48 protein-coding genes, 1 tRNA gene and 1 pseudogene (1 of these 50 cut by a window edge) are annotated in these 57,671 nt (G+C 75.1%); 36 read left to right on the forward strand and 14 right to left on the reverse strand.

The window, feature by feature from the left end:
* Positions 1-91: 91 nt before the first annotated feature.
* On the reverse strand, positions 92-1,210 hold the full coding sequence (rsgA, locus tag IE170_RS11990) for a ribosome small subunit-dependent GTPase A (RefSeq protein ID WP_373298979.1): 1,119 nt from the start codon (positions 1,208-1,210) through the stop codon (positions 92-94).
* A 608-nt stretch (positions 1,211-1,818) separates the two neighbouring features.
* Complete coding sequence (locus tag IE170_RS11995) at positions 1,819-3,045, reverse strand: MFS transporter (protein ID WP_189809320.1); 1,227 nt, start codon at positions 3,043-3,045, stop codon at positions 1,819-1,821.
* A gap of 311 nt (positions 3,046-3,356) precedes the next feature.
* Between IE170_RS11995 and IE170_RS12000 the strand changes: the two genes are divergently transcribed.
* From IE170_RS12000 to IE170_RS12025, 6 genes are read left to right on the forward strand one after another with little or no spacing between them, the layout of a single operon-like run.
* Entirely contained in the window at positions 3,357-4,439 is a 1,083-nt protein-coding gene (locus tag IE170_RS12000) for a threonine aldolase family protein (protein ID WP_189809321.1), read from the forward strand.
* Entirely contained in the window at positions 4,436-5,899 is a 1,464-nt protein-coding gene (locus IE170_RS12005) for a condensation domain-containing protein (protein WP_189809322.1), read from the forward strand. Before IE170_RS12000 ends, IE170_RS12005 begins: the two co-directional genes overlap by 4 nt.
* Complete coding sequence (locus IE170_RS12010; RefSeq protein ID WP_223857149.1) at positions 5,896-6,834, forward strand: diiron oxygenase; 939 nt, start codon at positions 5,896-5,898, stop codon at positions 6,832-6,834. Before IE170_RS12005 ends, IE170_RS12010 begins: the two co-directional genes overlap by 4 nt.
* A complete protein-coding gene (locus IE170_RS12015; RefSeq protein ID WP_223857148.1) occupies positions 6,821-7,111 on the forward strand; it encodes an acyl carrier protein in 291 nt (96 codons plus the stop codon). Before IE170_RS12010 ends, IE170_RS12015 begins: the two co-directional genes overlap by 14 nt.
* A complete protein-coding gene (locus IE170_RS12020; RefSeq protein ID WP_229884691.1) occupies positions 7,098-7,973 on the forward strand; it encodes an aminoacyl--tRNA ligase-related protein in 876 nt (291 codons plus the stop codon). Before IE170_RS12015 ends, IE170_RS12020 begins: the two co-directional genes overlap by 14 nt.
* Entirely contained in the window at positions 7,970-8,974 is a 1,005-nt protein-coding gene (locus IE170_RS12025) for an agmatine deiminase family protein (protein ID WP_189809323.1), read from the forward strand. The genes IE170_RS12020 and IE170_RS12025 overlap by 4 nt, the downstream gene beginning before the upstream one ends.
* A gap of 330 nt (positions 8,975-9,304) precedes the next feature.
* Here the strand turns inward: IE170_RS12025 and IE170_RS12030 are convergent, their stop codons facing one another.
* Positions 9,305-10,444 carry a YihY/virulence factor BrkB family protein gene (locus tag IE170_RS12030; RefSeq protein WP_189809324.1) on the reverse strand — a complete coding sequence of 380 codons (1,140 nt, stop codon included), beginning with the start codon at positions 10,442-10,444 and terminating at the stop codon, positions 9,305-9,307.
* A 726-nt stretch (positions 10,445-11,170) separates the two neighbouring features.
* On the opposite strand from IE170_RS12030, the gene IE170_RS12035 reads away from it, so the two are divergent.
* From IE170_RS12035 to IE170_RS12090, 13 genes are all read left to right on the forward strand, one after another.
* A complete protein-coding gene (locus tag IE170_RS12035) occupies positions 11,171-12,436 on the forward strand; it encodes a GAF domain-containing protein (protein WP_189809470.1) in 1,266 nt (421 codons plus the stop codon).
* A 5-nt stretch (positions 12,437-12,441) separates the two neighbouring features.
* The gene (locus IE170_RS12040) at positions 12,442-13,005 is read left to right on the forward strand and encodes a GNAT family N-acetyltransferase (protein WP_189809325.1); all 564 of its coding nucleotides are present in this window, start codon (positions 12,442-12,444) and stop codon (positions 13,003-13,005) included.
* A gap of 172 nt (positions 13,006-13,177) precedes the next feature.
* Entirely contained in the window at positions 13,178-13,261 is an 84-nt protein-coding gene (locus IE170_RS33485) for a putative leader peptide (protein WP_312845914.1), read from the forward strand.
* 221 nt (positions 13,262-13,482) lie between these two features.
* A complete protein-coding gene (locus tag IE170_RS12045) occupies positions 13,483-15,174 on the forward strand; it encodes a nitrite/sulfite reductase (protein WP_189809326.1) in 1,692 nt (563 codons plus the stop codon).
* Positions 15,171-15,350, forward strand: coding sequence for a hypothetical protein (locus IE170_RS12050; protein ID WP_189809327.1), 180 nt, complete (start codon positions 15,171-15,173; stop codon positions 15,348-15,350). Before IE170_RS12045 ends, IE170_RS12050 begins: the two co-directional genes overlap by 4 nt.
* Complete coding sequence (locus IE170_RS12055) at positions 15,347-16,057, forward strand: phosphoadenylyl-sulfate reductase (protein ID WP_189809328.1); 711 nt, start codon at positions 15,347-15,349, stop codon at positions 16,055-16,057. The genes IE170_RS12050 and IE170_RS12055 overlap by 4 nt, the downstream gene beginning before the upstream one ends.
* Positions 16,058-16,128: 71 nt before the next feature.
* Positions 16,129-16,674 (forward strand): adenylyl-sulfate kinase, encoded by a 546-nt coding sequence (cysC, locus tag IE170_RS12060; RefSeq protein ID WP_189809329.1) that lies wholly within the window; start codon positions 16,129-16,131, stop codon positions 16,672-16,674.
* Positions 16,671-17,615, forward strand: coding sequence for a sulfate adenylyltransferase subunit CysD (gene cysD, locus IE170_RS12065; protein ID WP_189809330.1), 945 nt, complete (start codon positions 16,671-16,673; stop codon positions 17,613-17,615). Before cysC ends, cysD begins: the two co-directional genes overlap by 4 nt.
* Positions 17,616-17,617: 2 nt before the next feature.
* A complete protein-coding gene (locus tag IE170_RS12070) occupies positions 17,618-18,949 on the forward strand; it encodes a sulfate adenylyltransferase subunit 1 (protein ID WP_189809331.1) in 1,332 nt (443 codons plus the stop codon).
* 220 nt (positions 18,950-19,169) lie between these two features.
* Positions 19,170-20,303 carry an ABC transporter substrate-binding protein gene (locus IE170_RS12075; protein WP_189809332.1) on the forward strand — a complete coding sequence of 378 codons (1,134 nt, stop codon included), beginning with the start codon at positions 19,170-19,172 and terminating at the stop codon, positions 20,301-20,303.
* A 31-nt stretch (positions 20,304-20,334) separates the two neighbouring features.
* Positions 20,335-21,126: an ABC transporter ATP-binding protein gene (locus tag IE170_RS12080; protein WP_223857147.1), complete on the forward strand. Its 792-nt coding sequence runs from the start codon at positions 20,335-20,337 to the stop codon at positions 21,124-21,126.
* A complete protein-coding gene (locus IE170_RS12085) occupies positions 21,113-21,997 on the forward strand; it encodes an ABC transporter permease (protein WP_189809334.1) in 885 nt (294 codons plus the stop codon). The genes IE170_RS12080 and IE170_RS12085 overlap by 14 nt, the downstream gene beginning before the upstream one ends.
* A 5-nt stretch (positions 21,998-22,002) precedes the next feature.
* A complete protein-coding gene (locus tag IE170_RS12090) occupies positions 22,003-22,764 on the forward strand; it encodes a sirohydrochlorin chelatase (protein ID WP_189809335.1) in 762 nt (253 codons plus the stop codon).
* Positions 22,765-22,992: 228 nt separating this feature from the next.
* Here IE170_RS12090 and IE170_RS12095 read toward each other — a convergent pair whose 3' ends face one another.
* Entirely contained in the window at positions 22,993-23,994 is a 1,002-nt protein-coding gene (locus tag IE170_RS12095; RefSeq protein WP_189809336.1) for a ketopantoate reductase family protein, read from the reverse strand.
* A 300-nt stretch (positions 23,995-24,294) separates the two neighbouring features.
* On the opposite strand from IE170_RS12095, the gene IE170_RS12100 reads away from it, so the two are divergent.
* Positions 24,295-25,176 carry a DNA/RNA non-specific endonuclease gene (locus tag IE170_RS12100; protein ID WP_223857146.1) on the forward strand — a complete coding sequence of 294 codons (882 nt, stop codon included), beginning with the start codon at positions 24,295-24,297 and terminating at the stop codon, positions 25,174-25,176.
* 46 nt (positions 25,177-25,222) lie between these two features.
* Here the strand turns inward: IE170_RS12100 and IE170_RS12105 are convergent, their stop codons facing one another.
* Both IE170_RS12105 and mgt read right to left on the reverse strand, forming a co-directional pair.
* On the reverse strand, positions 25,223-25,798 hold the full coding sequence (locus tag IE170_RS12105; protein ID WP_189809338.1) for a DUF1697 domain-containing protein: 576 nt from the start codon (positions 25,796-25,798) through the stop codon (positions 25,223-25,225).
* Positions 25,795-27,032, reverse strand: a pseudogene (gene mgt / locus IE170_RS12110) (macrolide-inactivating glycosyltransferase). The gene IE170_RS12105 and the pseudogene mgt overlap by 4 nt, the downstream one beginning before the upstream one ends.
* Before the next feature lie 104 nt (positions 27,033-27,136).
* Here mgt and IE170_RS12115 point away from each other — a divergent pair.
* Together IE170_RS12115 and IE170_RS12120 are read left to right on the forward strand one after the other, a co-directional pair.
* The gene (locus tag IE170_RS12115) at positions 27,137-27,988 is read left to right on the forward strand and encodes a phosphotransferase enzyme family protein (protein ID WP_189809340.1); all 852 of its coding nucleotides are present in this window, start codon (positions 27,137-27,139) and stop codon (positions 27,986-27,988) included.
* A gap of 112 nt (positions 27,989-28,100) precedes the next feature.
* Complete coding sequence (locus tag IE170_RS12120) at positions 28,101-28,700, forward strand: SMI1/KNR4 family protein (RefSeq protein WP_189809341.1); 600 nt, start codon at positions 28,101-28,103, stop codon at positions 28,698-28,700.
* Positions 28,701-28,713: 13 nt separating this feature from the next.
* Here IE170_RS12120 and IE170_RS12125 read toward each other — a convergent pair whose 3' ends face one another.
* Together IE170_RS12125 and IE170_RS12130 are read right to left on the reverse strand one after the other, a co-directional pair.
* Positions 28,714-29,439: a 3'-5' exonuclease gene (locus IE170_RS12125; RefSeq protein ID WP_189809342.1), complete on the reverse strand. Its 726-nt coding sequence runs from the start codon at positions 29,437-29,439 to the stop codon at positions 28,714-28,716.
* Between the two features lie 93 nt (positions 29,440-29,532).
* On the reverse strand, positions 29,533-30,894 hold the full coding sequence (locus IE170_RS12130) for a DUF5919 domain-containing protein (RefSeq protein ID WP_189809343.1): 1,362 nt from the start codon (positions 30,892-30,894) through the stop codon (positions 29,533-29,535).
* Positions 30,895-31,194: 300 nt separating this feature from the next.
* On the opposite strand from IE170_RS12130, the gene glgX reads away from it, so the two are divergent.
* Positions 31,195-33,309 carry a glycogen debranching protein GlgX gene (gene glgX / locus IE170_RS12135; RefSeq protein WP_189809471.1) on the forward strand — a complete coding sequence of 705 codons (2,115 nt, stop codon included), beginning with the start codon at positions 31,195-31,197 and terminating at the stop codon, positions 33,307-33,309.
* On the opposite strand, the gene IE170_RS12140 is transcribed toward glgX, so the two are convergent.
* Positions 33,294-34,583 carry an MFS transporter gene (locus tag IE170_RS12140; protein WP_189809344.1) on the reverse strand — a complete coding sequence of 430 codons (1,290 nt, stop codon included), beginning with the start codon at positions 34,581-34,583 and terminating at the stop codon, positions 33,294-33,296. The genes glgX and IE170_RS12140 overlap by 16 nt on opposite strands.
* 81 nt (positions 34,584-34,664) lie before the next feature.
* Between IE170_RS12140 and treY the strand changes: the two genes are divergently transcribed.
* Entirely contained in the window at positions 34,665-36,989 is a 2,325-nt protein-coding gene (treY, locus tag IE170_RS12145; protein WP_189809345.1) for a malto-oligosyltrehalose synthase, read from the forward strand.
* Between the two features lie 502 nt (positions 36,990-37,491).
* Positions 37,492-38,787: a M14 family zinc carboxypeptidase gene (locus IE170_RS12150; protein ID WP_223856413.1), complete on the forward strand. Its 1,296-nt coding sequence runs from the start codon at positions 37,492-37,494 to the stop codon at positions 38,785-38,787.
* A gap of 63 nt (positions 38,788-38,850) precedes the next feature.
* Here the strand turns inward: IE170_RS12150 and IE170_RS12155 are convergent, their stop codons facing one another.
* Positions 38,851-39,342 (reverse strand): GNAT family N-acetyltransferase, encoded by a 492-nt coding sequence (locus tag IE170_RS12155; protein WP_229884693.1) that lies wholly within the window; start codon positions 39,340-39,342, stop codon positions 38,851-38,853.
* A gap of 55 nt (positions 39,343-39,397) precedes the next feature.
* Entirely contained in the window at positions 39,398-39,958 is a 561-nt protein-coding gene (locus IE170_RS12160; protein ID WP_189809347.1) for a DUF1707 and FHA domain-containing protein, read from the reverse strand.
* Between the two features lie 120 nt (positions 39,959-40,078).
* Here IE170_RS12160 and treZ point away from each other — a divergent pair, with 120 nt between their 5' ends.
* The gene (gene treZ / locus IE170_RS12165; protein ID WP_189809348.1) at positions 40,079-41,824 is read left to right on the forward strand and encodes a malto-oligosyltrehalose trehalohydrolase; all 1,746 of its coding nucleotides are present in this window, start codon (positions 40,079-40,081) and stop codon (positions 41,822-41,824) included.
* Positions 41,825-41,849: 25 nt separating this feature from the next.
* Here the strand turns inward: treZ and IE170_RS12170 are convergent, their stop codons facing one another.
* Positions 41,850-42,707 carry a LysR family transcriptional regulator gene (locus IE170_RS12170; RefSeq protein WP_189809473.1) on the reverse strand — a complete coding sequence of 286 codons (858 nt, stop codon included), beginning with the start codon at positions 42,705-42,707 and terminating at the stop codon, positions 41,850-41,852.
* 77 nt (positions 42,708-42,784) lie between these two features.
* Between IE170_RS12170 and IE170_RS12175 the strand changes: the two genes are divergently transcribed.
* The gene (locus IE170_RS12175) at positions 42,785-43,537 is read left to right on the forward strand and encodes a CTP synthase C-terminal region-related (seleno)protein (protein WP_189809349.1); all 753 of its coding nucleotides are present in this window, start codon (positions 42,785-42,787) and stop codon (positions 43,535-43,537) included.
* Between the two features lie 129 nt (positions 43,538-43,666).
* A tRNA-His gene (locus IE170_RS12180) sits at positions 43,667-43,739 on the forward strand.
* A 64-nt stretch (positions 43,740-43,803) separates the two neighbouring features.
* On the opposite strand, the gene IE170_RS12185 is transcribed toward IE170_RS12180, so the two are convergent.
* Positions 43,804-44,559: an alpha/beta fold hydrolase gene (locus tag IE170_RS12185; protein ID WP_189809350.1), complete on the reverse strand. Its 756-nt coding sequence runs from the start codon at positions 44,557-44,559 to the stop codon at positions 43,804-43,806.
* Positions 44,560-44,815: 256 nt separating this feature from the next.
* On the reverse strand, positions 44,816-45,532 hold the full coding sequence (locus IE170_RS12190) for an ABC transporter ATP-binding protein (protein WP_223856409.1): 717 nt from the start codon (positions 45,530-45,532) through the stop codon (positions 44,816-44,818).
* A 272-nt stretch (positions 45,533-45,804) separates the two neighbouring features.
* Here IE170_RS12190 and IE170_RS12195 point away from each other — a divergent pair, with 272 nt between their 5' ends.
* From IE170_RS12195 to IE170_RS12230, 8 genes are all read left to right on the forward strand, one after another.
* A complete protein-coding gene (locus tag IE170_RS12195; protein ID WP_189809352.1) occupies positions 45,805-49,083 on the forward strand; it encodes an FtsX-like permease family protein in 3,279 nt (1,092 codons plus the stop codon).
* The gene (locus IE170_RS12200) at positions 49,080-51,935 is read left to right on the forward strand and encodes a hypothetical protein (RefSeq protein ID WP_189809353.1); all 2,856 of its coding nucleotides are present in this window, start codon (positions 49,080-49,082) and stop codon (positions 51,933-51,935) included. The genes IE170_RS12195 and IE170_RS12200 overlap by 4 nt, the downstream gene beginning before the upstream one ends.
* Complete coding sequence (locus IE170_RS12205; protein ID WP_189809354.1) at positions 51,932-52,888, forward strand: ABC transporter ATP-binding protein; 957 nt, start codon at positions 51,932-51,934, stop codon at positions 52,886-52,888. Before IE170_RS12200 ends, IE170_RS12205 begins: the two co-directional genes overlap by 4 nt.
* A gap of 106 nt (positions 52,889-52,994) precedes the next feature.
* Entirely contained in the window at positions 52,995-53,339 is a 345-nt protein-coding gene (locus IE170_RS12210) for an avidin-fold protein (protein WP_189809355.1), read from the forward strand.
* 104 nt (positions 53,340-53,443) lie between these two features.
* On the forward strand, positions 53,444-54,454 hold the full coding sequence (locus IE170_RS12215; protein WP_223856379.1) for a 3-oxoacyl-ACP synthase III family protein: 1,011 nt from the start codon (positions 53,444-53,446) through the stop codon (positions 54,452-54,454).
* Positions 54,451-55,197 carry a glycosyltransferase family 2 protein gene (locus IE170_RS12220; protein ID WP_373298980.1) on the forward strand — a complete coding sequence of 249 codons (747 nt, stop codon included), beginning with the start codon at positions 54,451-54,453 and terminating at the stop codon, positions 55,195-55,197. The genes IE170_RS12215 and IE170_RS12220 overlap by 4 nt, the downstream gene beginning before the upstream one ends.
* Entirely contained in the window at positions 55,197-56,702 is a 1,506-nt protein-coding gene (locus IE170_RS12225; RefSeq protein WP_189809357.1) for a class I adenylate-forming enzyme family protein, read from the forward strand. Before IE170_RS12220 ends, IE170_RS12225 begins: the two co-directional genes overlap by 1 nt.
* 467 nt (positions 56,703-57,169) lie before the next feature.
* On the forward strand, positions 57,170-57,671 hold the start of the coding sequence (locus IE170_RS12230; RefSeq protein WP_229884694.1) for a cytochrome P450. Its footprint extends 539 nt past the window's final position; the window shows 502 of its 1,041 coding nt (coding positions 1-502); the start codon lies at positions 57,170-57,172; the stop codon falls past the right edge of the window.

The following is a 57,671-nucleotide window of genomic DNA, read 5'->3' on the forward strand; positions in this document are numbered from 1 at the left end:
GGTGCGGAGTAGTGGAAGCGGTGCACACGTCCGGAGCCCCGCCCCCTCCGGGAAGCGGATCGGGGACGGGGCTCCGGACGCGATGCCGTCGTCAGCCGCGGCCGCCGCCGCGCTTGGCGGCGTAGTTGGCGCGGCCCACGGCCGACTTCAGGCGCCAGTCGCGGCGGATTTCGGCCCGCAGGCGGGCGTCCGTCTTGGCCACGATCCGCTGGTTCTCCCGCAGCAGCTTGCGGTAGCTCTCCAGGCGGCGTTCCGGCAGCGCCCCCTCCGCCACGGCCGCGGTCACGGCGCAGCCGGGCTCCGACTCGTGGGCGCAGTCGTGGAAGCGGCACTCGGCGGCGTACTCCTCGATCTCGGAGAACACCTGCCCGACGCCCGCCTCCGCGTCCCACAGGCCGACGCCGCGCAGGCCGGGGGTGTCGATCAGGACGCCCCCGCCGGGCAGTGCGAGGAGGTTGCGGGTGGTGGTCGTGTGGCGGCCCTTGCCGTCGACCTCACGGGTGGCCTGGACCTCCATGGCGTCCGTGCCGAGGAGCGCGTTGGCCAGGGTGGACTTGCCGGCGCCGGAGATGCCGAGCAGCACGCTCGTGCCGTCGGCGACGACCGCCGCGAGGACGTCCATGCCCTCGCCGGTCAGCGAGGACACCGTCAGGACCTGCACGCCGGGCGCGGTGGCCTCGACGTCCTCGACCATGTACGCCAGCGTGGCCGGGTCGGGGACGAGGTCCGCCTTGGTCAGCACGACGAGCGGCTGCGCACCCGACTCCCAGGCCAGGGCCAGGAACCGCTCGATGCGGCCGAGGTCGAGTTCGACGGCCAGCGAGACGGCGATGATCGCGTGGTCGACGTTGGCGGCGAGGATCTGCCCCTCGGACCGCTGCGAGGACGTGGAGCGCACGAACGCGGTACGGCGCGGCAGGTACGCCTTCACGTACCGCGGGTTGCCGGACGGCTCCACAGCCGCCCAGTCACCGGTGCAGATGACCCGCAGCGGGTCGTGCGGGGTGACGAAGGCGGTGTCGGCCCGCACGGTGCCGTCGGCGGTTGCGATGTCGCACTGGCCGCGGTCGACGCGCACGACCCGCCCGGGCAGCAGGCCCTGCTCGGCGTACGGCGCGAACTCGGCGGCCCATGCGTCGTCCCAGCCGAGCGCGGCGAGCGGGTGCTGGTCAGCGGAGGAGGAAAACGGGTGCAGCGAAGCGTTGAACAAGGGGAGACCCTTCGAAGGGTGGCCCCGGCGGCGCGCTTCGAGCGCGCGGATCGAGCGGGTGTCAGCCGGCGGCCACAGGGGTGGGAACGATGAACTCCTGAATGCGGGCAGAGCCCGTCACCGTGACAGTCATCACTGTCCTCACCTCCTGCTTCATGCTCAACGAACCAACACCGTTCCTTCGGCGACGACACAGCCGCACCTGGGAACGAGCAGAACCATAGCCCCGCCCCAGGACACGGCACCACCAATTAAAATTCCGGACCCCACCTGCACGACGCCGAGAACCACCGACCGGCGTCTCGCCGCAAGCCGTACAGTGTCCTGGGCGAGGACCCGGGTCCCGCCGGCCTCAAAGACCGGCCGCCTGCAGGTCACGGCGATCCCGGAGCGCGTAGTGAACTCCACCAGTTCGTACAGCACTTTCCTGGCGGCCAAGTCCGTCGCCCGGCTCCCGCGGATCCCAGCCGCACCCGACGACGGCCTGCGAGGCGGAAACGGGCATGGGCCGAGCGGGCAAATCGTGGGTGCTTACGGCGTCCACGACGGCCTGTCGCCCCCTCGGCGGTGGCGGACCCGTGCCGGACACCGATCCGCCGGCCGCACGTTCACGAGTCGCTGCGGCCCACCGGTACGGTGGCGGGCGCCCCGGCCGGGTCCGGCTGCTCCGCACCGCACCCGGCGGCGGGGAGCCCCCGCGGCATCCGGCTCGCCGCGACGGCGATGAACAGCGCGACCCCGATGGCCGTGGCGATCCCCGTACGCAGCGAGCTCGCCTCCGCGACGAAGCCGATCAGCACCGGACCGACGAGCAGGCCCGCGTACCCGATCGCCGACACCTGGGCGATGGCGGCGTCGGATCGGCCCGGGACGACCGCCCCGGCCAGCGACATGCACAGCGGCACCACGATGCAGACGGCCAGTCCCGTCAGCCCGAACCCGGCGATCGCCCAGGCCGCGGAAGGCGCCACGACCACCAGCAGCACGCCGAGAGCCGTCGCGGTGCCGGCCGCGGCCAGGAGCAGGCGGCTGCCGAGGCGCAGGCGCAGCCGGTCGCCGAAGAGCCGCCCGGTGAAGGTGGCCACCTCGTACAGGGGGTAGGCGAGGGCGGCGACCGCCTCCGTCGTCCGTAGCTCGCGGGTCAGGAGCAGTCCGCTCCAGTCCGCCACCAGCCCTTCGAGGAGGAGAGCCATGAAGGCGACGGCGCCGATCAGGTAGATGATGCCGGGCAGGTTGCTGCGCTGTTCGGTCTCCTCCTCCTCGGCCGGCTCGTCGAGGTATGTCCAGCCCAACGCGAAGGCCGGCGGCAGCGCGACGGCCGCGACGCCCAGCACCGAAGCCGTGTACGGGACGTCCAGCGCGGCCAGCAGCACGGCCAGCAGGCCGCCGGCCACCGCGCCGGCGCTCCACCCGGCGTGGAACCCGTTCATCATCGGCCGTCCGGCCCGCCGTTCGACCAGGCTGCCCTGCGCGTTCATCATCGCCTCGGCCACACCGGACGTCACGCCGAAGCCCGCGGCGGCGGCGAGCAGCAGCGGGAACGAGGGGCTGAGGGCGATCAGGCCCACGGACACGGTCACCAGTGGGGTGCCGATCCGCAGCAGCAGCCGGTTCCCCACCGCCGCGACGATCCAGCGCATGCACTGCATGGTGAGCGTCGCCGCGACGCCCCAGGACAGGATCACCAGCCCCACATCGCCCGTGCCCAGGCCCAGTTTGGCGGCCAGTCCCGGGAGTCTGGCGGCCAAGATGCCGTTCACCACACCGACGAGGGCGAAGGTGCCGAGGACACCTCTGTGGGCGCGCCGCAGGGCACGTGCCGGGGGAGTCTGCATGCTCCGTCTTCCTGTGTGCTCACACGGGCAACTGCCAAGCACGTCAAGGCTGCACGGCAGGATTTCTTCTTGATCAGAAGTGTGCCGGAAGGCTTGCGCTGATTACTAGATCATCTCGTAGGATCTCCGCACCGGGCATCGAGGGGAGTGGGAAAGGCACGGCTGCCACCAGCAGCCCATGACACCTTGCGCCCCCGTTCATCCCGATCCCCCCACACGTCCCGGCATCCCCGCATGCCCACGATTCCCCGTGATCCAGCCGACACCGCGGCGCCCGTACGAGGCGCGTCGCGTGAGTGAAGGACGAAGGATTGATCTCCCGACTGCACGACCCCGCCTCGCGGGGCTTCGCCAGCGACAACAACGCAGGAATCCACCCGAACGTCCTGGCGGCCCTCAACACCGCCAACGAGGGCCACCAGACGGCGTACGGCGACGACGTCTACACCGAACGGCTCCAGCACGTCTTCCGCGACCACTTCGGCCCGGGCGCGAGCGTGTACCCCGTACTCACCGGCACCGGCGCGAACGTGGTGGGGCTCCAGGCCATGAGCGAGCCCTGGGGCGCCGTGATCTGCGCCGAAAGCGCCCACGTGAACACCGACGAGTGCGGCGCCCCGGAGCGGATCGCCCACGTCAAACTGCTTACCGTGCCGACTCCCGACGGCAAGCTCACTCCTGCCCTCATCGAGCAGCAGGCAGGCGGGCGCGGCGACGTGCACCGCGCCCAACCGACCGTCGTCACGATCACCCAACCCACGGAACTGGGCACCCTGTACACGCCGCAGGAGATCGCCGACATCTGCTCCTACGCCCACGAGCGCGACATGACCGTGTACCTCGACGGTGCCCGGCTGGCCAACGCCGCGGCCGCCCTCGACGTCCCCCTGCGCGCCCTCACCACCGACGCGGGCGTGGACGTACTCTCCTTCGGCGGCACCAAGAACGGCCTGCTGCTGGGCGAAGCCCTCGTCGTACTCAACCCGGACGCCGTCCGCGGCACCGAGTTCCTGCGCAAGGCCGCGGCCCAGCTGGCCTCCAAGATGCGCTTCGTGTCAGCCCAGTTCCTCGCGCTGATCGAGTCCGGGGCGTGGCTGGCCAACGCCCGCCACGCCAACGCCATGGCGCGCCGCCTGGCCGAGGCCGTCGCGGCGCTGGCCGGCGTACGCATCAGCCGGCCCGTGGAGTCCAACGCGGTCTTCGCCGTCCTGCCCGCGGACGCCACCGCCCGCCTGCAAAAGCGGCACCCCTTCTACGTACGCGACGACCGGACGGGCGAGGTCCGCTGGATGTGCTCCTTCGACACCACCCCGGAGGACGTCGACGCCTTCGCCGCAGCCGTGGCCGAGGAACTCGCGGCGGCCCGGACGGACACGGGAGCGGAGCAGACGTGAACGCCCCCGCCGGCACACACACCAACGCCGACCCCGACCACAGCGGGCAGCCCCTCCCCGCGCGGGTCCGCCGCGCGCCCTTCACCGGCGAGCGCGTCGTCGAAGCCGGGCTGAACTGGAGCCAGCAGGAGATCTGGGCGCTGATCGAGAAGTCGGCGCCGGACCACCACGTCTACAACGTGGTCGACGCCTTCCACGTACCGCCCGGCGTCCGCCCCACCGAGGACGAGTGCCTCGACGCGCTCTCGTTCCTCCTCTCGCGCCACGAGGCGCTGCGCTCGGTCTTCCCGCGCACGCCGGAAGGCCGGGTCGTCCAACGCGTTCTCACCGAGGGCGAGTTGCCCGTCGAGTTCGTGGACACCGCCACGACCTCGGGCGACGAGATCGGCGTACTCGAACGGTTCTTCGCCACCCGGAGGTTCTCCTTCGCCGACGAACTGCCGATGCGCCTGGTGCTCCTGGTCACCGAGGGCCGCGTGTGGGGCGGCGTGTACGTCTTCTCGCACATGGCGGTCGACTGGTACGCCCTTCAGTACCTGGCCGAGGAGGTCACCGCGTACTTCCGCAACGGGCGGACGCTCCCTCCGCTGCCGCCCGGCACGACGACCTCGGCCGGCCTGGCCGAGTGGCAGGAGTCGCCCGACGGCATCCGCAGGCGCGACCGCACCCTGGCCCATGTGGCCGCGCTCTACCGCGACCGGCCGCCCCTCGCGCTGCCGCCGGCGGTCGCGAACCTCCCCGAGGCATCGGCGTACCGGCAGGCGGCCCTGCGTTCGCGCGCCGCCCAGTACGCCGCCGCCCGCATCGCGGAGGACACCGGCCTCAGCACCGCGGCGGTCGTCGTCGGCGCGACGGCCCTGCTGCTGCGTGAACTGACCGGCAGTGACCGCATCGACCTCCACCTCACCAGCTCGCAGCGCTTCGGCCGGGACAGCCGCACCACGATCGCCACGATGATGCAGGAGAGCTACTTCTCGGTGGACCTCACGGGCGCCGACCTGACCCAGGCGGTCAAACGGTCCTGGCCGGCGGCCATCACCGCCTTCCAGAAGTCCGGATGCGACGCCGTCAGCATGAACAGGCTCCTCGCCGAGCTGGGCGACGGCCCGGACGCACCGCTGCACTTCGCGTACTGCATCAACGACCGGCGCACGCTGCCGCCGGACGCGGCCGTACGACGCGATGTCCGGGCCGCCGACCTGCTGCCCGGCACCGTCTTCACCTGGCTCCCGGTCACCGAGCAGGAGCCCTTCTACCTCATCGTGGACGACGGAGAAGAGGCAGGAGAGGAGAGCGGAGTTGCCGCAGCGCATGCCGGAGCGAATGCCCGCGAGGGCGGAGGCCGGTACTTCGAGTTCTCCCTGACCTGCGACATCCGGCACATCACCGAAACCCGCATGGAGTCCTTCCTGCGTGAACTGGAGCGTTCGCTCGTCGCGCTCGCCGACTCCGTCGCATGACCGAGCCCGCCACCCGGGCAGCCGACCGCACCAGCACCAACCCGAAAGAACGCATCACCATGGACGATTCCGGCTTCAGCACCATGCTCGCGCGCCTCTCCGAGAAGTCGCGCGACGAGTACTACAACCCGTACACCAAGTTCACGTGGCCCGACACCGTGTCCGAGGACCAGTGGTGGATGAACCCCGACTACCTCACCGTCTCCGGCACCGGCCTGATCGACGACGAGGAGACGCTCAAGGCGCTCGCACGCTACGAGACGGTCAACTTCTTCAGCCTGCACGTCCACGGCATCCGCGAGCTGATGATCGAGGTCGCGAAGCGCATCCACACGCCCGACTTCGCCGAGTACAACGAGTACCTGCACCACTTCATCGGCGAAGAGAACGCCCATATGTGGTTCTTCGCCGAGTTCTGCCACCGGTACACCGGCGGCATCTACCCGGAGGCCGCCTCCCCGCTCCGCCGCGAGGGCTTCGGGAACCTGTGGGACGACGTCATCGTCTTCTCCCGCATCCTGATCTTCGAAGAGATCTTCGACTACTACAACAGCCGCATGGGCAAGGACCAGCTGATCCCGGACATCCTCCGCGAGATCCACGCGGCCCACCACCACGACGAGAGCCGCCACGTCGCCTTCGGCAAGCAGCTCGTCAAGCGCCTCTACGACCGCGCCCTGGCCGCCGACCCGGACCGCCGCGAGGAGATCGAGAAGTACGTCAAGGACTACATGACGTACTCCGTGCGCAGCCTCTACAACCCGCAGATCTTCCGTGACTGCGGCGTCGGGAACCCCCTCGCCGTCCGGCGCGAGGCACTCTCGCACCCCGTGCGCGAGGCGTTCCACGTCAAGCTCATGACCCGGGTCGACAGGTTCTTCGTCGCCGCCGGAATCTTCAGCACCTCTTGGGGGACCGAGCATGTCAGCGCGTGAGAACAGCAGCACCGTCTCGACCACGGCACACCCGTCGATGGACAGCGTCCTCGGCTTCCTGCGGAAGCTCAACGCATCCGTGGACACCATCGCCTGGGACCGCGACCTCATCGAGGCCCGGATCCTCGACTCGCTGGCCTTCGTCGAATTCCTCCTGCTCATCGAGGAACTGACCGGCGAGCCCGTCGACCTGGCCACGACGGATGTCAACAACTTCCGCACGCTGGAGCGCATCAACGCCTTCCTCACGGAAGGTGCCGGCCGTGCGCACGCCTGATCCGGGCCTGCGCGCCCCCGTCGACGTCACCGACGGCCTGGTCACGCTCGGGCCTGAGGCGGTCCGCCTCCGGGCCGCCCTCGACCGGGTGTTCACCGGCTGGGGCGCCGCGGCCGGCGCCGCCGAGGTCCTCTACCCGCCGCTGATCCCGGTCGCCGACCTGGCGCGCTTCGACTACTTCACCAACTTCCCGCACCTCGTCCTGGCCGCCACGGCGGTCAACACGGACGCCATCGCCGACCTGCCCACGCACCCCGCGGAGCCGGCCACGACCCTCGGCGGCCACCAGCTCGCCCGGGCCGGCCTGGTCCTGCCCTCGGCCGCCTGCTACAACGCCTACCTGTCCCTGGCGGGCAGCCGGCTCGGCGAACCGGTCCGGTTCACCACCATCGCGCAGTGCTTCCGACGCGAGACGCACTACGAGGGCCTGCGCCGCCTGCACGGCTTCACGATGCGCGAGATCATCGCCGTCGGCGACGCCGAAACGGTCAAGGACCACCTCACCACCCACAAGGACCTCGTCCTCGATTTCGCGGCCCACCTCGGCCTCGGCCTCACGACGGAGGTCGCCACCGACCCGTTCTTCGACGCCAACGGCTCCCGGGCCGTGATGCAGCGGCTCTTCCCCACCAAGGAGGAGTTCGTCGCCGACGGCGGCCTGGCGATCGCCTCCGTCAACTACCACCGCAACTTCTTCGGCGAGCGGGCCGAAATCACGTACGCGGGCGAAGAGGCCCACACCTCGTGCGTGGCCTTCGGCATGGAGCGGTGGCTGCACGTCCTCGCCGGGCGCTTCCACGGCGACTGGCAGGCCGCGGAAGAGGCAGTGGCGTCCTTCCCCCTCCCCGGGGGGACGGCATGACCGGCTACCTGATGCCGGCCGAGTGGGAACCCCACGAGGCCTGCATGCTGGCCTGGCCGCCGTACGAGTCGCTGTGGGGGGACAGCTTCGGCTCCGTCGAGCGCGAGTACGCGGAGGTCGTACGGGCCATCGCCGCCTTCGAACCGGTGATCCTGCTCGTCCTGTCCGGCCAGGCCGAGCGGGTCAGGGCGCTGTGCGAAGTCGACGTCACCACCGTGGAGATCCCCATGGACGACGCCTGGCTCCGCGCGACCGGGCCGATCGTGGTCCACGGCCCGCAGGGCCGGGTCGGCGTGGACTTCCGCTACAACTCCTTCGGCGAACGCTTCCACCCGTACGCTCGGGACGACCGGATCGCCGAGCGGCTGCTCTCCGTCCTGGGCATCGAGCGCCGGGCCACCATGACGGTCCTCGAAGGCGGCGCCATCAGCGTCGACGGCGAAGGCACGCTGATCGCCACCGAGCAGTGTGTCCTGAACGCCAACCGCAACCCGCGGCTCGGCCGCGCCGACATCGAGGCCGAGTTCGCGGCCCTGCTCGGCGCGACCGAGGTGATCTGGCTGCCGTACGGCCACCTCGCCGGTGACACCGACGGGCACGTGGACCACGTGTGCCAGTTCACCGGACCCGGCCGGGTCCTGGTGGAGGCGCCGGGTGACCCCGCGCGACCCGACCACGCGCGCCTCAAGGCCAACCGCGCCGTTCTGGAAGCCGCCACCGACGCGGCGGGCCGGAGCCTGGAGATCCTCGAACTGCCGCCACAGCAGCCGGTACGCGTGCACGGCCAGGACGCCGTCGTGAACTACATGAACTTCTACATCGCCAACGGCGGAGTGATCATGCCGCTGGCCGGCACGAGCCGCGACGCCGAGGCCCTGGAAGCAGCCGCCAAGGCCTTCCCGGACCACCGCGTGCTGGGAGTCGAGGCCCCCACCCTGGCCACGGGCGACGCAGGCATCCACTGCATCACCCAACAACTCCCGGCTCCCCGACCCGCCTGACCCGAGTACACCCCGCCCACGCCGGCTCTGCTGCCCACCAGGCCCAGTGGAGCCGGCACAGTCACATGGAGGAGCATCGGCGCACGAGCGCCCCGCAGCCCGTCCCGCCGCCCCGACGGGCTTGTGGTTCCCCGGCCACCGGGGCAGCGCAGGACGGCGCGGCGGCTCTACGGCGGCGGTACACCAGCACGCCGCCCCCCCCAGCAGTACGAGAGCGGCCACGCCGGCCACGCCGAGGGCCGTCCGTCCCAGCCGAGCGCCGCGAGCGCGAACGCGCCGCGAAACCGGTGGAACCGCAGCAAGATCGGCGGCGGGCGCGCCAACCCTCTTTCAGTGCTTCCGCAGGCGGGCCGTGTAGTCCTCCGGCGGCAGGAACTTCGACCACCGCTCGGGGAACTCGGACGGCATCCCGGCGTCGGGCTCGCCGTCGTCCTCGTCCTCGGACTCGCCTTCGGCGAGCGCCCGCCAGGCCGCGGCGCGCGCGATCAGCTGGGCGGCCTCCGCCTCCCGGGCGCGTTCGTTGGCCTCGCGCGCCGCGGCCGTGGCCACCGACGGCCAGACCCTGTCGATGGCGGCGTTGACGGCGGCGCCCACCAGCACCGCGAACGCGGACACGCCGATCCACAGCAGCACGGCGACGGGGGCGGCCAGCGAGCCGTAGATGGTCGGCCCCTCGACGGTGGTGATGAGGTAGAGCCGCAGCAGGAACGAGCCGAGCACCCACATCGCGAGGGCGACCAGCGCGCCCGGCACGTCCTCGATCCACGGCGATCGCACGGGCACGGACACGTGGTACAGGGTGGTCAGGAAGACGATGGAGAGCAGGGTGACCGTCGGCCAGTACAGCACCGCGATCACCTCGGCGCTCCAGGGCACCCAGCGGACGACCGCGTCGGGCCCGGCCACCATCAGCGGCAGGACGATCGCGCCGATCACGAGGGCGATCACGTACAGCAGGAAGGCGAGCAGGCGCGTCTTGACGATGCCCCTGTGCCCGTCGAGCCCGTACATGACGGTGATGGTGTCGATGAAGACGTTGACGGCGCGGGAGCCGGACCAGAGGGCGAAGGCGAAGCCGAGGGAGATCAGGTCGGGGCGGCCGCCGCGGGTGACGTCGTCGAGCATCGGTCTGGCGATCTCGTTGACGCCGCGGTCGGAGAGCACGGTGCCGACCGCGCGAAGGATGTTCTCCTCGATGGACGCCACGACGGTGCCGCCGGTCCAGCCGTCGACGTAGCCGAGGACGCCCAGCAGGCCGAGGAAGAGGGGCGGCAGGGACAGCAGGGTGAAGAAGGCGGCCTCGGCGGCGAGGCCGAGGATGCGGTACTCGATGCAGGAGTTCACCGTGTCTTTGAGCAGCAGCCACGCCATCCTGCGCTTGGAGACGTTGCGGTAGAGGGCGCGGGCCCGGTGGAGCCGCCCGGACCGCCGCCCGGGGACCCGCTCGGGTGTTTCTTCTGCTGGCTGCACGTCCTTACGGTATCCGCCCGGCAGCCGCCGCCCGCACCGCAGCGGACCGCCGTCGGCCGCCTCCGGCGGGCCGCCGCGCGGGGCGGCCGCGCCGCCCCTGCCGGTACGCCCGTACGGCGGCGCGAGCGGCCCCCCTGCGCAGGGGCGCGGGTGCGGCGGCGCACCAGTGACCGAACGGGGTACGCCGACGGTGGCGGCGGCTGGTCGTCCGTGCCGACGGGAGGGGCTACGCCCCGGGCCCCGGCCCGCGGACGGCCGGGGCGGACGGGAGGGTACGGGACCGGTAGCGGGAGCGTGCAGGACGGGTACGGCACCGGTACGGGAAGGACACGGGTCGGGTGCGGATCGCGGGTCGGGTGCGGTCCCCAAACCGCCCCGGACCGCAATCCGGACCCGTGTGACCGGGCGGGGGTGGCGCCGCGCCGACCCGGCACCACCCCCGGCCGGGAAAGCCCCGAGGAGGAGCTGTCACGCCGCTGTGCGGCGTCGGGCCAGTGTCGGTCGGCCGGCCGCGACTTGGCGAGAGTTGCATACCGTTGCAACCCTCTGGGGCGTGAGCCGTCCACCGGGTGCGACAGGGGCTGCCGAGGGCTGCCGCGGTGTGCGCAGAACCCGGACGGGCCCGCCCGGGGGCTCGCGCACGTTCTGGCACGTCCTGTTCCGCACGGGGAGGTTCCGGTGGCCGACACCGCTGGCAGCACGGTCGATGTGGCGCGCATCTCGGCCATGGACCCGCGTGAGGCGACGCGCCTGCTGAAGGGCGTACGGGCGGCCGCGCTGGCCGGGGAGCGGCCGCCGGCGCAGCCGCGCCCGGAGATCGCCGCGTCGTGGCGGCGGATGCTGGCGTCGGGGGTGCACCCGGACCGGGACGCGCGGTCGCGGCTGCTGTCGTCGGCGGAGACGGAGGAGCGGCGGCAGGGGTCGCCGCTGCGGGAGGTGCTGCCGGTGCTGCGGGAGGGGCTGCTGCCGACGCTGGACACCGCCCTGCACATCCTGGTCGTCGCCGATTCCGAGGGGCGGCTGCTGTGGCGGGAGGGCGCGGCGCCGGTGCTGCGGGCGGCGGACCGGCTGGGCTTCGCGGTGGGCGCCGACTGGGCGGAGGCGGTCGTCGGGACGAACGGCGTCGGGACGGCGCTGGTGGAGCGGCGGCCCGTGCAGGTGTTCTCGGCCGAGCACTTCGTCTCCAGCCACCACGCGTGGACGTGCGCCGGGGCGCCGCTGCACGACCCGCGGGACGGGCGGCTGATCGGCGTGGTCGACGTGAGCGGGCCGCTGGCGACGATGCACCCGGCGACGCTGGCCTGGGTGGCCTCGGTGGCCCGTCTCGCGGAGCGGGAGCTGCGGGTCCGGCACCTGGAGTCGCTGCAGCGGCTGCGGGCGGTCGCGGCGCCGCTGCTGGCCCGGCTGCCCGGGCGGGCGGTGGCGGTGGACCCGCACGGCTGGACCGCGGCGGTGACGGGGCCGGCGCCGGCGGAGCGGATCCCGCTGCCGAAGGGCTTCGGGCCGGGGCAGGCGTGGGTGCCGCAGCTGGGGCAGTGCACGGTGGAGCCGCTGCCGGGGGGCTGGCTGCTGCGCGTCGCCGAGGGGCCCGCGGCGGGGACCTCGGCGAGCCGGGTGGTCCTGGACCTCAGCCGGCCGCGGTCGTGGACGGCGACCGTGTACGGGGCCTCGGGCAGCTGGTCGCTGGACCTGACCCCGCGCCACGCGGAGCTGCTGTTCCTGCTGGCGGAGAGCCCGCGGGGCCGGTCGGCGGCGGAGCTGGCGCAGGAGCTGTTCGGGGACCCGACGCGGACGGTGACGGTGCGGGCGGAGCTGTCGCGGGTGCGGCGGCACCTGGCGGGGGTGCTGGCGCACCGGCCGTACCGGTTCGCGGAGGGCGTCGAGGTGGAGCTGCTGCGCCCCGCGGACCCGGCGGGGCTGCTGCCGCACTCGACGGCGCCGGCCGTGGTCGGGGCCCGCCTGGGCCCGGCGGCGCCGGACGTGGTTCCCTGACGTGCATGAGCACCATCACACTGACCACCTGGTCCCTGGAGATGACCTCCCCGGAGGACCTCTCCCCCTCCGCCGTCCCGGGATCCGAGATAGCCGTCCGGCGGGCGGAAGTCCCCTCTCCGGAGTTCAGCCGCTTCCTGTACACGGCGGTCGGCGGTGACATCCACTGGACCGACCGGCTGTCGCTGACCCGCGCCGAGTGGGCGGAGCACCTCGGGCGGCCAGGGGTGGAGACCTGGGTGGCGTACGAGCGCGGGACGCCGGCCGGGTACGTGGAGCTGGACCCGCAGGACGACGGCGTGGTCGAGATCATGTACTTCGGGCTGCTGCCGGACTTCCGGGGCCGCCGCATCGGCGGGCACCTGCTGTCCGTGGGCGTGGCCGCCGCGTGGTCGCTGGCCGAGCGCTGGCCGGACCGGGAGCCGACGCGCCGGGTGTGGGTGCACACGTGCAGCCAGGACGGGCCGACGGCGATGGACAACTACCTGCGGCGCGGGTTCAGGCTCTTCCGGACCGAGACGGAGGAGAAGGAGTCCGCGCCGACGCCCGGCCCCTGGCCCGGGGCGTAGCGCCCGGGGGAGGACGGCGGCGCGCACCCCGGGGCAGGTCGGGCCGACCCACCCGTCCCGCCCGCCACTCCCGCACGTGACCGCCGTCACTTCGTCCCGCGATGCGAGACCAGTTCGTCCGCATCATGGACAGTAGTGGACTCCTCCAATCGCCGCATGACACGCTTCGGCCATGAATGGAGCTGGAACAGCCTTGGTGAGTCGGCGGCACGTCGACCTCGGCCGCATGTCCAGCGCCATCTGTCCGGCGAGCTGACGGAACCAGCCGACGCCGCACAGCGCGCACCGCACAGCGTCGTCGCGGTCGCGCCGCACCCCGCCAGTCCCCTGAAGGCCCGACACCGCCCCGTACACCGGCACAACCGGCACCGGGGCGGAGATCTGCCGCACCTGCTCAGCGCGGGCAACGTCACGGGGGCCGCGCCGCCGCCTCCCCCTGCCCCTTTGCATTGAGCCGCCGAAGAAGGACGTACCGCCATGGCCGCCACCCCCGCAACACCCGCCGCCGCGCGCCGCAAGCCCGGCCGTCACCGCGGCGAGGGCCAGTGGGCCGTTGGACACCACACCCCCCTCAACGGCAACGAGCAGTTCAAGAAGGACGACGACGGTCTCAACGTGCGGACACGCATTGAGACGATCTACTCCAAGACGGGATTCGACTCGATCGACCCCAACGACCTGCGCGGCCGCATGCGCTGGTGGGGCCTCTACACGCAGCGCAAGCCCGGGATCGACGGCGGCAAGACCGCGGTCCTGGAGCCTGAGGAGCTCGACGACAAGTTCTTCATGCTCCGCGTCCGCATCGACGGCGGCCGGCTGACCACCGAGCAGCTCCGCGTGATCGGCGAGATCTCCGAGGAGTACGCCCGCGGCACCGCCGACCTCACCGACCGTCAGAACGTGCAGTACCACTGGATCCGCATCGAGGACGTCCCGGAGATCTGGCGCCGTCTGGAGGCGGTCGGCCTGTCCACCACCGAGGCCTGCGGTGACACGCCCCGCGTCATCCTCGGCTCCCCGGTCGCCGGCATCGCCGAGGACGAGATCGTCGACGGCACGCCCGCCATCGAGGAGATCCAGCGGCGCATCATCGGCAACAAGGACTTCTCCAACCTCCCCCGCAAGTTCAAGTCCGCGATCTCCGGCTCGCCGCTCCTCGACGTGGTGCACGAGATCAACGACGTCGCGTTCGTCGGCGTGCACCACCCCGAGCACGGCCCCGGCTTCGACGTGTGGGTCGGCGGCGGCCTGTCCACCAACCCCAAGCTCGGCGTCCGCCTGGGCGCCTGGGTCTCCCTGGACGAGGTCCCGGACGTCTACGAGGGCGTCATCTCCATCTTCCGCGACTACGGCTACCGCCGGCTGCGCAACCGCGCCCGCCTGAAGTTCCTCGTCGCCGACTGGGGCGCGGAGAAGTTCCGCCGCGTCCTGGAGGACGAGTACCTGAAGCGGAAGCTGACCGACGGCCCCGCCCCGCAGGAGCCCGACGGCCGGTGGCGCGACCACATGGGCGTGCACCGCCAGAAGGACGGCCGCTTCTACATCGGCTTCACCCCGCGCGTGGGCCGCGTCGACGGCGCCACCCTCACCAAGATCGCCGAGGTCGCCGAGCAGCACGGCTCCGGCCGGCTGCGCACCACCGCCGACCAGAAGATGATCCTGCTGGACATCGAGGAGGCGCAGGTCGACTCGGCGGTCTCCGCGCTGGAGGCGCTCGACCTCCAGGTCACGCCCTCGCCGTTCCGGCGCGGCACGATGGCCTGCACCGGCATCGAGTTCTGCAAGCTCGCCATCGTCGAGACGAAGGCGCGCGGCGCCTCCCTGATCGACGAGCTGGAGCGCCGCCTCCCCGACTTCGACGAGCCGCTCACCATCAACATCAACGGCTGCCCCAACGCCTGCGCCCGCATCCAGGTCGCCGACATCGGCCTCAAGGGCCAGCTCGTCCTGGACGACGACGGCAACCAGGTGGAGGGCTACCAGGTCCACCTCGGCGGCGCCCTCGGCCTGGAGGCCGGCTTCGGCCGCAAGGTCCGCGGCCTGAAGGTCACCAAGGACGGGCTGCCCGACTACGTCGAGCGGGTCGTCCGGCGCTTCCAGGAGCAGCGCGAGGACGGCGAGCGCTTCGCGACGTGGGTCGGCCGCGCGAGCGACGAGAGCCTGTCATGAGCGAGCGCGCCGCACCGTTCTTCTGCCCGTACTGCGGCGACGAGGACCTGTTCCCGAACGAGCAGGGCCACGGCGCGTGGGAGTGCAGGTCCTGCAACCGGGCCTTCCAGCTGAAGTACCTCGGCCTGCTGGCCCGCGGGCTGCGGGCGCAACCCTCGGGAGGGGAAGCGATATGACCGCCGGCCAGGAGCCGCACGAGGAGCGCGACCTGAAGGCGCTCGCCGAGCAGGCGGGGCGGGACCTGGAGGACGCCTCCCCGCTGGAGATCCTCCGCTGGGCCACCGACACGTTCGGCCCGCGGTTCTGCGTGACGTCGTCCATGGAGGACGCCGTCGTCGCCCACCTCGCCTCCCGTGCGTTCCCGGGCGTCGACGTGGTCTTCCTCGACACCGGCTACCACTTCGAGGAGACCATCGGCACCCGCGACGCCGTCGAGGCCGTGATGGACGTCAACGTCATCACCCTCACCCCGCGGCGGACGGTCGCCGAGCAGGACGCCGAGCACGGCCCGCGCCTGTACGAGCGCGACCCGGACCTGTGCTGCGCCCTGCGCAAGGTCAGGCCGCTGGAGGAGGGCCTGACCGCGTACGACGCGTGGGCGACGGGCCTGCGCCGCGACGAGTCCCCCACCCGGGCGAACACCCCGGTGGTCGGCTGGGACGAGAAGCGGCGGAAGGTCAAGGTCTCCCCCATCGCGCGCTGGACGCAGGACGACGTGGACGCGTACGTCGCCGAGCACGGCGTGCTGACCAATCCCCTGCTGACGGACGGCTACACGTCCGTCGGCTGCGCCCCCTGCACCCGCCGCACGGCGGAGGGCGAGGACGCGCGGGCCGGCCGCTGGGCCGGCCGGGCCAAGACCGAGTGCGGGCTGCACGGCTGATGACCACGCAGACGACTCAGACATCGCAGACGACGCGGACGACGACGGAACCGGACGGGAAAGAGAACGGGATGAGCGTGACCGGCCAGGGAGCCACCGTGTGGCTGACCGGTCTGCCCAGCGCGGGCAAGACCACCATCGCCTACGCGCTCGCCGAGCGGCTGCGCGGCGAGGGCCACCGGGTGGAGGTCCTCGACGGCGACGAGATCCGCGAGTTCCTCTCCGCCGGCCTCGGCTTCGACCGCGCGGACCGCGACACCAACGTGCAGCGGATCGGCTTCGTCTCCGAACTCCTCGCGAGCAACGGCGTCAAGGCGCTGGTCCCCGTCATCGCGCCGTACGCCGACAGCCGCGAGGCCGTGCGGAAGCGGCACGCCGGCGCGGGCACCGCCTACCTGGAGGTGCACGTCGCGACCCCGGTCGAGGTGTGCTCCGTACGGGACGTGAAGGGCCTGTACGCCAAGCAGGCCGCGGGCGAGATCTCCGGGCTGACCGGCGTCGACGACCCGTACGAGGCCCCGCAGTCGCCGGACCTCCGCATCGAGTCGCACACCCAGTCCGTGCAGGAGTCGGCCGACGCCCTGTACGCGCTGCTCACCGAGAGGGGTCTGGCATGACCGCCACCGCCGCGCACCCGCACACCGAGCCGGACGCCGACGCGCCGTACGCGCTGTCGCACCTGGACTCCCTGGAGTCGGAGGCCGTGCACATCTTCCGCGAGGTGGCGGGCGAGTTCGAGAAGCCGGTGATCCTGTTCTCCGGCGGCAAGGACTCCATCGTCATGCTGCACCTGGCGCTGAAGGCGTTCGCGCCGGCGCCGGTGCCGTTCGCGCTGCTGCACGTCGACACCGGGCACAACTTCCCCGAGGTCCTCGACTACCGCGACCGCACGGTCGCCGCGCACGGCCTGCGCCTGCACGTGGCGTCCGTGCAGGAGTACATCGACGCGGGGAAGCTGAAGGAGCGCCCGGACGGCACCCGCAACCCGCTGCAGACGGTCCCGCTGACGGAGGCCATCCAGCAGCACCGCTTCGACGCCGTTTTCGGCGGCGGGCGCCGCGACGAGGAGAAGGCCCGCGCGAAGGAGCGGGTGTTCTCCCTGCGCGACGAGTTCTCCCAGTGGGACCCGCGCCGCCAGCGCCCGGAGCTGTGGCAGCTGTACAACGGCCGGCACGCCCCGGGCGAGCACGTCCGCGTGTTCCCGCTGTCGAACTGGACCGAGCTGGACGTGTGGCAGTACATCGCCCGCGAGGGCATCGAGCTGCCGGAGATCTACTTCGCCCACGAGCGCGAGGTGTTCGCCCGCAGCGGCATGTGGCTGACGGCGGGCGACTGGGGCGGCCCGAAGGACGGCGAGACGGTGGAGAAGCGGCTGGTCCGCTACCGCACCGTCGGCGACATGTCCTGCACCGGCGCCGTCGACTCCGACGCCGACACGCTCGACGCGGTGATCGCCGAGATCGCCGTCTCCCGCCTCACCGAGCGGGGCGCGACCCGGGCCGACGACAAGCTCTCCGAGGCCGCGATGGAAGACCGCAAGCGCGAAGGGTACTTCTAGCCATGACCAGCACCACCGAGCAGCTCAGCGCGACGACGCTGCTGCGCTTCGCGACCGCGGGCTCCGTCGACGACGGCAAGTCCACCCTGGTCGGCCGCCTGCTGCACGACTCCAAGTCGGTCCTGGAGGACCAGCTGGAGGCCGTCGAGCGGGTGTCCGCCGACCGCGGGCAGAACACGCCCGACCTGGCGCTCCTGACCGACGGCCTGCGGGCCGAGCGGGAGCAGGGCATCACCATCGACGTTGCCTACCGCTACTTCGCGACGGCGCGGCGCCGGTTCATCCTGGCCGACACCCCCGGGCACGTGCAGTACACGCGGAACATGGTCACCGGCGCCTCGACGGCCGAGCTGGCCGTGGTCCTCGTCGACGCCCGCAACGGCGTCGTCGAGCAGACCCGCCGGCACGCCGCGGTCGCGGCCCTGCTGCGCGTCCCGCACGTGGTCCTGGCCGTGAACAAGATGGACCTCGTCGGGTACGAGGAGTCCGTCTTCGCGGCGATCGCCGAGGAGTTCACCGCGTACGCCTCCGAGCTGGGCGTGCCGGAGATCACCGCGATCCCGATCTCGGCGCTGGCCGGGGACAACGTGGTGGAGCCGTCCGCCCACATGGACTGGTACGGCGGCCCGACGGTCCTGGAGCACCTGGAGACCGTCCCGGTCAGCCACGACCTGACCGCCTGCCCGGCGCGGTTCCCCGTCCAGTACGTGATCCGCCCGCAGACCGCCGAGCACCCCGACTACCGGGGCTACGCCGGCCAGATCGCCTCCGGCGTGCTGCGCGTCGGCGAGCCGGTGACGGTCCTGCCGTCGGGCCGGACGTCGGTGATCGAGGGCATCGACGCGCTCGGCGAGAGCGTCGACATCGCCTGGGCGCCGCAGTCGGTGACGGTCCGGCTGAAGGACGACATCGACATCTCCCGCGGCGACCTGATCGCCCCGACCGCGACGGCCCCGGCGACCACGCAGGACGTCGAGGCGACCGTGTGCCACGTCGCCGACCAGCCGCTGACCGTGGGTGCGCGGGTGCTGCTGAAGCACACCACCCGCACGGTGAAGGCGATCGTCAAGGAAATCCCCTCCCGCCTGACCCTGGACGACCTCTCCCAGCACCCCGAGCCGGGGCGGCTCGTCGCCAACGACATCGGCCGCGTCGTCGTCCGCACTGCCGAGCCGCTCGCGCTCGACGCGTACGCCGACTCCCGCCGGACGGGCTCCTTCCTGCTGATCGACCCGCAGGACGGCACCACGCTGGCGGCGGGCATGGCCGGCGAGTCCTTCGCCTCCCGGGCGGAGGCCGCCCCGGCCGCCGACGACGAGGGCTGGGACTTCTGACCGTGTCCGGCGACATCTACTCGACCTTCGCCAAGGAGGGCGGCCGCGTGGGCAGCGGCGCCCTCGGCAGCGGCCAGGGAGGAGTGGCGCGATGTGTGCGATGACGTACGCGCACTGCCTGCGCGCCCCCTCCCCGCGTGACCGCCGCGAGCCCGACCCGGCCTCGCTCCACAGACGAAGACGTGCGTCCTGAGACGACGTCACGAGAGGAAGCCCTCCCGTGCCTGCCACCACCCGCACCACCGCCCGCAAGGCCCTGCGCCGCGGCCTCGCCGCCGCCTCCGCGCTGCCGCTGCTGATCGGCGCGCTCGCCTCCTGCGGCTACGGCTCCCAGGCCGAGGCCCCGGACGACACGAAGGCCGGCGCCGCGTCCGGCTCCGGTGCGGCGCTGTCCGCCCCCGAGGTCCGCATCGGCTACTTCCCGAACCTGACGCACGCCACCGCGCTGGTCGGCCTCCAGGAAGGCCTGATCGCGAAGGAGCTCGGCGGCACCAAGCTCAAGCCGCAGGCGTTCAACGCCGGCCCGTCCGAGATCGAGGCGCTCAACGGCGGCTCCCTCGACATCGGGTTCATCGGCCCCTCGCCGTCCATCAACGGCTACGTCAAGTCCAAGGGCCAGAACCTGCGGATCGTCTCCGGCTCCGCCTCCGGCGGCGTGAAGCTCGTCGTGAACCCCGACCGGATCAAGACGTTGGACGACGTCAAGGGCAAGCGGATCGCCACCCCGCAGAAGGGGAACACGCAGGACGTCGCGTTCCTCAACTGGATCTCCGAGAAGGGCTGGAAGGTCGACCCGGAGTCCGGCAAGGGCGACGTCTCCGTCGTCCGCACCGACAACAAGGTGACCCCGGACGCCTTCAAGCAGGGCTCGATCGACGGCGCCTGGGTGCCCGAGCCGACCGCGTCGAAGCTGGTCTCCGAGGGGGCGTCGGTGCTCCTCGACGAGACCGAGCTGTGGCCCGACAGGAAGTTCGTCATCACGAACGTGATCGTGTCGCAGAAGTTCCTCAAGGAGCACCCGGACGTCGTCGAGGCCGTGCTCAGGGGCACCGTCAAGACGAACGAGTGGATCAACGCCAACCCGGACAAGGCCAAGGCGTCCGCGAACGCGGCCCTGAAGGCGGAGACCGGCAAGGAACTGGACGCGAAGATCATCGACCCGGCGTGGAAGAGCATCCTCGTCACCGACGACCCCCTGGCAGGCACCCTCAAGGCGCAGGCCGAGGACGCGGTCGCGGCCAAGCTCATCGAGCAGCCCGAGCTGGCCGGCATCTACGACCTGACGCTGCTGAACAAGGTGCTGAAGGAGTCCGGCAAGCCCGAGGTCTCCGACGCCGGTCTCGGCGCCAAGTAAGCCCCCAACGAATCCCCAGGAGGTGACGACCATGGCCACCACGCTTGCCACGGCTGCCGAGGGCGCCGTCGCGGCGGCCGCCCACGCCGCCCGGATCGAGCACGTCTCGAAGTCCTTCTCCGGCCCGGCCGGATCGCAGCTGGTGCTGGACGACATCAGCCTCGATGTCGCCCCCGGCGAATTCGTCACCATCCTGGGGGCCTCGGGCTGCGGCAAGTCCACCCTGCTCAACCTGGTCGCCGGCCTCGACCGGCCCACCGCCGGCAGCATCGAGACCGCCGGCCGGCCCGCCCTGATGTTCCAGGAGCACGCCCTCTTCCCCTGGCTGACCGCCGGCAAGAACATCGAACTCGCCCTGCGGCTGCGCGGCGTCCCGAAGTCCGACCGCAAGGCGGAGGCCGAGCGCCTGCTGGAGCTCGTCCGCCTCGGCGGGGCGTACGGCAAGCGCGTCCACGAGCTGTCCGGCGGCATGCGCCAGCGCGTCGCCATGGCCCGCGCCCTCGCCCAGGACAGCCGGCTGCTCCTCATGGACGAGCCGTTCGCCGCCCTCGACGCCATCACCCGCGACGTCCTGCACGGCGAGCTGACCCGCATCTGGGAGGAGACCAGCCTCTCCGTCCTCTTCGTCACCCACAACGTGCGCGAGGCCGTGCGCCTCGCCCAGCGCGTGGTCCTGCTCTCCTCCCGCCCCGGCCGGGTCGCGAAGGAGTGGACCGTCGGCATCCCGCAGCCGCGCCGCATCGAGGACGCGGACGTCGCGGAACTGTCCCTTGAGATCACCGAGCACCTGCGTGGGGAGATCCGCCGCCATGGCCAGCACTGAAACGAAGGCGAAGACGGACGACCTCGCCGGGCTCGAAGCCGGGCTCGACGCGCTCGACGCCGTCGAGATCCGCCGCACCCCCGTCCGCGAGGTGCTGTTCCGCAAGGTGCTCCCGCCGGTCCTCGCCGTCACGCTGGTCCTCGCCGTATGGCAGGTCCTCGTCTCGGCGGGCGTCACCGACGAGGCCAAGCTGCCGCCGCTGTCCGCCGTCGGCGACAGCCTGGCCGACATGTGGCTCAAGGGCACCCTGTTCGAGGTCGTCTGGACCTCCGTCTCCCGCGGCCTCCTCGGCTTCCTGCTGGCCCTCGCCATCGGCACCCCGCTCGGCCTGCTGGTGGCGCGCGTGAAGTTCGTGCGCGCCGCGATCGGCCCGATCCTCTCCGGACTGCAGTCCCTGCCGTCCGTGGCGTGGGTGCCGCCGGCCGTGCTGTGGTTCGGCCTCAACGACGCCATGATGTACACCGTCATCCTGCTCGGCGCCGTCCCGTCCATCGCCAACGGGCTCGTCGCCGGTGTCGACCAGGTGCCGCCGCTGTTCCTGCGGGCCGGCCGCACCCTCGGCGCCACCGGGATCAAGGGCGTGTGGCACGTGGTGATGCCCGCCGCCCTGCCGGGCTACCTCGCCGGCCTGAAGCAGGGCTGGGCGTTCTCCTGGCGCTCCCTGATGGCCGCGGAGATCATCGCCTCCTCCCCCGACCTCGGCCTCGGCCTCGGCCAGCTGCTGGAGAACGGCCGCAACAACATCGACCTGCCCGGCGTCTTCCTCGCGATCATCCTGATCCTCGTCGTCGGCATCGCGATCGACCTGCTGATCTTCAGCCCGGTCGAGCGGTGGGTGCTGCGCAGCCGCGGCCTGCTGGCGCGGAGCTGACCGGCATGTCCCCCGCCCCCGCCCTCCTCGTCATCGCCCACGGCAGCCGCGACCCGCGGCACGCGGCGACCGTGCACGCCCTCACCCGGCGCGTACGGGCGCTGCGGCCGGGGCTGCGCGTGGAGACCGCCTTCCTGGACTTCAACGCCCCGCGCGTCGAGCAGGTGCTGTCCGGGCTGCACGCGGACGGCGTCCGCGACGTCGTCGCCCTGCCGCTGCTGCTCACCCGCGCCTTCCACGCGAAGGCCGACATCCCGGCGGTGCTGTCCGAGGCGCAGGCCCGGCTGCCCGGGCAGACGGTGCGGGTCGCCGACGTCCTCGGCCCCTCCCCGCTGCTGACGGCCGCGCTGGAGCGCCGGCTGGCGGAGGCGGGAATCACGCCCGCGGACCGGGCCGCCACCGGAGTGGTGCTCGCGTCCGCCGGCTCCTCGGACCCGGAGGCGATCGCAGTGATCGCTGAAATCGCGCGGGAGTGGCGGCACACCGGTTGGTGCGCCGTGCGGCCTGCGTTCGCCTCCGCCTCCCTTCCCCGTACGGAGGACGCCGTACGGGCCCTGCGCGCCGAGGGGGTGCGGCGCGTGGCTGTGGCCCCGTACGTGATCGCCCCCGGGCGGCTGCCGGACCGGATCGCGGCCGGCGCCGCCGAAGCCGGGGCGGATGTCCTGGCCGGCGTGCTCGGCGCGGCCCCCGAGCTGGCCCGCCTGCTGCTGGCCCGCTACGACGGGGCGGCCGCCGCGGGCCGCCGACCGCACGCGCTGTCCGCGTAGGCGGCCGCCCGCGGAAATTCCGGGGCGGGACATCGCCGCCGCCGCTTAGGGTGGGGCCGCGGGCCCGCGCGCGGGCCCGCAGGGTGGGGGGTTGTGGCAGAGCGGGCTATTGCAGCCCGTGGTGCGGGAGGTCCCCCGCACCGCGGTCTAGCGGCCCTGGCGGCCGGACCTGGCGCCGGGCCCCGCGGGTTCGAATCCCGTCGGCCCCCCACCCGCACCCCTTCGCCTTCACACGCGGGCGGCGGCCTCGTCGGCCAGGGCCGTCAGGTCGGCGATCGACATCGAGCCGGGCGGGAGGCCTTCCCGGGCGAAGATGTTCGCCGCGTGCCGCAGCGTCTCGTTGACGGGCGTCGGCACCCCGTGCAGCCGGCCGAGCAGGCACACCTCCCCGTTGAGGTAGTCCGCCTCGATCGTCCCCGTCCCCCGGTACAGGGACTGCCAGGACGATCCGCCGCGCACCGCGTCCGGCTGCCGGACCTTCCCCTCGCGCGCCTCCGCCTCCTCGGCGTCGGAGGCGTACGGGATGCCCGCCGCCAGGAGGGCCTCCCGGCCCTCGCGCCGGGCCCGCAGCACCAGGGCCGCCTTGGCCGGGTCGGGTTCGGGGCCGGTCGTGGCCTGGACGGCGTTGCCGAGGTTGCCCAGCAGCTTGGCGTACTTCCACCGCATCACGTCCGTGACGACGGGCGCGCCGAAGCCCGCCCTCTCCAGGTCCGCGGAGATCCGACGGGCCCGCCCGTCCGCGCCGCCGGCGGCGAGCCCGAGGTGCAGGATGCCGGTCAGCGGTGCGCACAGCGCGCTCACGGTGCCGGGCTCGGTGAAGGTGGCGGGCAGCCACACGCAGACCCCGTACACGCGGGCGAAGCGCCGCAGGGCGAGGCGCTCGCTCTCGACGCCGTTCTGCGCGCACAGCACGGGCAGCCGCTGCGCGGCGGTGCCCCGGCCGGCGACCTCGGCGGCGCCCCAGGCGTCGAGGGCGGCGATCGCGTCCTGCGTCTTGACGGCGAGCAGCAGGACGTCGTCGGGGCGCAGCTCGCCGAGTTCGGCCGGGCCGGTGACGACGGGCAGCCGGTGCACGAGCGGCCCGTCCGCGGTGGTGAGCCGCAGGCCGTCCGCCGCGAGGGCCTCCGCGTGCGCGCCGCGCGCGACGAGCACGACCTCGCCGCCCGCCTCCGCGAGCCGTCCGCCGATGGTCGCGCCGATGGCACCGGCGCCGATGATGATGTAGCGCATGACCGGGAAGCCTGGCACATCCGGCGGGCGCCGTGCGACGCGGTCCCCGGAACCCTCCGCTCCGGACTGCGGCCGCCCACCGGGAGATTGACGCGGCAACCACCCATGTCGGCTGTGCGGCAAGGGGAGTTCCCGGCGCGCCGGGCCGGGTCGGCCGCCGTACGCTGGAAGTGCACGCGCGGCGCGGGAAGCCCCCGCCGGTGTGCGCCCGGACCGTCCGCCGCGGGGCTCGCGCCCCCTTCCCGGCGGGGCCCGGCGGGCTTCCCGCGTCCGAACTCCCTGTGTGAAGGGAGCCTGACGATGGCTGCCACGAACCACGCACCCGCCCCGCCCCGGCCGCAGAGCCCGGAGTCGGGGCTTGCCGCAGGCTACGACCCGGGGTTCCTGGCGGTGGCGGTGCCGCCGCCGGAGCTGGACCCGCAGGTCAAGGAGGACGCGGTCCTGCTGGACGGCTCCGAGGTCGTCCCGTACACCCATTTCTCGCTGGCGCTGAGCTCGTCCCGGCGGTTCGCGCGGTGGGTGGGGTGGAACATCGACGGCGGCAGCCTGAAGCGGCTGGACCGGCGCGGGATCCGCTTCCGCCTGGACCCGCGGCTGCCGGCTTCGGCGCAGGTGGACAACGAGCTGTACCGGGACCGGGACGGCAGGCCGAACCGGCTGGACCGCGGGCACGTGGCCCGCCGCGCCGACCTGGTGTGGGGGCCGTTGGAGGAGGCCCGCCAGGCGAACCGGGACTCGTTCTTCTACACCAACATCACGCCGCAGATGGACGACTTCAACCAGAGCCCGCGGGCCGGTGTCTGGGGCCGCCTGGAGGACGCGGTGTTCGAGGAGGTGGGGGTCGACGGGCTACGGGTGTCCGCGTTCGGCGGGCCGGTGTTCCACGACGACGACCGGCTCTTCCGCGGGGTGCGGATACCGCGCGAGTTCTGGAAGGTGCTCGTCTACGGCGACCGGGGCGCCCTGAAGGCGAAGGCGTTCCTGCTGACGCAGGACCTGGTGCTGACGGAGGCCCTCGACCTGGACGAGTTCCGGGTGTTCCAGGTCGCGGTGGGCGAGGTCGAGAGCCGGACCGGGATCCGGTTCGCGGCGGCGGTCGCCGGCGCGGAGACGGTGGCGGTGCCGGAGTCGGCGGCGGTGCGGGCCCCGCTGGAGGGCCTCGCCGACATCGACTGGGACTGACGGGCCGGGCGTCCGACTGCCGCCCGGCGGGGGTGGGGGGTGGGGGTCAGTCGGACGTCATCTCGACGAGTTTCACCACCGTGTTCCAGTTCCGGGTCGTCGCGTCGATGCCCTTGGTCAGGGCCGGCCGGGCGAGGGCCTCCGCCAGCTTGGAGCGCCCGAGCCCCTCGGGGGCGTACAGGTAGAGGACCCGGTCGCCGAGGCGGAACTCCTCGGGCAGGTGGGCCTCCCGGTCGATCCCGTCGAACCGGGAGGCGTCGGGCTGCTCCGACAGGAACGTCGCGTGCAGCTGCTTCCCCTCCAGTTCCGCGGCCGGGAAGGGGCACGCCTCGGCGACGGCGCGCAGCCGGGCGCCGTCGAGGACGAGGCAGGCGACCGCGAAGCCGAAGCGGGCCTCGATGGCCTGCTCCAGTTCGCGGGCCAGCCCGTCGGCGTCGGTCCGCGCGCTGGTGAAGACGGCGTTCCCGCTCTGGAGGTAGGTGCGGACGTCCCCGTGGCCGAGTCCTTCGAGGACCTCGCGGAGTTCGGCCATGGGCACCTTGCGGCTGCCTCCGACGTTGACCCCGCGGAGCAGGGCGGCGTACGTGGTCGTCGTCGGCTTCTTCGCCGTCCGGGTGGTCATCCTCGAACGATAGTCTCGATGAGGTCGGCGGCGCGCCGGGTGCCGCCCTCGGCTGCCATCTCGGCGCGGATGCCCTCGGCGCGGGCGGCGACCTCCGGGTCGGCGGCCAGCGCGAGCACGGCCTGCCGGAGGGTGGCGGCGTCCGCCTCGTCCATCGGGACGTGCCGGGCGACGCCCAGCGACTGCAGCATGTCGGCGTTGCCGAACTGGTCGACGGCCTGCGGGACGGCGACCATCGGGGTCGCCGTGGCGAGGCCCTCCTGGCTGCCGCCGGCGCCGGCGTGGGTGATGAAGGCGTCGGCCTGCCGGAGGACGTCCAGCTGGGGCACCCAGCGGTGCACCTCGACGTTGGCGGGGACGTCACCGAGGTCGGCGGGGTCGGTGAACCTGCCGATCTGGAGGACGACGTGCCAGTCGGGGAGGCCCCCGAAGGCTTCGATGCACGCCCGGTAGAAGCCGGGCTGCTTCGTGAACGTCGAGCCGAGCGAGACGAGCAGCACCTTCTTGCCGGCGGCGGCCTCCGGGCGCTGCCAGGTGCCCTGGCCGCTGCGGTCGCCCTGGCAGGCGCCGACGAAGGTGTGGACGGCGGGGTCGACGCGGTCGGCGTGCGGCTGGAGGACGCGGGGGATCAGGACGATGCTGCGGCGGGGCCGGCCGACGAACCGGTCGGGGTCCTCGTCGATCCCGTTCTCGGCGAGCCAGGCGGAGAAGCGGGCGTAGTACGCGCGCCCGCGCTCGGAGGCGCGCAGCCCGGCGGTCATGGGGGCCGCCACCTCCTCCTCGTAGCCCTCCCAGGCGACGAGGTTCGGGGAGAGGGAGACGGCGGGGACGCCCCACCGGTGGGCCAGGACGCGCGCCGGGTAGGCGGTGATGTCGTGCAGGACGAGGTCGGGCTCGTCCCCTTCGAACGCGGCGGCGAGCTGGGGCAGGGCTTGGACGGCGTCGTCGAGGAAGGGCTCGATGTTGTCGATGAGCTCGGTGCCCCATGCCTCGGGCTCGTCGTCGGTGGGGAGGGTGGAGGTCCACACGACGGGGGTGGCGCCGGTCTCGGCGACCTTCTCCGCGAAGGACGCGGGGATGGCGTAGCTGACGCGGTGGCCGCGTGCGACGAGCTCCCGGATCACCTCGATGCTGGGATTGACGTGCCCGTGGGCGGCGATGGAGAACATGGCGATGTGGGCGGGCTTCGCTGCGGTCATGCACCCACCATAGCGAGACGAGACGTCTCGTTCAACTGTTTTTGATCACGGCGCCCCGGGCGGGCGTGCGAGACTGGGCCGCCGGACCCGGCCCCACGCAGGGCGGCCGGCAGGGATGCGAGAGGGACGACGACACCGCATGGACGAGGCGCTGGCCCGGGACGTGTTGGACGCGGCGGGCTTCACCGCGGAGCCGGCCCTGCTGGCGCTCGGCGAGAACGCGGTCTTCCGTACGGGCGACCTGGTGGTCAAGGTCGGCCGCGAGGCGGCCCTGATGGAGCGGGCCGAGCGGGAGCTCGCCGTGGCGGCCTGGCTGGAGCAGGCCGGGATCCCGGCCGTCCGGGCCGCGGAGTCCGGGGCCCGGCTGGTCGCCGGACACCCCGTCACGGTGTGGCACCGGCTGCCCGACGCGGTCCGCCCGGCCGGCCCCGCCGACCTCGCGCAGCTGCTGCGACAGCTCCACGCCCTGCCCGCACCGCCCTTCGCGCTGCCCGCGCGGGACCTGCTCGGCGGCGTCGAGCGCTGGCTGCGCCTCGCCGGGGACGCGGTCGACCCCGCGGACGCCGCCTACCTGCGGGCCCGCCGCGACGCGTACGCCGACGAGGTGGCGGCCCTCGCCCCCTGCCTGCCGCCGGGCCCGATCCACGGCGACGCCCTGCCGCGCAACGTGCACGCCGGCCCGGACGGCCCGGTCCTCGTCGACCTGGAGACCGTCTCAGCCGACCTGCGCGAGCACGACCTGGTGGTGATGGCCCTCTCCCGCGACCGGTACGGCCTCCCCGACGCGGCGTACGGCGAGTTCACCGCCGCGTACGGGTGGGACGTGCGCGACTGGGAGGGCTGCGCGGTCCTGCGCGGCGCCCGCGAGACCGCCAGCTGCGCCTGGGTGGCCCAGCACGCCCCGGCCAACCCGCGCGCCCTGGCCGAGTTCCGCCACCGGGTGGCCTCCCTCCGCACGGGCGACACCGCCGCCCGCTGGCACGCCTTCTGACCCCGCCTCGGGATCCGGCGCCGGGGCCGCCCGCCCGGCCGGAGACCGCCGGGTGGGATGATCCCTCCCGCAACGGGATGCGCCGCAGGCGCGCAGACGAGCGAGGGACACGATGACCGACCACCAGGCCGCCGCCATGGCCGTGCTCGGCCCCGGCCGGAACCGGTACGCCGATCCGGCTGCCTGGGCGCAGCTCCACGCCGAACTCGGTTTCGAGCTGCCGGGCGACTACCGGGTGATCGTGGACGCCTACGCCCCCGTCCGGCTCAACGGCCACCTGTACCTGAGCCACCCCGCAACGGAACGCCGGAACCTGGGCCGGTGGATCCGGCAGACGGTCCGCGCCTGGTCCGAGGTGGACTGGGACGACGTCGCCCCCGACGAGGATCCTCGCCTGCTGTGCGGACTGAAGAGCCTGCGCTTCGGCGGCGACGACGGCCTGTGGCCGTTGGCGAGCACCGACCGCGGCGAGACCGTCTTCCTCGCCGATGCGGGCACCGCGTCCGCCTGGCTCCTCGTCGAGGACGGGGAAGGCGGCTGGACCCGTTACGACATGGGCTTCGCCGAATGGCTCCACCGCTACCTCGTCGGCGAAGACACGGCCGGCCCGAACAGCTCGGCCTTCCACCCCGGCCCCGTGGAACTGGTGAGCCTCCCGATGGCCCCCGAGGACCGCCCGGCCCCCTGGTACGGGCCGGACCGCGGCATGTGAGCCACCGCCGGGGTCAGGCCGGGGCGGGGACCGCGCCGCGCAGGGGCCACGCCGGGTCGACCACCGCGTCCGGGGTGCCCTGGCGGCGCAGGTAGGACTGGAAGTCGCGGGCCCAGCGCTCGTGCCAGGCGCCCTGCCGTTCGTGCAGCGCGTCCGGGCTGAGGGCGGCGACCTGCGGGTGCCGGGCGGCTATCGCCCGGGCCACCTGCACCGCCGCCAGGGCGTCGGATCCGGCGTCGTGCGCCCGGTCCAGGACCACCCCGTACACCGCACAGGCGGCCTCCAGCGTCCGCTTGCCCCGGCGGTAGCGGTCCACCGCGCGGTCGATGGTGAGCGGGTCGACGACGGGACCGGTCGCCGGGCCGCCGAGCCTCTCGGCGAGCGACGGCAGCCCGTACCGGGCCAGTTCGGCGGCGAGGAGGGTCAGGTCGAAGGCGGCGTTGTAGGCGACGACGACGGCACCCTGCCGCCAGTGGCCCACGAGGTCTTCGGCGACCTCCTCGGCGACCTCGCGCGCCGGGCGGCCCTCGGCGGCGGCACGCTCCGTGCTGATCCCGTGGATCGCGGCGGCCTGCTGCGGGATCGGTATGCCCGGGTCCGCGAGCCAGCAGCGCCGCCCGAGCACCTCGCCGGCCCGGACCTCGACGACCGCGGCCGTGACGATCCGGGACTCCCCCGGCTCGGTCCCGGTCGTCTCCAGGTCGAACCCGATCAGCACACCGCCGTGCCAGTCCCCCATGACGCGCCCCTCCCCCGCACCCGTACGCCCCCGTGCGGCGGCGACGTCCCTCTTCGGTCAACGGCTTTCAGCCTGCCACGGGGGTCTGACAGCTCACGACACCGGCCGTGAATCCTGCCAAATCGACTCGAATTCCTCCCGATACGTAGGGAGAAGTCCGTTTTCGGTGTCGCGTGTGGCGTCCCGCGCGCCGCCGCCCCGCAGGACCAGCACCGGCGCCTCCATGCCGCGCGCCCGCCGCAGGTACGACTGCACGACGGCGATGCCCGAGCTCTCCCCCTCCACCAGGTAGGCCGTGAAGCGGGGGGTCTCGTCGAAGACGTGGATCTCGAACCGGGAGGGGTCCTTGAGCCTCGCCCTCACCCGCCGCACGTGCAGGATGTTCATCTCGACCGAGCGGCTCAGCTCGCCCTTGCGCAGCCCCAGCTCGCGCTCGCGCCGCTTGACGGCGCTGCTCGCCGGGTTGAGGAACAGCAGCCGGACCCGGCAGCCCGCCTCCGTGAGCCGGACGAGTCTTCGGCCGGAGAAGTTCTGCACCAGCAGGTTCAGGCCTATGCCGATGGCGTCGAGCCGCCGCGCCCCGCCGAAGAGGTCCTCGGCGGGCAGCTGCCGCTGGAGCCGCACCCGGTCGGGGTGGACGGAGACCACGTCCGCGTACCGGTCGCCGACCAGGTCCTCCACGGCGTCGATCGGCAGCCGGTCCGCCGAGGGCGAGCCCGCCCCGCCGCCGAGGACCTCCAGCAGGCGGGCCGACGCCCGTTCGGCCTGCTCCAGCACCGCCCGCGACAGGGCCCGGTTGCGGGAGACGACGTTCCGCGTCACCTCCAGCTCGTCCAGCGCGAGCTCGATCTCCCGCCGGTCGTCGAAGTACGGCTCGAAGCAGGGCCAGTGCTGGACCATCAGCTCACGCAGCTGCGGGAGCGTCAGGAAGCTGAGGACGTTGTCGTCGGCCGGGTCGAGCAGGTAGCCCTTGCGCCGGCTCACCTCGCGCACCGCCACCGCCCGGTGCACCCACTCCTGGCCGGCCGGGCCGGCCGCGGCGACGACCCAGTCGTCCTCGCCGTGCACCGGCTCGTAGATCGGCCGCAGGACCGCCCCGACGACCGAGCGCAGCCGCTGCTCGATCAGGTTGAGCCAGATGTACGCCCGCCCCGCGCGCTGGGCCCGCGTACGGACCTCGCTCCACGCGTCGGCGCCCCAGTCGAGTTCGGCCCCGGCCCGGATGACGGCCGTCCCCGGCCCGGGCGCGGGCGCCGCCGGGGACACCGCGCCGGACGGCCCGCCCCCCGGGCCCCCGGGACCCGCCGGCCCGCCCTGCCCGGCCCCCGCCGACCCACCCGGAACCCCACCCGGCACCCCGCCGGACGCACCCCCGGGTGCGCCTCCTGGGGCGTCCGCCGGGCCGCCCTCGTGACCGCTGTCACCAGGGGGCAGCTCCAGACCTCCCGAGCTCACCCGTGCACCGCCTTCTGCGTCTGGAACGCCCGTCTAAGTGATCACGGAAGACTACTCCGAGCGCGGCGCCCGGTGCAGCCCGATGACGCCCGACGGACCGTACACCGGTGATCGGTTGACCCATTATCGGATGCGCAGACAGTCCGCCGACCCGCATATCGTCCCGCGGGGTCACCCGGTCGGAGCAGTCGCAAGTCCCCGCGGAAGGGACCTCTTTCGGGGAAGATCCAGGCAGTGACGCGGTCCACGCCGGATCAGCCCCACACCTCCGTCCGACACCGAGGGGAAGAGTCGTTGTCCATGCAGGTCTGGCCGGGACAGGCGTATCCGCTCGGAGCCGTGTACGACGGCGCGGGCACCAATTTCGCGGTGTACTCGGAGGCGGCACGGCGCATCGAGCTGTGCCTCCTCCACGACGACGGATCGGAGACCGCCGTCGAGCTGCGCGAGACCGACGCGTTCGTCCGGCACGCCTACCTGCCCGGCGTGATGCCGGGCCAGCGCTACGGCTTCCGGGTCCACGGGCCGTACGAGCCCGAGCGCGGACAGCGCTGCAACCCCGCCAAGCTGCTGCTGGACCCGTACGCGCGGGCCGTCGCCGGGAGCGTCGACTGGGGCGAGGAGGTCTACGGCTACCACTTCGGCCGGCCCGACTCGCGCAACGACCTCGACTCCGCGCCGTACACGATGAGCTCGGTCGTGGTGAACCCTTACTTCGACTGGGGCGACGACCGGCCGCCGCGGCACGACTACCACCGGACGGTGCTGTACGAGGCCCACGTCAAGGGGCTGACGATGCGCCACCCGGAGCTGCCGGAGGAGCTGCGCGGCACGTACGGGGCGCTCGCCCACCCGGCGGTCATCGGTCACCTGACCCGGCTGGGGGTGACGGCGCTGGAGCTCATGCCCGTGCACCAGTACGTCCACGACCACCGCCTGGTCGACGACGGGCTGACGAACTACTGGGGCTACAACACCATCGGCTTCTTCGCCCCGCACAACGGCTACGCCTCCGGCGACCGGGGGCAGCAGGTGCTGGAGTTCAAGTCGGCGGTGCGGGCGCTGCACGAGGCGGGCATCGAGGTCATCCTCGACGTGGTCTACAACCACACGGCGGAGGGGAACCACCTGGGGCCGACGCTGTCGTTCCGCGGGCTGGACAACGCCTCGTACTACCGCCTGGCGGACGACCCGCGGCACTACGTCGACACCACCGGCACCGGGAACTCGCTGCTGATGCGCTCGCCGCACGTCCTCCAACTGATCATGGACTCGCTGCGGTACTGGGTCACCGAGATGCACGTGGACGGCTTCCGCTTCGACCTGGCGGCGACGCTCGCCCGGCAGTTCCACGAGGTGGACCGGCTGTCGTCGTTCTTCGACCTCGTCCAGCAGGATCCGGTGGTCAGCCAGGTGAAGCTGATCGCGGAGCCCTGGGACCTGGGCGAGGGCGGCTACCAGGTGGGCAACTTCCCGCCGCTGTGGACCGAGTGGAACGGCAAGTACCGGGACACCGTACGGGACCTGTGGCGCGGCCAGCCGCGCACGCTGGCCGAGTTCGCGAGCCGGCTGACGGGCTCCTCCGACCTGTACCAGGACGACGGCCGCAGGCCGCTGGCGTCCATCAACTTCCACACCTGCCACGACGGTTTCACCCTGCACGACCTCGTCTCGTACAACGAGAAGCACAACGAGGCCAATCGGGAGGGCAACCGGGACGGCGAGGCGCACAACCGGTCCTGGAACTGCGGCGTCGAGGGGCCCACGGAGGACCCGGACGTCGTCCAGCTGCGGGAGCGGCAGATGCGCAACTTCACGGCCACCCTGATGCTGTCGCAGGGGGTGCCGATGCTGAGCCACGGCGACGAGTTCGCGCGCAGCCAGGGCGGCAACAACAACGCCTACTGCCAGGACAACGAGCTGGCCTGGGTGTCCTGGCCCGAGCCGGGCAAGCCGCCGCCCTCGCTGCTGGAGTTCACGCGGCGGATGGTGTGGCTGCGGCGCGACCACCCGGTGTTCCGGCGGCGCCGGTTCTTCCACGGCCGCCCGGTGGAGGGGACCCACGACGAGCTGTCCGACATCGCCTGGTTCACCCCGTACGGGGAGCCGATGCGGGCCCGCGACTGGCAGGCGCAGCAGACGCGTGCGCTGACGGTGTTCCTCAACGGGGAGGCCATCTCCGAGCCGGGCCCGCGAGGGGAGCGGATCACCGACGACTCGTTCCTGCTGATGTTCAACGCCGGCGCGGAGCGGCAGGAGTTCACGATCCCGGCCGGGCACGGGGCGCAGTGGCGGCTGGTGGTGGACACGGCGCGGCCGGAGGTGCCGCCGCCCGGCACCGGGCCGCAGTACGCGGCCGGTGACCGGGTGGCGCTGGTGGGGCGGTCGCTGGCGGTGCTTCAGCGGCCTGCGTAGCGCACCGGGGCGGCTCCCGGCGGCGCGGCGGGCGACGGGTCGGGCCGGGCGGGCACCCGGCCGCGGGCCGCCGGGACGCGGGTGGCGCACGCGAGGGCGAGCGCGAGGGCGGCCGCCGCCACGGCGACGGCGAACGCGCCGTCGGCGCCGTGGGCCTCGGCGAGCCGCCCGGACAGGGCGAGGGCCGAGGCCTGGCCGGCGACGAGCGCGCTGGCGGCCCAGGCGGTCGCCTCGGCGAGCCGGTCCGCGGCGACCGACCGCTCCGTGAGGGCGAAAGCGGTGATCAGGTGGGGTGCGTAGGCGGCGCCGAGGACGGTGACCGCCGCGTACAGCGCCGGGAGGCCGTCGGTGTACAGCAGCGGCACGGACAGGACGAGCGCCGCGCCGGTGGCGGCCCGCCAGCGCAGCCGCAGCCCGACGCGGGCGGGCAGCGCGCCGACCGCCAGGCCCGCCACGGCGCTGACGACGCCCATGGCGGCGTAGACGGTGCCGGCCTGGCCGGGGGCGCCGAGGCGGGCGGTGAGGGCGGCGATGCCGGCCTGGCAGGCGCCGAACATGGCGCCCTGGAGGAAGAGGGAGCCGCGGACGGCGTGGACGACGCCGGGGTGGCGGGGCCGGCGGGGGCGCCGTCCGGCAGGGGCGGTGGCGGCAGCGGCGGCCGGGGCGGTGGCGGCCGCGGTGGGGTGGAGGGCGAAGGCGGTGCCGAAGACGGCGACGAGGGCGGCCGCCAGGGCCAGGGCGAACGCGGGGTGCGCGGCGAGGGCGGCGACTCCGACGAGGGCGGGCCCGAGGACGAAGGACACCTCGTCGAGGGTCCCTTCGAGGGAGTGGACGGCGCCCAGCAGGCCCTCGTCGGCGCGGGCGCGGTGCGCGAGCGCGACGGACCTGGTCCGGGCGAGCGGCCCGACCAGCGGCACCGACGCCCCGGCGAGGGCCCCGACCGCGGCGAGCGCCGGCACCGGCAGGCCCCCGAGGGCGCCGGCGACCAGGCCGGCGGTGGCGGCCGCGTTGACCGCCGCGGCGGCGAGGACCACGGGCCGCTGGCCGCGGCGGTCGGCGGTCCGCCCGAGCAGCGGCCCGCCGAGGACCTGCCCGGCGGAGAGCGCGGCGCCGACCGTCCCGGCGGCAGCGAGGGAGCCGCTGGTCGCGGCGACGAGGAGGACGCTGCCGAACTGGACCATGGCCACGGGCAGGCGGGCGAGGAAGGAGAGCAGCGGTAGCAGGGGCCCGGTCAGGGCGAGGACGCGTCGATAGGTATCGAGGGTTCCGGACACCGGCCCACGCTAACGGGGTGCAGTCACCCGGATGCATTGGGTCATGGCACGGAATCCGGGAAGCTGGGTACGTACGTTCTCATGAGCCGGCCTGAGAAGCAGTCAACCGTCCGATCCGGTGCCCGGGCGGGGGCCGTGCCCGCGGTGCCGTCCGCGACGTACCGCCTCCAGCTGACCCCGGAGTCCCCGTTCTCCGCGGCGGCGGCCGCCGTGCCGCACATCGCCTCGCTCGGCGCCTCCCACCTGCACCTCTCCCCCGTCCTGGAGGCCGTCCCCGGCTCCCTTCACGGGTACGACGTCACCGACCACACCCGCGTACGGGAGGAGCTCGGCGGGGAGGCCGGGCTGCGGGCGCTGGCCGGCACCGCCCGGGAGCACGGGCTCGGCCTCGTCCTGGACATCGTTCCGAACCACATGGCGGTGCCGCACCCGCTGCGGCTGAACCGGCCGCTGTGGGAGGTGCTGCGGGAGGGCCCGCGGTCGCCGTCGGCCCGCTGGTTCGACATCGACTGGGAGGCGGGCGGCGGCAAGGTGCTGCTGCCGCTGCTCGACCGGCCGTTCGACCCGGCCGACTGCGCGGTCGACGGCGAGGTGTTGCGCCACGGCACGTGGGAGTTCCCGCTGCGGCCGGGGACGGCCGGGCTGCCGCTGCCCGAGCTGCTCGCGGAGCAGTGGTACCGGCCCGCCCACTGGCGGACGGCGCGCACCGAGCTGAACTACCGGCGCTTCTTCACCATCGCGCAGCTGATCGGCGTCCGGGTGGAGGACCCCGAGGTGTTCGCCGCCTCCCACGCCAAGGTGCTGGAGCTGGTGCGGGACGGGGTGGCGGCCGGGCTGCGGATCGACCACGTGGACGGGCTCGCCGACCCGGAGGGCTACCTGCGGCGGCTGCGCGCCGGCGTCGGCGACGACTGCTGGGTGGTGGTGGAGAAGATCCTCGGCCGGCGGGAGCGGCTGCCGGCCGGCTGGCCCGTCGCCGGGACCACCGGCTACGACGCCCTCCACCGGGTCGACGGCGTGTTCACCTGCCCGGACGGCGCCGCCGAACTCGACCGCCGGTTCCGGGAGTCGACGGGCCTGCCGGGCTGGCGGGAGACGGCCCGCGCCTGCACCCGGGAGGTGCTGGAGGGCGACCTGGCCGCCGAGCTCGCCACCCTGGAACGGGCCGCGGGGCCGGAGCTCGCCCCGGCCGTGCGGGAGCTGCTCGTCGCCTACCCCGTCTACCGGCCCTACCCGGGCGAGGGGCGGCTCGACCCGCGGGCCGCGGCGGAGGCGGCCCGGCAGGCCGGCGCCGCGGCGGTGGAGGGCGTACGGGAGCTGATGGAGGCCGATGCGGGCTTCGCCGCGCGGTTCTCCCAGACGTCGGCGGCACTGCGCGCCAAGTCGCTGGAGGACCGGGCCTTCTACCGGTACGCGCCACTGCTGTCGGCGGCCGAGGTCGGGGCGGACCCGGGGCGGCCGGCCGTGTCCCCGGGGGAGTTCCACGCGTACTGCGCCGCGCTGGAGCGCGACTGGCCGTTCACCGGGACGGTGCTGTCCACGCACGACACGAAGCGGAGCGCGGACGTGCGGGCGCGGATCTCCGCCCTGTCGCAGGACCCCGGCCTGATGGGCCGGCCTGGCGGCCCGGACCCGCAGCTCGCGTGGGTGGCGCGGCAGACCGCCCTCGGACTCGGCGAGGTGCCGGAGCGGGAGGAGCGGCTGTCCGGGGCGCTGCTGAAGGCGGTCCGGGAGGCGGCGCTGCGGACCAGCTGGACCGAGCCGGACGAGGCGTACGAGGAGCTGGTCGCCGCTTGCGTGCCGGACGCGCAGGAGCTGCCGAAGGAGGCCGCGGAGGCGGCCCGGGCGAACCTGCTGGGGATGGTGCTGCTGCACCTGGCGATGCCGGGCGTCCCGGAGGTGTACCAGGGCTCGGAGTCGGAGTACCGGGCGCTGGTGGACCCGGACAACCGCCGGCCGGCCGTGTTTCCGCGGGAGGCGCTTGCCCGGCTGGACGCGGGGGCGGCGCCGCGCGGCCAGGCGGAGGAGAAGCTGGCCCTGACGGCCGCGCTGCTGCGGTTGCGGAGGGACCGGCCCGCGCTGTTCTCGGGGTACGCCCCCCTGGCCGGCCGCGGCCCGGCGGCCGCGCACTGCCTGGCGTTCACCCGTACGGGCGGTCTGGTGGCGGTGGCGACCCGGCTCTCGCTCCGGCTGGCCCGCGCGGGCGGCTGGCGCGAGACGGTCCTGCCGCTTCCGCCGGGGAGGTGGGTTGCGCTGCTGCCGCCGGCGGGGGCGGAGGCGTACGGGGCGGAGGCCTACGGAGCGGACGCGTACGGGGCGCAGGCGTACGAGGGCGAGGCCCGCCTCGCGGACTTGCTGTCGGCCCGCCCGGTGGCGGCCTTGGTCCGCGCGGAGGGGACGGGGTGAGGGGCGGCGGGGGCGGGGAGGCGCGGCCGCGGCAGCAGCGGCGCAGGCCGGCGGCGGCGCGGGCGCGCGGCGGCGCGGGCGCGCGGCGGCGGATGAGCGGCGGACGCGCGAGGCGCACCTCGGCCCGCCCGGCGGAGCCCGACGGCGGCCCGCCCCGCGCCGGCCGCCCCGCCCCGTGCCGCGCCGCGCCGGGGCGGCACGGGGCGGGGGCCGGACCGGCGCCCGCCGGGAGCACCGCGGACCGGGCGACGGAGATCGCCATCGCGGACGCACGACGATCGAGCCGCGGGCACGCGGCGGACGTACGGCTCCCGGGCGGCGGCCGGAGGATGCCCGTGCAGTGGTCGCGCGGCGGACGTGCGGCTGCCGCTCGCCTCGCGGCGGCGAAGCTTTGGCCAAGGGCGAGGCGTTGGCCAGGGCATTTCCGTGAAGATGCGGGCCCGGATGAGCAGTAGCGGGCGTGCGCGGCGGGCATTGCATGGAGGTGACCCACCACCAGGACATGCGCTACCCCACACCGCGCGAACTCGCGCAGGCCGCCCGCGCGCTGGCGGACGAACACCCCCGCCGGGCACGGCTGCGCCGCGTCGGCGCCTCCCGGGCCGGGGAGCCGCTCTGGCTGCTCTCCGTCCGGCCCGGTGGCCCCGGTACCGCCCCGGACGGCGGCGAGGTGCTCGTCGTCGCGGGGGCCCACGCCAACGAGCCCGTCGGCGGCGCCACCGCCCTCGCCCTCGCCCGGCACCTGGCCGCCGGCCACCCGGCCCCGGGCAGCGGACCGCGGGCCGGCGGCGGCTGGCACTTCCTGCTGTGCGCCGACCCGGACGGCGCCGCGCTGCACCGCACCCCGCAACCGCGGTCGCTGCTCGACTACCACCGCAGCTTCTACCGCCCGCCGGGCCCGGAGCAGCCCGAGTGGGCGCCGTCCCTGCTGCCCGCGGACCGCCTCCCGCCGGAGACCCGGATCCTGACCGGGCTCATCGACGAGCTCCGGCCGGTGCTCCAGGTCTCCCTGCACGCCACCGACCTCGGCGGCTCCTGGGTACAGCTCACCCGCGACATACCGGGGCTGGCCGAGCCGTTCGCCAAGTCGGCCGCGGAGCTGCGGATCCCGGTCGAGACGGGCGCCTCGGACGCCGCCGGCTGGCCCTCCCCCGGCCCCGGGATCTTCGTCCTGCCGCCGGCCGGACCGGACGCCCCGCGGTCCTTCCACCCCGAGGACACCCGGCTCAGCACCTGGTACCGGGCCCACCGGCACGCCGGCACCACCGCCGTCGTCGAAGTCCCCATGTGGGCCTCCGACCTCGTCGACGACCCGGCCCCGCACCCCGACCCGCGCGGCGCCCTCCGCGCGCTCGCCGACCGCCTGGCCCGGGACACCGCCCTGGTCGCCGCTGTCCGCGACCGCTCCGGCGGCCCGCCCGCGGAGGACGACGGCCCGGGCGCCGCGGCCCTGCTGCGCGCCGTCGACTGGACGCTCGGCCTGATCCCCGGCATCACGGCCGAGTGGACGGGCCCCGCGGCCCCGGCCGATGCCACCGCGGCCCGCATCCACAGCATCGACGCGTTCGGCCGCCGCCTCTCCCTGCGCGCCGCCTCGATGCTCCTGCGCGTCCTGCGCGGCCGCGGCCACCCCGCCGCCCCGGAACTGGACCGCCTGGTGACGGGCTGGTGCACGGATTTCGAGGCCCGTTTCCAGGCCCGCCCGGTCCCGATCCCGACCCAGGTGGAACACCAGTCGCGGACGGTCCTCTCCACGTACACCCACCTGCTGAAATCCCCCCGGCCCGGCACCGACTGACGCGGGGGCAGCCGGAGGCCGGTGTCGCGGGGACGTCCGGTGCGCCTGCCGTGCCGGGCCGGCTCATCGAGCGGTCGTGCCGTCCGGGGGGACGGGGAGGGTGTAGCGCTGTTTGGGGGCGGAGAGGGCTCCCTCGCGGGTGTAGAAGCGGCGGGCGCCCTCGTTCCAGTCCGGAGTCTGCCACTGGACCTCCGGGAGGTCCAGGTCGCGGGCCAGGGCGGTCACCGCGTCCAGCAGGGCAGCGCCCAGGCCGTGGCCGCGGGACTCCTCCGCGAGGTAGAGGCAGTCCATGTGGAGGTGGTGCCGGGCGTCCCAGAAGGAGAACTCGGCGGTGCAGGCCGCGTATCCGGCGACCCGGCCGGAGGGGTCCTCGGCGAGCAGGACCCAGGCCCGCGGCTCCGGGGCGAACAGGTGCGGGGCGAGCCGCTCGGCCAGGCCCGGCGGACGGGGGGCCGACTTCTCGTACGCGATGTGCCCGTGCATCAGCTCGGCCAGGCGGGGAAGGTCCTCCGGCCTGGCCGGGCGGATGGCGGGGGCGGCGGATTCGGGGTTCACGGGGTCATCCTCCGTCCTCCGCCCCGGCCGCGCCCCATCCGCCCCGGCCGCTGCGTCAGGTGGAGGAGAGGCGGAAGGACATGCGGCCGAATCCGATCTGGTCGCCGTCGCGGACGACGATCGAGCCCGTCACCCTGCGGCCGTTGACGGTGGTGCCGTTCGAGGAGCCGAGGTCGGTGAGGATCCACATGCCGTCGCGCATGCCGAGTTCGGCGTGGACGCGGGAGACCGTTTCGTCGGTGAGGCGCAGGCCGTTGCCCGGGTCGCGGCCGATGCGCAGCGGCTGGGCGCCCGGGTGGGGCAGCAGCAGCTTGGGGAGCCGTTCGACGGTCCAGGCGCGCCGGACCCCCGCGGACACGGCGGAGATGCGTCCGACCCAGCCGAACAGGCGCCGCGCCCACACGGTTTCGCCCTCGCGGCCGTCGAGGTCGGCGACCAGGACGGCGAGTTCCTCGGGGCGGCGGGCGACGAGGGCGAGCTCCATGCGGCGCAGGAACGTGTCGTGGGACAGCTTGCCCGCGGCCGCGCCTTCGCGGAGCTGGCCCAGGGCCCGGTCGCGCTCCGCGTCGGACAGGCGCGGCGCGGGGTAGGCGGGGAACTCGAAACTCGACGTCACAGGGTGATTGTCGGCCCGTCGGGGCCGGAGTGTCCAGAACGGGGCCGGCCACCCGGCGATGATGGGTGCGGCACATGGCACAGCACACGTTCCGGTACGCCGACGACGAGGGGAACGCCCGTGCAGTTCGAGGTGTGGGCACCGCTGACGGACCGGGTCGCGCTGCGGCTCGGGCAGGCCGAGCACGGCATGGAGCGCGACCCAGGCCGGCCGGGCTGGTGGGTGGTGCGGGTCCCGGCCGGCGACGGCGACCGGTACGGGTTCCGGTTGGGCGGCGCTGCGGAGGTGCGGCCCGACCCGCGCGGCCGGCGCCTGCCGGACGGCCCGGACGGCCTGTCCGCGGTGGTGGACACCGCCGCCCTGGCGCCGCAGGCGCCGCCGCCCGGCACCCGCCTGCAGGACGCGGTCCTGTACGAGCTGCACGTCGGCACGTTCACCCCCGAGGGCACCTTCGACGCGGCGGCCGCCCGCCTGCCGCACCTGGTCCGGCTCGGGGTCACGCACGTCGAGCTGATGCCCGTCTGCCCGTTCCCCGGACGGCACGGATGGGGGTACGACGGGGTGGCGCCGTGGGCGGTGCACGAGCCGTACGGGGGCCCGGCGGGGCTGGCCCGGTTCGTGGACGCCGCCCACCGGGCCGGGCTCGGGGTCGTGCTGGACGTCGTGCACAACCACCTGGGGCCCACCGGGAACCACCTGCCCGCCTTCGGGCCGTACTTCACGGACGCGCACCACACCCCGTGGGGAGCGGCGGTGAACCTGGACGGCCCCGGCTCCGACGAGGTCCGCGCGTACTTCCTCGGCAGTGCGCTGGCCTGGCTGCGGGACTACGGGATCGACGGGCTGCGCCTGGACGCCGTGCACGCGCTGGCCGACGGGCGGGCGCTGACGTTCCTGGAGGAGCTGTCCGCCGCGGTGGACGCGCTCGCCGCCGAGACGGGGCGGCCGCTGTTCCTGATCGCGGAGTCGGACGCCTGCGATCCGCGGACGACGACGCCCCGCGCGGCCGGCGGGCTCGGCCTGCACGCCCAGTGGAACGACGACTTCCACCATGCGCTGCACGGTGCGCTGACCGGCGAATCGCAGGGCTACTACGCCGACTTCGCCCAGGCCCCGTTCGCCGCGCTGGCGAAGACGATGACGCGGGCGTTCTTCCACGACGGGACGTGGTCCTCCTTCCGGGGGCGCACGCACGGCCGGCCGGTGGACCGCCGCCGGACGCCCGCGCACCGGTTCCTCGGGTACGCGCAGACGCACGACCAGGTCGGCAACCGGGCGCAGGGCGACCGGCTCGCCGCGTCGGTGTCGCCGGGGCTGCAGGCGTGCGCGGCGGCGCTGGTGCTGGCGGGGCCGTTCGTGCCGATGCTGTTCATGGGCGAGGAGTGGGGTGCGGGCACGCCGTGGCAGTACTTCACCGACCATCCCGACCCGGACCTGGCCCGGGCCGTGCGGGAGGGCAGGCGGCGGGAGTTCGCCGCGCACGGGTGGCGTCCCGAGGAGGTCCCGGACCCGCAGGACCCGGCCACCCGGGAGCGGTCCTGCCTGGACTGGGCGGAGCCGGAGCGGCAGCCGCACGCGCGGCTGCTGGACTGGTACCGGACGCTGGTGGCGCTGCGGCGCACGCATCCGGACCTGCGGGATCCCGATCTGGCGGCGGTGCGTGTGGCGTACGACGAGGAGCGGCGCTGGCTGACGTTCCGCCGGGGCGACGTCCGGGTGGTGGTGAACGCGGCCGCGGAGCCGGCGACGGTCGCGCTGGGCCGGAACGGGGTGCGGGTCCTGGCCGCGTGGGAGGAGGTCCCGCATCCGGACGCGGAGGGGCGCGTCCACGTCCCCGCGGAGTCGGTGGTCGTCCTCGGGCCGTGACGCGGGCGGCTCCCCGGCCTCCGGTTCAGGCGGGCGCCGTGAGGCGTGCGGCCAGGGCGGCCGCGGCAGGGGTCGGCGTACGGGGGGTGAGCAGCTCGGTGCGGTGGACCAGCCGGGTGCCGGCGAGCGGTACGGCGGCCCCGGCCGCGCCCGCCGCGGCGGTTTCGGCGACGCGGCGGGGCAGCAGGGCCAGCCCGTGCCCGGCGGCGGCCAGGGCGCACAGGGCGTGCAGGTCGGTGCCGTCGTACCGCAGGGCGGGGGTGGTGCGGGCGGCGGCGGGCGGGGCGAGTCCGACGTGCGGGGCGTCGAGCCAGCGGGCGTCGGCCAGGTCGTCCAGCCGCAGCGCGGCCCGCCCGGCGAAGGGGTGCCCGGCCGGGAGCAGGACGGCGAGGGGTTCCTCCGCGACGCCGGTGACGGCCAGCGGTGCCACGTCGGGCAGCCGGAGCGGGTCGCTGGGGGCGGCCGTGCCGTCGGTGATTCCGAGGTCGCAGCCGCCGGTGGCGACGGCTGCGGGCACCGCGGAGGGCGGGACGACCCGCAGTTCGACGCCGGTGGAGGGCAGTGCGGCGAGCAGCGCCGGGCCGACGGCGAGCGGGGACGCGGCGAGGGTCAGGCGGCCGGGCGGGGCCGCAGCCAGCCGGCGGACGTCGGCGCGGGCGGCGTCGATCCGGAGCAGCAGCGGCGCGGCGTGTTCGAGGAGGCGGTGCCCGGCGGGGGTGGGGGCGACGGGGCGGCGGGTCAGCAGGCCGGTGCCCAGGTCGGCCTCCAGGGCGGCGATGTGCTGGGAGACGGCCGACTGGGTGTAGCCGAGCTCGCGGGCGGCGGCGGAGAAGGACGCCAGCCGGGCCACTGCGGCGAAGGTGCGGAGCAGGTGCGGATCCATGGCCATCAGAATCGCTTATCGATCATGCAGGAACAATCGTTGGCGCTGAACGCGGGGCGGCCCGCAGGATGATCCGCATGACCACCGACACACCCGCCCGCACCCCCCGCCACACACGTCCCGCGCGCATCGCGCTCGTCGGCGACCGCTCCCCGCACGTCGAGTCCCACGTGCGGATCCCGCGCCTCCTCGACGTCCTCGCCTCCCGCGACGGGCTCGTCCTCGACGCGTACTGGATCCCGACCGCCGGGGCCGCGGCCGAGGCCGCCTCCGGCTCGCTCGCCCGCTTCGACGCGGTCTGGGTACTGCCCGGCAGCCCGTACGCCAGCGAGGCCGGCGCGCTCGCCGCGATCCGGACCGCCCGCGAGGAGGGCATCCCCTTCCTCGGGACGTGCGGCGGCTTCCAGCACACCCTGCTGGAGTTCGCCCGCTCGGTGTGCGGGCTTGCGGTCGGGCACGCGGAGAACGACCCCGCCGCCGAGGACCTGCTCATCGCGCCGCTCGCCTGCTCGCTCGTCGGACACGAGGGCCTGGTGCGGGCGGAGCCCGGCTCGCTGGCCGAGGCGGCGCTGGGAGCGGAGCAGAGCCTGGAGCGCTACCACTGCAACTTCGGCCCGGACCCCCGCCACCTGCCGGCGCTCGCCGCGCACGGGCTGCGGCTGTCCGGGCACGACGGGGACGGGCAGCTTCGGATGGCGGAGCTGCCGGGGCACCCGTTCTTCCTGGCCACCCTCTTCCAGCCGGAGCTGTACGGCGACGGGAGCCGCCCGCACCCGGTGGTGAAGGCCCTCGCGGCGGCTGCCGTGGCGCACGCCGCGGCCACCGGCTGACGGGAGCACCCGGGCGGCGGCCCGCGGCTGCCCGCGGCAGCGCGGCCGCGGGCGGCGTGTCGCGGTACCGCCCCGCTGATCGGCTATGCTGTGCGTGCACATCGAACGGGCGGCCCGCCGCCCGTCGTGGTGGGTGTAGCTCAGTTGGTAGAGCACCTGGTTGTGGTCCAGGTGGCCGCGGGTTCGAGTCCCGTCACTCACCCTTCAGACCCGTGGGGCGCGATTTCTGTCGCGCCCCACGGGCTTTTCCGTTTCCTGCCCCCGGTTCAGCCGCGCAGGAAGTCCTCGACCTCTGTGACGAACGCCACCGGCGTCTCGTGCGGCGGGTAATGGCCGGCGCCCGACAGGGGCACGACCCGGCAGTCGGGGTACGCGGCCTGCCACGTGTCCCGCATCACGGCGGGCGTGAGCGCGAGGTCGTACTCCCCCACGAGCACCAGCACCGGGACGCCGTTCCCCTTCACCGCGGCCGACAGGTCCGCCGACCGCCAGCTCTCCAGGTAGGCGGCGAACGCCTCCGGCCGGGACACGGCCAGGGAGTGCGCGACCATCCGGTCCAGCCAGTGCCCGCTCACCCGGTTGCCGGTGACGAGGTCGAGGATGGCGCGGCGGTTCTCCGGGCTGCGGGCGGCGCCCTGGAACAGCGCGAGGGTCGTGTCGTCCATCGCGTACGGGCCCGGCGGCACCGGGTTCACGCCGATCAGCTTCTCCACCCGGCCGGGCGCGCGCACGAGCACCTGCTGCATGGCCTTGCCGCCCATGGAGTGGCCCACCAGCGAGAACGTGTCCCAGCCGAGCTCGTCGGCGAGCGCGAGCACGTCCGCGGCGATCTCGTCGAGGTCGAAGCGGCCGTCGACGTCCCGGCGGTCGCCGTAGCCGCGGTAGTCGGGGAAGGCGTACGAGAAGCCCTCCGGATCGAAGTGGTCGAGGACCGAACCCCAGTTGGCGGAGGTGCCGAACCAGTCGTGCAGCACGATCGCGCGGACGGGGCCGGTACCGATCCGGCGGTGGGCGATGGCCATGCGTTCTCCCTCGGTGACGAGTCGGGCGGAACCGACGCCGTAGGTACTGCCCATCCGGCCCGCCCCCACACCGCGGGCGGGGGTGGAGAGCGGCTCGGGCCTCAGACGGCCGCCGGGACATCGGCGCGGTCCGGAGGGGCAGCGCGTTCTGGTCCGCGAGGGCATCGTGGGCCGCGCCTGCGCCGCCTCCCGGCCGGCCGCGAGGGCAGGCTCGTCCGACCGCGGGGCCGGCGGCGGGCCGGGGTCGGGAAGCGGGTCAGGCGTCCGGCGGCCGGACGCCCCGGGCGGCCCGGTCGCCGTCCGGGTGCGGTCCGGCGATGCGGCCGTCGCGCAACTCGACGACTTCGTCGGCGAGTTCGAGGAGGACCGGGTCGTGGGTGGCGACGAGGACGGTGACGCCCTCGCTGCGGGCCACCGCGCGCAGCAGCTGCATGATCGAGCGGCCGGTCTCGGAGTCGAGCTGGCCGGTCGGCTCGTCCGCGATGATCAGCGCGGGCTCGTTGGCGAGTGCGCGGGCGACGGCGACGCGCTGCTGCTGGCCGCCGGAGAGCTCGCCCGGCCGCTGTTCGGCGTGCTCGGCCAGGCCGACGAGGGCGAGCAGGGTCCGGGCCCGCTCCTCGCGCTCCTTCGCCGGGACGCCGCGCATCCGCATCGGGACGCCGACGTTCTCGGCCGCGGTCAGGACGGGGATCAGGCCGAAGGACTGGAACACGAAGCCGATCCGGTCGCGGCGCAGGGCGAGCAGGCCCGCCTCGTCGAGTCCGGCCAGGTCGGTGCCGTCGACGGTGACGGTGCCGCCGCTCGGGGCGTCCAGGCCGCCGACCAGGTTCAGCAGGGTGGTCTTGCCGGAGCCCGAGCGGCCCTTGAGGGCGGTCAGGCTCCCCCGCGCGACCTCGAAGGACGCCCCGCGCAGCGCGTGCACGGCGCGCTCCCCGCTGCCGAAGGTGCGGTGGACGCCGTCCACGACGACCATGGGCGCCGCGGGCGCGGCGCCTCCCGCGGCCGCACCCCGCGCGGCGGGCACCGCGGCCGCAGCCGGTGTTGCCTGATGATCTGTCATGACGCTTGCTCCTCCCGGGAGTCGGTCGACCGGCGGGCCCGCGGACACGACATGCGGATCGCTCGGCCTCCGAATATGTTCATTCGCCACCGGGGTCGCGCAAGCCCCTTCCGTGGCGCGATCGTTTCTGACAGCATCGTCCGCTATCCGGAGCCAATCGCCCGGAAAGGGGAGGAATACCGCGCATGCTCGGCTTCGTCGTGCGCCGGCTGCGCGGGAGACTGCCGCTCGCCGCCGCCGTACTGCTGACCGTACTGATCGCCACCACGGTGCTGACCGCGCTGACCGCGTTCACCCGCGGCGTGGGCGAGGCCGGGCTGCGCCAGGCGCTCACCGGCCCGGACCGGGTCCGGACCACCGTCCTCGTCACCGGCGGGCATCCGGCGTCCGCACGCGGGAAGGACGACGCCGCCGTACGCGCCTTCGCCGACGAGCTGTTCGGCCGGTTCCCGGTCGACGCCGTGGTCGCGGCGCGCAGCCGCTCGTACGGGCTGCCGCCCGCCCACAACCCCGGCGCCGAGGCGGCCCTGACCCTGCTGGCCTCCCTCGACCGCGAGCAGGCCGTCCTGGTCGCCGGCCAGTGGCCCGGCGCCGTAGCGGCGCCCGGCGGGCCGGTGCCGGTCGCCGTCCCGCAGCAGGCGCTGGCCCGGCTCGGGATGACCGGGCAGTCGCTGCCGGGCGACGTGCGGCTCGACGACCGGTACGGCGGCCCGCCGCTCACCGTGCGGGTCACCGGCGTCTACCGGGCGGCCGACCGGCACGCGGCCTACTGGAGACTCGACCCGCTGGGAGGGCGCGGGGTCCAGGTCGCCGGCTTCACCTCGTACGGCCCGCTGCTCGTCGACGACAGCGCCTTCACCGCGGGCGGACTCGCCCAGGACTCCCGCGCCTGGCTGCTCACCCCCGGCTTCGGGGACGTCCGCCCCGCCGAGACCCGCGACCTCGCCGCCCGGGCCCAGGACGCCGCCGCCCGCCTCAAGGACGCCACCGGACTGACCGCCACCACCGAAATCCGGCAGTTCCTGGACGAGCTGGAGTCGCGGCAGGCCGTGGCCCGCTCGGCCGTACTCGTCGGCGCGCTCCAGCTCGCCGTCCTCGCCGCGGCCGCCCTGCTGCTCGTCTCCCGCCTGCTGACGGACCGGCAGGAGGGCGAGCGGGGCCTGCTGCTGGCCCGCGGGGCGTCCCGGAGGAAGCTCGCCGCCCTGGGCCTGGCCGAGGCGCTGCTGATCACCCTGCCGGCCGCGCTGCTGGCGCCGCTGCTCACCCCGCCGCTGCTGCGGCTGTTCGCCGGGGCCGGCCCGCTGGCCCGGGTGCCGTTCGACCCGGAGCGCGGCCCGCTGCTGCCGTGGGCCGCCGCGGCCGCCTGCGCGGCGGGCTGCCTGCTGCTGATCACCCTGCCGGCCGTGCTCCGCGGGACCGCGGCCGCCGCGCTGCGCCGGGCCGGCCGCCGACAGGCGGTCGTCGCCGGGGCCGCCCGCTCCGGGGCCGACCTGGCACTGCTCGCCCTCGCCGTCCTCGCCTACCGGCAGGTCGCCGCGCACGGCGGCGCCACCCCGGCAGCCGGCGCCCCGGGCGCGGACGCCGGGCTCGGCGTCGACCTGCTGCTGGTCGCGGCGCCGACGCTGGCCCTGTGCGCCGGAACCCTGCTCGTGCTGCGGCTGCTGCCGTTCGCGGCGCGCCTCGGCGGGCGGATGGCCGCCCGGGGCCGCGGACTCGGGCCGGCGCTCGTCGGCTGGCAGCTGGCCCGCAGGCCCGGCCGGGCCGCCGGCCCCGTGCTGCTCCTCGTCCTCGCCGTGGCCGGCGGAGTCCTGGCCGTGGGCCAGCACACCGCCTGGTCCGCGTCGCAGCGCGACCAGGCGGACTTCGCCACCGCGGGCGGGCTGCGGATCCACGGCAGCGACCTCCCCTCCATGGGCCAGGGCGGCCGGTACGCGGCCCTGCCCGGCGGCGAGCGGGTGATGCCGGTGATCCGCAGCGCCCAGCAGCTGCCCTCGGGGCGGACCGCGCAGTTCCTGGCGTTCGACACCGCCGCGGCCGCCGAACGCGTCCCGCTGCGCGCCGATCTGCGCGACGGCCGTCCGATGCGCGACCTGTTCCCCGCGCCCGCCGCCGGCGCCCCCGCGGCGGACGGGGTCCCGCTGCCCGGGACGCCGCGCCGCATCGACCTGGACGTCGCGCTGAGCCCCTCCGGCGACAGCGGCGACCCGGGGCTCGGGCTGCTGCTCCGCGACCGGTTCGGGCTGACCCACCGGACGCCGATGGTCCCGCTGCCGCCCGGCGGCCGTGCCACCGTGCCGGTGGACCTCGGCATGCCGACCGGGGCCCCGCTCGGATCCGCCGCCGCGCCGCTGAGCCTCGCCGGGATCGTCGTGTCGTACCGCCCCGCGGGCGACTTCACGGGCGACGCCGCCGTAGGGGGCGAGGCGGCCGTACTGCGGCTCGCCGTCTCCGACAGTGCCGACGGCCCGGCCGCCCCCGTGCCGGCACCCGCGCCGGGGGCCGTCTGGACGCTCACCACCCCGCAGCCCCCGGCATCCGACCGGCAGCCCGCCGGGGAGCTCCTGCCCGCGGGCGGGGACGGCTCCGCCTGGGTGCGGCTGCGCTACCGGGGCGGCATCGACGTGCCGGGCGGCGTACAGCTGGTGCTCACCCCGCCCGGGGCGGCGCAGCCCGTGACCGAGGTGCCCGCAGTCGCCACCCGCGGCTACCTCGCGGAGACGGGAGCGGCCGTCGGGGACCTCGTCACCGTCACCGTCGGGCCGGTCACCGTGCCCGTACGGATCGGCGCCGCCGTGCACGCCCTGCCCGTGGCGGGCGATCCGGCCCTCGTCGTCGACCTGCACTCCCTGGGGCGCCTGCTCGCGGCGGCCGGGGCGCGGGAGCTGCCCGCCCCCGCCGAGTGGTGGCTGCCGGCGGCGTCCGCCGTCGACGCCGCGCCGGCGCAGGCGGCCGCCGTCCTGCGCGCCGGATCCGGGGCGCAGCAGGCGGTGCTGCGGGAGGAGGTCGCGGACCGGCTGCTGCGGGACCCGCTGAGTGCCGGCCCGCAGGCCGTGCCGGCCGCCCTGGCGGCGGTCGGGGCGGTGCTCGCGGCGATCGGTTTCGCCGCGGCCGGCGCCGCCGCGGGCCGGGAGCGGGCCCGGGAGTTCGGGGTCCTGCAGGCCCTCGGGGCGTCCCGGCGGAAGCTGGCCGGGACCGCGGCCGCCGAGGGCTGCCTGCTGGTGGGGCTGGGCAGCGCCGTCGGGGCGGGGCTGGGCGCCGTGATCGTCCACTTGGTCGTCCCGCTGCTGGTGCTGACGCCCGCCGGACGGCGCCCCGTGCCCGAGGTGCTCGTCGACCTGCCGACCGGCGCCACCCTGCTGCTGGTGGCCGCCGTCGCCGCGGCACCGCTGCTGTCGGCCGTACTCGCAAGCCGCGGCGGGCGCGCCGACCCGGCCGCCCGGCTGCGCCACGTGGAGGAGCTGTGACCAGGGACGCGACGGACCGCCGGCCCGAGCCGGCCGACGAGCCGCAGCCGGGCGCCGCCCCGAAGCCGGGCGCCGGACCGCGGCCGCCCCACGGCACGCCGTCGGGCGGGGCCGCGCGGAACGGCGGGGCCGCCGGGCGGCGGGTGCGGCCCGCGGCCTGGGTGCGGACCCGGCTGCGGGCCGCCCCGCTGGGCACCCTGCTCGCGGCCGCCCTCGCCTTCACCGCCGTCCTCCTCGCGGCCGCCCTGCCGAGGGCCCTGGACCGCGGCGCCGACCAGGCGCTGCGCTCCTTCCTTCACGGACGGCCCGCCCCGACGAGCCTGATCGCCACCTCCGACGCGCGGGTCGGGCCGCAGACCCCCGAGGGCCTGGACGAGGTCCTGGCGAAACTCCTCGCGCGGACCGGACCGGTGTCCCGGATCGCCCCGACCGGGCCGGTCCACGGCACCCGGGCGCTCGGTTCGCGTGCGCTCGGCAACCCCGGACTGGCCCGCCCCGAGGGCGTGCCGCCCGAGCTGAACCTCCTGTACCTGCGGCAGCCCGACCGGCACGCCCGGCTCGTCTCGGGCCGCTGGCCCGCCGGCGGAACCGCCGACGGCCCGCTGCCGGTGGCGCTGTCCCAGAAGGCGGCCGAGACCCTGAACGCCCGGCTCGGGATGGTCCTGGAGACCCCGCCGGACCTGTTCGGCCGCCCGTACCGGGCCGAGGTGGTCGGCCTGTACGCGGTCGACGACGAGGAGGACCCCTACTGGGCCGACCTGCCCTGCCTCACCCGGGCCTGCGCCAACTACACCACGGGCAAACTGCCGGCGCTCTACTGGCAGACCGCGGCGCTCGTCGGACCGGACGCCATCGGCCGGCTCGGCACCTGGGGCAAGAGCTCCGAGGACTTCTGGCGGCTGCCCGTGGACACCGCCGCCCTCCGGGCCGACCAAGTCGGCGCGGTCAAGCACGAGCTGGCCTCCTACACTGTCGGGCCGACCGCCTTCGAGCTGGAGCGCACAGCCGGCCGGCCCAACCTGCGGATCACCTCCGAGCTGCCGCAGCTGCTCACGCAGGCCGAAGCCCGTTGGCAGGCGGCCGCACCGCTCGCCGCGATCGGCCCGGCCGGCGTCACCGGAGTGGCCGTCGTCGTGTTCCTCTCGGCCGCGGCGCTCGCCGCCGACCGGAGGCAGGCCGAGCTGCGGCTGCTCACGGCCCGCGGCGGCTCGCGCGCCGGCATCATCGGCCGGCTGCTCGGCGAGGGCGCCGTCACCGTCCTCCCGGCCGCCGCGGCCGCGACCGCGCTCGCCCTGGTGCTGCTGCCGACGCCGCGGTGGGCGGGCTCCCTGCTGGCTGCCGCCGCGACGACCCTGTTCGTCCTGCTCGCCTTCCCCGTCCGGGCCGCCGTCCTGCTGTCCCCGCCCCGCGCGCCCGCCCCGCGGCGGCGCCTGGTCGCAGAGCTGCTGGTGCTCGCCGCCACCGCCGCGGCCGTGTACGAGGTCCGCCGGCGCGGGATCGCGCCCGCCGGGCAGGGCCCCGACGTCCTGCTGATCGCCGCTCCGCTGCTGCTCGCCCTCTCCGGCGGGCTGGTACTGGCCCGCCTCCAGCCGACCGTCGTCGCACTGCTGGCCGGGGCGGCCGGGCGGGGCCGCGGCCTCGTCGGCTTCCTCGGCCTGGCCCGCGCCGCGCGCGGCACCGGGGGCCGGGCGCGGCCGTCCGCGCTGCCGCTGATCGCGCTGCTGCTCGCGGTCACCACCGGCGGCTTCGGCGCCACGGTGCTGGACGCGGTGGACTCCGCCAGGATCCGAGCGGCCCGGCTCGCGGTCGGCGGCGACGTGCAGATCGCCGCGTCCCCCGGCCACACCCTGCCGGAGGAGATGTCCCGGGCCGCCGCCGCACTGCCCGGCGTACGGACCGCGGTCGAGGTGTGGACCGACGACAACGCCTTCCTGTTCGGGACGGTGCAGGGCTCCACCCAGGTCGCCGTGGTCATCGCCGACCCCGTCCGGTACGCCGAACTGGCCCGCAGTACCGGCCGCGGCGGGTTCGACCCCGCGCTGCTGGCCCCCGGTGCCGCCGACGCCCCGGTTCCGGCGCTGTTCAGCAGCGGGCTGGCCCGGCTGGTCCGGCCCGGCGGAGAGCCGTTCCGGCTGCACCTGGACTCCGGCGGGGAGCTGGGGATCCGCAACGCCGCCGTGGTCGACGGCACCCCGGCCAAGCCGAACGGCGGCGGGGCCGTCATCGTCCTCCCCGCCGGTCCCGCGACCGCCGCCGCACTGCCGCGCCGCCCCGGCCCCGACCGGTGGTTCGCCGTCGGCGCGGTCGACGAGGACCGGCTGCGGGAGCTCGTCCGGACCACGGCGCCGGCCGGGCAGGCCCCGCGGTTCCGGGTGGAGACCAGCACCGCCGTGGCCGCCGGGCTCGGCGAGAACCCGCTCCAGCGGTCGGCGGGCCGGCTGTTCTGGGGCTCCCTCGCCGGGGCCCTCGGATTCGCCCTGCTGGCGGTGCTGCTGACCCTCGTACGGGCCGCCCCCGAGCGGGCCGCCGTACTGGCCCGGCTCCGCACGATGGGCCTGCGGCCCCGGCAGGGTCTGCGCCTGATCCTCGTCGAGGCGATGCCGCAGGCGGTCGGCGCCACCCTGGGCGGGGCTGCCGTCGGGCTGGCCGCCGTGGCGCTGCTGGGCCCGTACGCGGACCTGACGACCATGGTCGGCGCGCCCGTGCCTCCGGGGCTGCGGCCTGCGGTCCTGCCGGTCCTGGCGCAGGCGCTGGGCCTGGCCGCGCTGGTGGCCCTGGCGGTGCTCGTCGAGACCGCGGTGTCCGGGCGGCGCCAGATCACCACCGAGTTGAGAGCGGGAGACCAGCGTTGACCACCGACCAGCCGACGTACCAAGAGCTGCGACAGCAGGCCCTCGCGGCCTCCGGGCCCCGCGGGCCGGAGGCGGGGACGGCCATCGCCTGCGACCGGCTGGTGCGCATCTTCAGCACCGACGGGATCGAGGTGCAGGCACTCCAGGGCCTGGAACTGACCGTGGCCCGCGGGGACCTGGTGGCCCTGGTCGGCGCCTCGGGCAGCGGCAAGTCGACCCTGCTGAACATCCTGGCGGGGCTGGACGTCCCGACCGCCGGCACGGCCACCGTCGACGGGTACGACCTGCTGGAGATGTCCGCGAAGGACCGGCTGCGCTACCGGCGCGAGGCCGTGGGCTTCGTGTGGCAGCAGACGGCCCGCAACCTGCTGCCGTTCCTGACGGCCGCCCAGAACGTCGCCCTGCCGCTGCAGCTGGCCGGCCGCACGCGGGGCGCGGCCCGGCGGCAGGCCGCCGCCCGGGTCGGGGAGCTCCTCGACGCCCTCGGCATCGGCGACCTCGCGGGCCGGCGGCCCGCCGAGCTGTCCGGCGGCCAGCAGCAGCGGGTGGCCATCGCGGTGGCCATGGCAAACGACCCGGCTGTGCTCCTGGCCGACGAGCCGACAGGTGAGCTCGACTCGGAGACCGGGGCCGCGGTCTTCGAGGCGCTGCGCACCGTGAACCGCGAGCTCGGCGCCACCGTCGTCGTCGTCACGCACGACCCGCTCGTCGCGGGCGAGGTCCGCCGTACGGTCGCGATCCGCGACGGCCGTACCAGCAGCGAGGTGCTGCGGCGCACCGTGACCGACGAGCACGGCGCCGAGTCGGTGAGCGAACGCGAGTACGTGGTGCTGGACCGCACCGGCCGCGTGCAGCTGCCGCGGAAGTTCCTGGAGGCGCTGGGCATGGAGCACCGCGTCGCCGTCGAGATGGCCGCCGGCCACATCGAGGTGCACCCCGACGACGCCGCCTGAGGGGCGGCGGCCCGGACTGTGATCGGGCGGGTGCGGCGCGTCGGGTAGCGTCTCGCGCAGGTGCGGGACGGCGAGGGCCGCCCGTCGTTCTCCGGAGGAGTGTCTCGTGGCGCGTCCGCTCGACGGTGTCGTCTTCGCGCCGGTCGCCGACCAGGCGCCCGGGCAGGTCGGGCGGGAGACCCGGTTCGCGTACCGCGAGGAGGCGGGGCGGATCTGGGCCGAGTACGCCGGCGGGGACGTCGTCCGCGGGTTCCTCGTCGGTACGCGCACCGGCGACGTGCTCGACTTCCGGTACGTGCAGCTCCGGCCCGACGGGACGACCGCTTCCGGGCACTGCACGTCCACCGTGGCGGAACTGGCCGACGGGCGGCTCCGGTTGGAGGAGTCCTGGGAGTGGGAGTCCGGGCCCGGCACCGGCACGAGCACGGTGGAGGAAGTGCCGCGGGCGTAGCCGCCGTACTCAGGCGGTCCGGGGGCGGCCGCGCCGCGAAGTGAGCATCCGTACTCAGGTCCGGGCCGCCGCCGGTTGCCATCGTGGCGGGCATGTTCACTTCCTTGCCTGATCCCCGACTGCGCGCGGGCATCACCGCCGTCGGCAGCATGCTGCCCGACGGGGTCCTGTCCTCGGACGCCCTCCAGGAGGAGGTGGCGCGCCGCAGCGGCCTGGCCCTGCCCCCGAGGCTGCTGACGCAGGCCACCGGGATCGCCGCCCGCCGCGTCGCCGGCGCGGGCGTGTACGCGTCCACGCTCGCCGCGGGCGCTGCCCGCCGGGCCATGGACGCGGCCGGGCTGACCGCCCCCGACATCGACCTGCTGGTGTTCGCCTCCGCGACCCGCGACATGGTCGAGCCGGCCACCGCGCACATCGTGCAGGCCGAACTGGGCACGCGGGCGCACGCCGTGGACGTCACCAACGCCTGCAACAGCTTCGTCAACGGCATCGACCTCGCCCGCTCGATGGTCCTGGCCGGGCGGGCCCGGCGGGCCCTGGTCGTCACCGGGGAGACGCCGAGCCGGGCCGTGCAGTACGAGCCGGCCGACCTCGCCGAACTGCGCGCCGGCTTCGCCGGGTACACGTTCGGCGACGCCGGGGCGGCCGTCGTCGTGGAGGCGGTCGAGCGGGGCGGGATCCTCGACGTCGACACCGAGACGCACTCGGAGCACTGGGAGGTCGGCGGCATACCGGGCGGCGGCTCGCGCCACCCGCGCGGGGACGCCTACACCTACTTCCGCGGTGACGGGCACGAGCTGCGCGGCGTGTTCGAGAAGGTCGGGACGGCGGTCATCGACCGGACCCTGCACCGCGCCGGCACCGACTGGGACGGCTTCGCGAAGGTGCTCGTGCACCAGGTGACCGTGCCCTACCTGGAGCGGTTCGCCGAGCTGACCGGGGTGCCCGCGGACAAGCTGGTCGTCACCGTGCCCGAGCTGGGGAACATCGCGAGCGCCACCCTCGGCGTGCAGCTGGACCGGGTGTTCGGAGGGCTGGCGCCCGGCGAGCGGGTGCTGTTCGTCGGGCTGGGCGGCGGCATCAGCATCATGACGATGGTCTGGGAGAAGTCGTGAGCGGGCACGGCATGTGGGTCGTGGTGCCCGCCCACGACGAGGCGGCCCGGCTCGGCGCGACGCTGCGGGCGCTGGCCGCGCAGCGGGACCGGGACTTCACGCTGCTGGTCGTCGACAACGCCTCCACGGACGGGACGGGGGACGTCGCCCGGGCCTTCGCGGCGTCCGCACCGTTCCCCGTGCAGGTCGTCGAGGAGCCGGAGAAGGGCGTCGGATCCGCTGTCGACACCGGGTTCCGGTACGCCATCGGCCAAGGGGCGCGGCTGCTGGCCCGCACCGACGCCGACTGCCTGCCCCGGCCGGGCTGGGCGGGCGCGGCGCGGGCCGCGCTGACGGCCCGGCCGGGCCTGGTGTGCGGGCGGATCACCGCGCGGCGCGACGAGCACGGGCCGCTCGGCCGGGCCGGGTTCGCCGCACTCGTGGGCCTCGCCTCGCTGTTCGGGCGGCTGCGGCCGCAGCACGTGCGGCGCGGCGAGTTCCGGGCCCCGTACCGGATGCACGCCGGGAACAACATGGCGATCACCGCCGAGCTGTACCTGGCCGTCGGCGGGATGCCGCGCCGCCCCTCCCCCACCGACCGGCTCTTCCTGAACGCCGTACGCCGCCACACCGACCGGATCAGCCGCTGCCGGTCGATGGTCGTGGAGAACTCCACGCGCCGGATCCGCGCGTACGGGATCGTCGGCACCGCCCGCTGGTACCTGGACAAGGGCAGCGGCCGCCACGGAACGGACCCCCGCTGATGCTCGACCGACTCGACCACGCCCTGCGCCGCCGGCCCGACCGGGCGGCCGTCCTCACCTCGACCCGCGGCGGCGCCCCGCGGGTCCGGGCCACCTGCGGCGAACTCGCCGACCTGGCCGACGGGTACGCGGCCGCCCTGCACGCGCGGGGGCTGCGGGCCGGCGACACCGTCGGGGTCGCGGTGCGGCCCGGGCCGCGGGCCCTGGCGGTGCTGCTGGCGCTGTGGCGGCTCGGGCTGCGCGGTGCCGTCCTCGACCCGGGGGCCGGGCCGGAGGTGCTGCGCGCCCGGCTGGCGCTGGCCCGGCCGTCGCTGGTGCTGGCCGACGCGGCCGCGCAGGCCGCCGCCGGGTGGGCGCGGCCGCTGGCCCGGCGGGCGGCGCTGGCCCTTCCCGATCTGGGGGCGCTGGGCTGCCCGGTGGCGACCGTCGGGCCGCGGCTGCCGTGGTGCGCGCCCGCGCTGGAGCGGGGCGCCCGGCGGGCCGGGCTGCCCGCAGCGCCCGTCGGGGACGACGCCGACGCGGTGGTCGTGTTCACCTCCGGGACCACCTCGCAGCCGCGGGCCGTGGTGCACACGCGGGCGAGCCTCGCAGCCGGGATGGAGACGGTCGAGGGGCTGTTCGCCGCGGCCGGGGAGGTGTCGCAGCGGCCGGTGCTCGGCGGGACGTTCTTCGTCCTGGTGCCCGCGCTCACCCGCGGCGCACCGGTCGCCCTTCCGGCCCGGTCGGCGCGGGTGCTGGCCCGGCAGCTGCACCGGCTGCGGCCTGCCGACACCTACCTGACGCCGCCGCGGCTGCGGGAGGCGCTCGGGGCGGGCGCCCGCTTCCACGGGCGTGTGTGGACGGGCTCGGCGCCCGCCGGCGCCGAACTGCTGGGCCGCGTACGGGGGGCGGGTGCGGCGCAGGCGTGGGGCGTGTACGCGCTGACCGAGCTGTTCCCGGCGGCGGCCGTCGAGGCCCGGGAGAAGGCCGCGTTCGAGGGCCCCGGCGACCTGGTCGGCGCCCCGCTGCCGGGCGTACGGGCCGAACCGGACGCGGACGGGCAGCTGCTGCTCTCCGGACCGTCGGCCCGCCACCGCTACCTCGGCGAGGAGCCCGACCCGTGGGTGCGGACGGGGGACCGGGCGCGATTGGACGCGGCCGGCAGGATCGTACTGGAGGGAAGGATCAAGGACATGGTGCTGCGGCGCGCCGAGAACATCTACCCGGGCCTGTACGAACCCTCACTGCACGTGCCGGGCGTCGAGCTGGCGGTGCTGGTCGGGGTCCCGGCGGGCGGCGGCCCCGAGGCCGCCGGCGACGAACGGCTCGTCGCGGTGGTGCAGCCGCGCCGCGGCACGGACCTGCCGCGCCTGCGGGCGGCGCTGTCCGGCCCCCTGCACCGGATGGGCACGGCCCGCCCCGACGCGGTCCTGTTCGCCGAGGTCCCCCTGGCGGGCCGCTCCCGCAAACCGGACCGCCCGGCGGCCGCAGCCCTGGCGGCGGCCCGGCTGGAGGACCCCCGATGACGGCCCGCAACACGCCCCGCGGCCCGGAATGCCCCGCCGGGCGGGGGGCCGCTGCCCCGGCGGTGGCGGACGGTACGGCGGTCGGCGCCGCGACACCGAGGCCTGTCCCGGCGCGGGCCACAGCTCCCAGGAGGGTGCCGGCGGCGCCGGGCGGTACGGCGCCGGCCCCCGCGGCGACGGGCCGTTCGGCGCAGACGCCCGCCACAGCCGGCGGGCCGGCACCGAGGCCGGCGACGGCAGGGCGCGTGGCCCCGGCCGGCCCAGCCGCAGCGCCTGCACCGGCGGGCGGTACTCCGCCGGGCCACGCGGCACCGGAGCGTGCGACGGCACGGCGCGGGGCGGCGCCGGAGCGTGTGGCGTCGGGCGGCACGGCGACGCCGGCGAGCGGTACCGCGGCGCATGCGGCGGCCGGTGATGTCGCGGCGGCGCGGCGGCGGGACCGGCGGGTGTACCTGCGGAGCCATCCCGTGCTGTTCGCGCTGCTCGCCGCCACGCGGGGGCGCGGGGTGCGTCGGATCGGGCGGACCCTGCTCGTCCACGACGCCGGCGCCTACCGGGAGGCGCTGACGCGGATCCCGCTCGACCGCACCGCCGCCGGGACCACCGGGGCGGCCGCGCGCGAGGCGCTCGCGGGCGCGGGCGGGGTGCTGTTCGACCAGGAGGGCAGCGGCCACCGCGCCGACCGGCGGGACCTGGCCGACGGGCTCGGTGCGGCCGGGGTGGAGCGGCTGCGGGCGCTGTGGCGGCCGCTGCTGGCGCAGCGGCTCGCGCCGCTCGGCCGGGGCGGCGAGGTGGACCTGGTCGCACTGGCCGCCGAGTTGTCCGGCTCGGCGGTGTGCGCACTGCTCGGCTGCGGTGCGGACCCGTCGGCGCTGGCCCGTGCGGCCGCGGCCGCGGCGGCGGCGTCCGTGCGCGGGCACCTGCCGGGCCCGCCGCGGCCCGGGGCCGGGGCGGCGGCGGCCCGGACCG

This window comes from Streptomyces toxytricini (genome assembly GCF_014649915.1).
Lineage (GTDB): Bacteria > Actinomycetota > Actinomycetes > Streptomycetales > Streptomycetaceae > Streptomyces > Streptomyces toxytricini.

Excerpts from the sequence above, each read along its gene's own strand:
- IE170_RS12170 (WP_189809473.1), bottom strand. The coding sequence starts at position 42,707 with ATGGATCCGCACCTGCTCCGCACCTTCGCCGCAGTGGCCCGGCTGGCG.
- IE170_RS12040 (WP_189809325.1), top strand. The coding sequence starts at position 12,442 with ATGAGCACCATCACACTGACCACCTGGTCCCTGGAGATGACCTCCCCG.
- cysD (WP_189809330.1), top strand. The coding sequence starts at position 16,671 with ATGACCGCCACCGCCGCGCACCCGCACACCGAGCCGGACGCCGACGCG.
- IE170_RS12195 (WP_189809352.1), top strand. The coding sequence starts at position 45,805 with ATGCTCGGCTTCGTCGTGCGCCGGCTGCGCGGGAGACTGCCGCTCGCC.
- IE170_RS12175 (WP_189809349.1), top strand. The coding sequence starts at position 42,785 with ATGACCACCGACACACCCGCCCGCACCCCCCGCCACACACGTCCCGCG.
- IE170_RS12185 (WP_189809350.1), bottom strand. The coding sequence starts at position 44,559 with ATGGCCATCGCCCACCGCCGGATCGGTACCGGCCCCGTCCGCGCGATC.
- IE170_RS12085 (WP_189809334.1), top strand. The coding sequence starts at position 21,113 with ATGGCCAGCACTGAAACGAAGGCGAAGACGGACGACCTCGCCGGGCTC.
- IE170_RS11995 (WP_189809320.1), bottom strand. The coding sequence starts at position 3,045 with ATGCAGACTCCCCCGGCACGTGCCCTGCGGCGCGCCCACAGAGGTGTC.
- IE170_RS12015 (WP_223857148.1), top strand. The coding sequence starts at position 6,821 with ATGTCAGCGCGTGAGAACAGCAGCACCGTCTCGACCACGGCACACCCG.
- IE170_RS12010 (WP_223857149.1), top strand. The coding sequence starts at position 5,896 with ATGACCGAGCCCGCCACCCGGGCAGCCGACCGCACCAGCACCAACCCG.
- IE170_RS12090 (WP_189809335.1), top strand. The coding sequence starts at position 22,003 with ATGTCCCCCGCCCCCGCCCTCCTCGTCATCGCCCACGGCAGCCGCGAC.
- IE170_RS12035 (WP_189809470.1), top strand. The coding sequence starts at position 11,171 with ATGGACCCGCGTGAGGCGACGCGCCTGCTGAAGGGCGTACGGGCGGCC.
- IE170_RS12045 (WP_189809326.1), top strand. The coding sequence starts at position 13,483 with ATGGCCGCCACCCCCGCAACACCCGCCGCCGCGCGCCGCAAGCCCGGC.
- treY (WP_189809345.1), top strand. The coding sequence starts at position 34,665 with ATGAGCCGGCCTGAGAAGCAGTCAACCGTCCGATCCGGTGCCCGGGCG.
- IE170_RS12095 (WP_189809336.1), bottom strand. The coding sequence starts at position 23,994 with ATGCGCTACATCATCATCGGCGCCGGTGCCATCGGCGCGACCATCGGC.
- IE170_RS12120 (WP_189809341.1), top strand. The coding sequence starts at position 28,101 with ATGACCGACCACCAGGCCGCCGCCATGGCCGTGCTCGGCCCCGGCCGG.
- IE170_RS12225 (WP_189809357.1), top strand. The coding sequence starts at position 55,197 with ATGCTCGACCGACTCGACCACGCCCTGCGCCGCCGGCCCGACCGGGCG.
- IE170_RS12190 (WP_223856409.1), bottom strand. The coding sequence starts at position 45,532 with ATGGTCGTCGTGGACGGCGTCCACCGCACCTTCGGCAGCGGGGAGCGC.
- IE170_RS12105 (WP_189809338.1), bottom strand. The coding sequence starts at position 25,798 with ATGACCACCCGGACGGCGAAGAAGCCGACGACGACCACGTACGCCGCC.
- IE170_RS12055 (WP_189809328.1), top strand. The coding sequence starts at position 15,347 with ATGACCGCCGGCCAGGAGCCGCACGAGGAGCGCGACCTGAAGGCGCTC.
- glgX (WP_189809471.1), top strand. The coding sequence starts at position 31,195 with ATGCAGGTCTGGCCGGGACAGGCGTATCCGCTCGGAGCCGTGTACGAC.
- IE170_RS33485 (WP_312845914.1), top strand. The coding sequence starts at position 13,178 with ATGAATGGAGCTGGAACAGCCTTGGTGAGTCGGCGGCACGTCGACCTC.
- cysC (WP_189809329.1), top strand. The coding sequence starts at position 16,129 with ATGAGCGTGACCGGCCAGGGAGCCACCGTGTGGCTGACCGGTCTGCCC.
- IE170_RS12100 (WP_223857146.1), top strand. The coding sequence starts at position 24,295 with ATGGCTGCCACGAACCACGCACCCGCCCCGCCCCGGCCGCAGAGCCCG.
- IE170_RS12115 (WP_189809340.1), top strand. The coding sequence starts at position 27,137 with ATGGACGAGGCGCTGGCCCGGGACGTGTTGGACGCGGCGGGCTTCACC.
- IE170_RS12150 (WP_223856413.1), top strand. The coding sequence starts at position 37,492 with ATGCGCTACCCCACACCGCGCGAACTCGCGCAGGCCGCCCGCGCGCTG.
- IE170_RS12025 (WP_189809323.1), top strand. The coding sequence starts at position 7,970 with ATGACCGGCTACCTGATGCCGGCCGAGTGGGAACCCCACGAGGCCTGC.
- IE170_RS12070 (WP_189809331.1), top strand. The coding sequence starts at position 17,618 with ATGACCAGCACCACCGAGCAGCTCAGCGCGACGACGCTGCTGCGCTTC.
- IE170_RS12125 (WP_189809342.1), bottom strand. The coding sequence starts at position 29,439 with ATGGGGGACTGGCACGGCGGTGTGCTGATCGGGTTCGACCTGGAGACG.
- IE170_RS12050 (WP_189809327.1), top strand. The coding sequence starts at position 15,171 with ATGAGCGAGCGCGCCGCACCGTTCTTCTGCCCGTACTGCGGCGACGAG.
- IE170_RS12080 (WP_223857147.1), top strand. The coding sequence starts at position 20,335 with ATGGCCACCACGCTTGCCACGGCTGCCGAGGGCGCCGTCGCGGCGGCC.